Source organism: Streptomyces novaecaesareae (genome assembly GCF_000716875.1).
Taxonomy (GTDB): domain Bacteria; phylum Actinomycetota; class Actinomycetes; order Streptomycetales; family Streptomycetaceae; genus Kitasatospora; species Kitasatospora novaecaesareae.
The window spans coordinates 1-57,493 of record NZ_JNWQ01000044.1 but is presented as its reverse complement, the minus strand read 5'-3'; the positions used below and the strand labels follow the sequence as shown (position 1 = coordinate 57,493).

Here is a 57,493-nt window from a genome sequence, read left to right as displayed (position 1 = left end):
CGGTTCCTGGAGGAGATCCCGGAGGCGCTGGTGGAGTGGAAGCGTACGGGGGCGGCGCAGGCGCCCGTCCAGCGCGGCTTCTCCTCGGGCTCCTCGTGGGGCAAGTCCTCGTCCGGGGGCGGCAGTTCGCGGTCTTCCTCGTCCGCCGGGGCCTCCCCGAAGGCGGGCTGGGGGCAGTCCGCGCGGCGCGGCGGCAGGGTCGTGGAGCGCGAGGCCGTCTCGCTCGCGGTCGGCGACCGCGTCACCCACGACAGCTTCGGGCTGGGCACGGTGGTGGCCGTGACGGGCGTGGGCGACCGGGCGCAGGCCACCGTCGACTTCGGCGCGGACGGGCGCAAGCAGCTGCTGCTGCGCTACGCGCCCGTCGAGAAGCTGTAGCTCTGCGGAGCTGCGGCTCTAGCGGGGGTCCAGGCCGTTGGCCAGGAACCACGGCAGCGGGTCGACCGGCCCGCTGCCGTTGGCGGGCCGGATCTCGAAGTGCAGGTGCGGCCCGGTGCTGTTGCCGCTGCTGCCGACGAAGGCGATCACGTCGCCCTGCTTCACCGGCCCCTTGCGGACCTTGTACGCCCGCAGGTGGCAGTACCAGGCCTCGGTGCCGTCGGGCATCTTGAGTATCGACATGTAGCCGTAGAACGGGTTCCACTGGGTGCGGATCGTGCCGTCGGTGACGGCCATGACCTGGGTGCCGCCGTCCACCGGGAAGTCGATGCCGGTGTGGCGGTTGGCCCAGTGGGTGCCGGCCTCGCCGAACAGCTCGCCGAGGCCGTGCTGCGCGACCGGCATGACCACCTTGGGCTTCACCGGTTCGGGTGTCGGCTCGGCGGTGGGCTGCGCGGTCGGGGCGTCGGTGGGCTGGGCGCCGGCCAGCGGCTGGCGGGCGTCCCCGCGCGAGGCCTGGGCCTGGCCGCCGGCCGCGGCCACCTGCTGGGCCGCCGTCCTGGCGGTCGTGCCGTCCGGGGCGCCGGCGGACTGCGGCGGCACCCGTCCGGCGGCCTCGGCCCGCTGCTGGTCGGCCTCCCCCTGCACCGTGATCGCCGCCGCCGCGGCGACCCCGAGCGCGGCCACCGACGGCAGTGCGATCCGCAGCAGCGCCGTCCGGGTGGCCGCCTTGGCGGCGCCGCGGCGCTGGGCGCGGGACTGCTCACGGGCGGCGAGGCGCAGCTCCGCACGGGTCGGGCGGGCGGCTGCTTCGGGAGCCATCGGGGGCTGCCTCCTCGGTGGGCCTCGGGCGCGTCGTCGGGCGAGGGGAAAGGCGAGGGGAGAACAGCCGTGACTGTAGCCGCACGGCCGACGCCCCGGAAAAACCGCCGGTTGTCAAGGGGTCGGCCGGGCGGTCTGTGCGGAGGTCGCGGAACGGACGGGTGTACCCGCTGGTAGCAAGGCCTGGAGCTGTGACTTTGCCCTCCTCTTGGGAGGCGGAACGGTCAAGCGGGCCGGGTGGCGCTAACCTCCCCTCAGGTTGGTTATTGACCGTTAACCGCGCCCGTGGCCCACAAGGCCTGGCCGGGTGGTGGACGACGACGTCCAGGAGGCAGTGATGAGTGTGTCGGGGCCGATCCGTGTGGTGGTCGCCAAGCCGGGGCTCGACGGTCACGACCGTGGCGCCAAGGTCATTGCGCGTGCCCTGCGCGACGCCGGTATGGAGGTCATCTACACCGGCCTGCACCAGACGCCCGAGCAGGTCGTCGACACCGCGATCCAGGAGGACGCGGACGGCATCGGGCTGTCGATCCTCTCCGGCGCCCACATGACGCTCTGCGCGCGGGTGCTGGAGCTGCTGAAGGAGCGTGACGCGGAGGACATCAAGGTCTTCTGCGGGGGGATCATCCCGGACGAGGACATCGCCGAGCTGAAGGCGATGGGCGTCGCGGACATCTTCACCCCGGGCACGCCGACCCGGGACGTGGTCGCCTGGGTCGAGGCCAACCTTCGGGCGAGCTGACTTCCGGTACGGCGGAGCGGGCCGGTCCCCCGGGGGCCGGCCCGCTCCGCCGTATCCGGTTCCGATCCTTTGACGCCGGCCCGGCCGCCCGGTCCCAGCCCGGTTCCAGCCCTGCGTCAGCCCGCCAGCTCCGCGAGCATCGCGGCCCGGAAGCGCAGGGTGCCGGCCAGCCGGCCGAAGGTCTCCGCCCAGGCGGAGTCCGGGGCGGCCCCGGCGGCCAGCTCCTCCACCGCGGCGGCCGCCTCCGGGGCGAGCGCGCGTTCCGTCATCCCGAGCACCCCGCTGTGGCTCCACGGGTACGCGCCGGAGGCGGCGGCCCGGGCCAGCGCCGTCACCACGGCGGTGGACAGCGGCGGAGTCCACGGGGTGGCGCAGGCGCCGAGCAGCTGGAACGCCTCGCCCAGCCCGTGCACCTCGATGAAGGCGGCCGTCCAGGCGGCCCGCTCCCCGGGCGGGAGGACGGCCAGCAGCTTGGCCGGGGCGCCGGTGGCGCGCGGGGCGCGGGCCCGGCCGGCGCCGCGGGTGGGCGGCACGGGGGCGGGGCCGAGCAGCGCCCGGGCCCAGTCGGCGTCGTGTTGGCGGACGGCGGCGCGCGCCCAGGCCTCCCGTAGGTCGTCGGCCCAGCTGCTGCTGGTCTCGTCGAGGCTGTCGCCGACCCGCAGGGCGAGCAGCTCCTCCGGCGGCAGGCCGGTGCTCTCCGGCCAGAGCGAGAGCGGTGCCGCGGCCACCACCTCGCCGAACCACCAGGCCCGTTCGCCGCGCCCGGTGGGCGACTTGGGGGCGATGCCGTCGCGCTGCATGGCGGCGTCGCACTCGGCGGGCGGGGTGACCAGCAGATGCGTGCCCGCCTCGGCGAGGCGGACGGCGGCCCGGGCCCGCTCGGCCATCCGGCGGGCCAGCGCGGAGCCGGGCAGGGTGGAGAGCAGTTCGGCGGCGGTGGCGCGGACGTTCTTGCTGCGGTCGCCGAGGGCGGCCTCCAGGAACGGCTCGTCGGCGGGGGAGAGGCCGTCCTGCAGGGCGTCCAGGAAGAGCAGGCGGTCCTCGGCGCGCTCGGTGGGCCAGGTGCTGCGCAGCAGCTCCAGGCCGGCGGCCGGGTCGCTGCGGCGCAGCAGCGTGAGGTGGGTGACGCGCTCGGCGAACAGGCCCTCGTGCCACAGGTGGTGGTCGACGGGGGCGTCCGGCCGCTGCGCCGCCTCCTGGGTGGTGGTGCGCAGCACGAACCGCCAGTCCGGGTTCTGCTCGGCCAGCCAGCGGCCCAGCGGACCGGCCAACGCGACGGCGTCGGTGCGTAGTTCGCTGCGTGCGCGGGCCGCGTCGAGCAGGCCGGGTATCAGCGCGGCGGGCGGCCGCAGGCCCCGCGCGCGGGCGGTGGCGAGCCACTGCGGCAGCAGCTCGGCCAGGTTGGCCAGGGTGCCGCCGCTGCCGCCGGCCCGGCCGGCCAGCAGGACGGCCAGTCGGCGGGCGGCCGGCTCGGGCAGCTCCGGGCGGGCGTCCTCGGGCGCGGCCGGGCCGGGCGGTCCGGCCGCCGGTACGGGCAGCGCGCCGGCCCGGCGGCGGACGGTGGCGAGGGCGGCCAGCTCCAGCAGGGCGGTGGCCGGGTCGGCCTGGTCCACGGCCTCGGCGAACGGTAGGGCGGCGGCCCGCAGCGGGCGGCGGTCGGTGCCGAGCAGGGCGCTGGTGTGCAGGCTCTCCCATGGGTCCTGGGTGATCGTCATTCTCGGTGCTCCTAGGAATTGGTGAGGCCTACCGGCCGGTGGCCCTCGGGCCAGGCGGTGACCGGGGCGAAGCCCTGGTGGCCGTACTCGCCGAAGACCGTCAGCGGGCGGCCGGTGGAGACCGCGGCCAGACGCCAGAGCGCCGCTTCCGGGACGGCCGAGGCGCGGACCGGCACGGTGTGGTGGCCGTCCGTCAGGTGCCAGCCGTCCGGGGTGCGGACCGGGACGACGCCGGTGAGGACGGTGGGCCAGCTCTCCAGCCACGGGTCGTCGGCGACGGCGGTGCCGTAGCCGGCCACCGCCTCGGCGACGGTGAGCCCGGCGGGCGGGGCGGCCGGCCCGGCCTCGGGGGCGCCGTAGCGGTCGCCGAGCGTGGCGCGCAGCGGGCGGGCGCCGGGGTGGTAGGCGAGTTCGGCCTCCAGCAGGTGGCCGGTGGGCAGGGCGAGGTCGGGGGCCTGGCCGGGGCGGCCGAAGGCGAGCAGCAGCGCCGGGCGGCCGGTCTTGGCGCCGCGCAGCCAGACCCGGCGGGTGGTGAGTCGTTCGTCCGAGCCCCCTTCCATCGGCACTGTGCGGCTGCCGAGCACCAGCCAGCGGTCGCGGACGGTCGGGCCGGCCAGCACCTCGTTGGAGTCCCGGGTGTAGCCGACCCGGGCGCGGACGGTCGCGGCCAGCTCGGGCGGCAGCTCGTCGACCCGGGTGGCGGCGGTGGCGAGCAGGTGGAGCATCGCGTACTCCTCCAGCAGCCGCTCCTGCGGGGTGGTGTCCAACTCCCGTACGCGGGTGGCCAGTCCGGGGGCCTGTGCGTCGACCATCCGGGCGGCGACCTCCTCCCAGGGGCCGGCGGTGGACTGGTCGGCCAGGCCGTGCCGGATCCGGTCGGCGAGGCGCAGCCGCAGCTCGGCCGCGCCGGCCGCGACCCGGGCGCCGCGTGCCTCGGCCCGGCGGCGGGCGGCCTCCGGGTCGGCCGGGGGCGCCGTGCGCTTCTCGGCGCGCTCCTGGCGGCCCTTGAGCCAGTCGGCCGCCCAGTCGGCGGGTTCGGCGGCCGGGACGGCTGCCGGGGTGCCGCTCCACAGCAGGAGGAGCCCGAGCGCGTGCTTGCACGGGAACTTCCGGCTGGGGCAGCTGCACTGGTAGGCGGGCGTGGCGAGTTCGACCACGGTGCGGTACGGCGTACGGCCGCTGCCCTTGCACTCGCCCCACACCGCGGTGCCGTCGGTGCCGGTGCCGGACCACGGCGCGGGCGCGGAGAGCTTGCCCGCGGCCTTCTGCGACGCGGCGTCAGGTGCCAGGGACAGGACGTGTTCGGTGCTCCAGCGTTCCTCCATGCGACCGACCGTAGGCGGCGGCACTGACAGTCGCTGACTGCCCGTCCGGGACGGCCGTACGTGCGTTCGCCGAACTGTCAGTGGCTCGGTGCAGGGTGGTTCCCACAGGCCGGGACGCCGACCTGGCTCCCCCCGATCATCCTGCCGCCCGGGCACCCGTGTACCCGGCGGCCGACCCGAAGGAGCCCCCATGACCGACGTTCTGCGGCAGCACGCCGAGGACGCCTTCGCCGGTGAACTGGCCGCGCTGGCCGCGCAGGACGACCGTCCGCGCCCCGAGCGCTGGAAGCTCTCGCCGTGGGCCGTGGCGACGTACCTGCTCGGCGGCGAACTGGCCGACGGCACCCGGATCACCCCCAAGTACATCGGCCCCCGCCGGGTGGTCGAGGTCGCCGTGACGACCCTGGCGACGGACCGCGCGCTGCTGCTGCTCGGCGTGCCCGGCACCGCGAAGACCTGGGTGTCCGAGCACCTGGCCGCCGCGATCAGCGGCGACTCGACGATGCTGGTGCAGGGCACCGCCGGCACCCCCGAGGAGGCCGTCCGGTACGGCTGGAACTACGCCCGGCTGCTCACCGACGGGCCGAGCCGGGACGCGCTGGTGCCCTCCCCGCTGATGCGGGCGATGGCCGAGGGCAAGATCGCCCGGGTCGAGGAGCTGACCCGCATCCCGGCCGACGTACAGGACAGTCTGATCACCATCCTGTCCGAGAAGACGCTCCCGGTACCGGAGTTGGGCTCCGAGACGCAGGCCGTGCGCGGCTTCAACGTGATCGCCACCGCCAACGACCGCGACCGCGGCGTCAACGAGCTGTCCAGCGCGCTGCGCCGCCGCTTCAACACCGTGGTGCTGCCGCTGCCGGGCTCGCTGGAGGAGGAGGTCGACATCGTCACCCGCCGGGTCGGCCAGCTCGGCCGCTCCCTGGAACTGCCCGAACTGCCCGGCGGCGCCGAGGAGATCAGGCGGGTGGTGACGGTCTTCCGCGAGCTGCGGGCCGGGATCACCACGGACGGCCGGACGAAGGTCAAGACCCCGAGCGGCACCCTCTCCACCGCGGAGGCGATCTCGGTGGTGACCAACGGCATGGCCCTGGCCACCCACTTCGGCGACGGCGTGCTGCGCGCCGGGGACGTCACGGCCGGCATCCTCGGCGCGGTCGTCCGCGACCCGGTGGCGGACCAGGCGGTCTGGCGCGAGTACCTCGAAGGGGTGGTGCGCGAGCGCGACGGCTGGAAGGACTTCTACCGGGCCGCCCGCGAGGTGACGGCATGACCGAGGCTGAGGTCGCCCTCCTCGGCATCCGCCACCACGGCCCCGGCTCGGCCCGGGCGGTGGCCGCCGCCCTGGCGCAGTGGCAGCCGGACGCGGTGCTGGTCGAGGGCCCGCCGGAGGCCGACGGCATCGTCCACCTGGCCGCCGAGAAGGCCCTGGTGCCGCCGGTCGCGCTGCTCGCCCACGCGGTGGACGATCCGGCGAAGGCCGGCTTCTGGCCGTACGCCGAGTTCTCCCCGGAGTGGGTGGCGATCCGGCACGCCGTGGAGCACGACCTGCCGGTCCGCTTCATCGACCTGCCCGCCGGGTACGGCTTCGCGCCCGCTCCGGAGAACGCCACCGGCTCCGAGGACGGCACTGGCTCCGACGCCGCCGACGGCACCGGCTCCGACGCCGCCGACGGCCCCGAATCGCCCGCCGACCCGCTGGCGCTGCTCGCCGAGGCGGCCGGGCACGACGACCCGGAACGCTGGTGGGAGGACGTGGTCGAGCACCGCGCGCCCGGCACCGACGCGCTGGCGCCGTTCGCCGCCGTCGCCGAGGCGATGGGCGCCCTGCGCGCCGAGGGCCTCGCCGAGTCCCGCCGGGACCGCCTGCGCGAAGCGCACATGCGCCAGCAGATCCGCGCCGCCCGCCGCGCCGGGCACCGCCGGATCGCCGTGGTCTGCGGCGCCTTCCACGTCCCCGCGCTGGAGCGGATGCCCACCGTCGCGCACGACCGGGCGCTGCTCGCCGGGCTGCCGAAGAAGGTGCGCACGGACATCACCTGGGTGCCGTGGACGCACCGCCGGCTCGCCCAGTCCACCGGTTACGGCGCGGGCGTGCAGTCGCCCGGCTGGTACCACCACCTCTTCACCACCGACGGCGATCCGGTGCCGCGCTGGCTCACCCGGGCCGCCGAGCTCCTGCGGGCCGAGGACCACCCGGTCTCCTCCGCGCACGTCATCGAGGCGGTCCGGCTCGCCGAGACCCTGGCCGTCCTGCGCGGCCGCCCGCTCGCCGGGCTGACCGAGACCCTGGACGCCGTCCGCGCGGTCCTCTGCGAGGGGTCCGACGTCGCCCTGGAGCTCGTCCGGGACCGCCTGGTCGTCGGCGACGAACTGGGCGAGGTCCCGGACTCCGCGCCGGCCGTGCCGCTGCAGCGCGACCTCGCCCGGCTGCAGCGCTCGCTGCGGCTCAAGCCCGACGCCGCACCGAAGGACGTCGACCTCGACCTGCGCAAGGAGACCGACGCGGCCCGCTCCCGGCTGCTGCACCGGCTGCGGCTGCTGGGCGTGGACTGGGGCGTGCCCGCCCGTTCCTCGGTCAACTCGACCGGGACCTTCCGGGAGAGCTGGCGGCTGTGCTGGCAGCCGGAGTTCGCGGTCCGGATCGCCGAGGCCGCCCGGTGGGGCACCACGGTGGAGGAGGCGGCCGTTGGCAAGGCGGTCGGTGCCGCCCGCGCCGCCGTCGAACTCGCCGAGCTGACCGGCCTGGTGGAGACCTGCCTGCTGGCCGGGCTGTCCGGCGCGCTGCCCGCCGTGATGCGGGTGCTCGCCGACTGCGCGGCCCTGGACACCGACGTCGCGCACCTGGCCGGCGCGCTGCCCGCGCTGGTCCGCGCGCTGCGCTACGGCGACGTGCGCGGCACCGACCACGGCGCGCTCGCCGAGGCGGCGACGGGCCTGGCCGAGCGGATCTGCGTCGGACTGCCGCCCGCCTGCGTCGGGCTGGACGCCGAGAGCGCGGCGACGATGCGCGGCCGCCTGGACGAGGTGCACGGCGCGATCGGCCTGCTGGCCTCCGCCGGAGCACCGCAACCCGATGCCCCCGACGCCCCCGGCGGCCTGGACGCCCTCGGCGCCCCCGGCGGCCCGGACGCCCTCGACGCCCCCGGCGGCCCGCCCGGCCTGGCCGACCGCTGGGCCGCCGCGCTGCGCTCGCTCGCCCGCCGCGAGCCCTCCGGCGGGCCGGCCACCGGCGCCCCCGGCCTGCTCCGCGGCCGGGCCGTCCGACTGCTGCTGGACGACGGCCGGCTCGACACCGAGGAGGCCGGCCGCCGACTGCGACTGGTCCTGTCCACCGCCGGCGCCCCGGCGGACGCGGCCGGCTGGGTCGAGGGCTTCCTCACCGGCGGCGGCGCCCTGCTGCTGCACGACCCCCGGCTGCTGGCCCTGCTGGACGAGTGGCTGACGGCGGTGAGCGGCGAGGTCTTCACCGACGTCCTGCCCCTGCTGCGCCGCACCTTCGCCGGGTTGGAGGCGGGCGTGCGCACTGGCATCGGCGGCCGGGTCGCGGCCGGCCCGCTCGGCGAGCCCCCGGCGGACCGCGCCCCGGCGCGCGAGCTGGACCGGGCCCGGGCCGACGCCGCCGTCCCCGTGGTGGCTCTGCTGCTCGGCGCCCGACCGACGATCCCCCGACAGGCCACCGGCCGCAACACCTGACACCCCAGGCTGACCCCCCCCGAAGGAGGACGAGATGGCAGCGCCCACGACCGACGAGCGGCTCCGCCGCTGGCGGCTGGTGCTCGGCGGCGAGGCCGACGGCACCGGCTGCACCCTGCGCGGGCGGGACGCCGCGATGGACGGCGCCCTCGCCGCGCTCTACCGGGGCGCGCCCGAGGAGGGCGCCCGGGCGGCCCGCGGCGGCCGCCGCAGCGCCGGGCTGGGCGGCTCGGCCCCGCAGGTGGCCCGCTGGCTGGGCGACATCCGCGAGTACTTCCCGTCCACCGTCGTCCAGCTGATGCAGCAGGACGCGATCACCCGGCTCGGCCTGGACCGGCTGCTCCTGGAGCCGGAGATGCTGGAGGCCGTCGAACCGGACGTCCACCTGGTCGGCACCCTGCTCTCGCTCAAGCACGCGCTTCCCGAGACGACCCGGGAGACCGCCCGGGCCGTGGTCGGCAAGGTCGTCGCCGACCTGGAGCGCCGGCTCGCCGACCGCACCCGGGCCACCCTCGGCGGCGCCCTCGACCGCAGCGCCAAGGTCAACCGGCCCCGGCACCGCGACATCGACTGGGACCGGACGATCCGGGCGAACCTGCGGAACTACCTGCCCGAGCACGGCACGGTCGTCCCCGAGCGGCTGGTCGGCTACGCCCGCGCCCAACGGGCCGTGAAGAAGGACGTCATCCTCTGCATCGACCAGTCCGGTTCGATGGCGCCCTCGGTCGTGCACTCGGCGGTCTTCGGCGCGGTGCTCGCCTCGATGCGCACCCTGGACACCAGGCTGGTCGTCTTCGACACCTCGGTGGTCGACCTCACCGAGCAGCTCACCGACCCGGTGGACGTCCTGTTCGCCACCCAGCTCGGCGGCGGCACCGACATCAACCGCGCGCTCGCCTACTGCCAGTCGAAGATCACCCGCCCGTCCGAGACCGTCGTGGTGCTGATCAGCGACCTGTACGAGGGCGGGATCCGGGACGGCATGCTCAAGCGGGTCGCCGCGATGAAGGCGGCGGGCGTCCAGTTCATCGCCCTGCTCGCGCTCTCCGACGAAGGTGCGCCCGCCTACGACCACGCGCACGCCGCCGCCCTGGCCGCCCTCGGCGCGCCGGCCTTCGCCTGCACCCCGGACGCCTTCCCCGGGATCATGGCGGCGGCCATCGAGAAGCGCCCGATCCCGCAGCACCTGGTCAAGGGGGTGGACCAGGGCGTGTGACGGTCTCACCCGGAAGGGTCAATTCACCCGATCGGTGGATCGGACGTTCGCCCGGAGGCCAGGGGCATTCTGTGACGGTTCTCACCCAAGACGGGCAGGCCCCGGGCGGAACACGCCCGTCCCACGGGGATAACCTGCCAGACGGACGTGACGCGCGTGTTGATTGACGTGTGCGCCCGTGGCTGTGTGGGCCGCAAGGCCGTATCTCTGCGTACCCGCACCGCCCCGACGACCCGCAGCGAAGATCCTGCCGTGGCACGCTCGTAGAGACACAATCCGCGACCACGAACAAGGACAAACACGTGGACCTGTTCGAGTACCAGGCGAGGGACCTCTTCGCCAAGCACGGCGTGCCCGTGCTTGACGGCGATGTCATCGAGACCGCCGCAGACGCTGCCGCCATCGCGGAGCGCTTCGGCGGCCGCGCCGTCGTCAAGGCTCAGGTGAAGGTGGGTGGCCGTGGCAAGGCCGGTGGCGTGAAGCTCGCCGCCGACCCGGCCGACGCCGTCGTCAAGGCCGAGCAGATCCTCGGCATGGACATCAAGGGCCACACCGTTCACAAGGTGATGCTCGCCCAGACCGCCGACATCAAGGACGAGTACTACGTCTCGTTCCTGCTGGACCGCACCAACCGCACCTTCCTGGCCATGGCCAGCGTCGAGGGCGGCGTGGAGATCGAGGTCGTCGCCGAGGAGAACCCCGACGCGCTCGCCAAGATCCCGGTCGACGCCAACGAGGGCTGCACCCCGGAGAAGGCCGCCGAGATCGTCGCCGCGGCGAAGTTCCCGGCCGAGGTCGCCGACCAGGTCGCCGAGGTCCTGCAGAAGCTGTGGACCGTCTTCATCAAGGAGGACGCCCTCCTCGTCGAGGTCAACCCGCTGATCAAGTCCGGTGACGGCAAGATCATCGCGCTCGACGGCAAGGTCTCCCTGGACGAGAACGCCGAGTTCCGCCAGGCCGAGCACGAGGCCCTGGAGGACAAGGCCGCGGCCAACCCGCTGGAGGCCGCCGCCAAGGCCAAGGGCCTGAACTACGTCAAGCTCGACGGCCAGGTCGGCATCATCGGCAACGGCGCGGGTCTCGTCATGAGCACCCTCGACGTGGTCGCCTACGCGGGCGAGAGCCACGGCGGCGTCAAGCCCGCCAACTTCCTCGACATCGGTGGCGGCGCCTCCGCCGAGGTCATGGCGAACGGCCTGGAGATCATCCTGGGCGACCCCGACGTCAAGTCGGTCTTCGTCAACGTCTTCGGCGGCATCACCGCGTGCGACGCGGTCGCCAACGGCATCGTGCAGGCCCTGGAGCTCCTCGCGAGCAAGGGCGAGAACGTCACCAAGCCGCTCGTCGTCCGCCTGGACGGCAACAACGCGGAGCTGGGTCGCAAGATCCTCGACGACGCCAACCACCCGCTGGTCCAGCGCGTGGACACCATGGACGGCGCCGCTGACCGCGCCGCCGAGCTGGCCAACAAGTAAGGAAGGGGACTTAACACCATGGCTATCTTCCTTACCAAGGACAGCAAGGTCATCGTCCAGGGCATGACCGGCGCCGAGGGCATGAAGCACACCCGCCGCATGCTCGCCTCCGGCACCCAGATCGTCGGCGGTGTCAACCCGCGCAAGGCCGGCACCACGGTCGACGTCGACGGCACCGAGATCCCGGTCTTCGGCTCCGTCGCCGAGGCGATGGAGAAGACCGGGGCCGACGTCTCCGTCCTCTTCGTGCCGCCGGCGTTCACCAAGGCCGCCGTCATCGAGGCCATCGACGCCGAGATCGGCCTGGCCGTCGTCATCACCGAGGGCGTCCCGGTGCACGACACCGCCGCCTTCTGGGCCTACGCCGGTTCGAAGGGCAACAAGACCCGGATCATCGGCCCGAACTGCCCCGGCCTGATCAGCCCCGGACAGTCGAACGCCGGCATCATCCCGGCCGACATCACCGCCGCCGGCAAGATCGGTCTGGTCTCGAAGTCGGGCACCCTGACCTACCAGCTCATGTACGAGCTGCGCGACATCGGCTTCTCCTCGGCCGTGGGCATCGGCGGTGACCCGGTCATCGGGACCACCCACATCGACGCCCTCAAGGCCTTCCAGGAGGACCCGGAGACCGAGATCATCGTCATGATCGGTGAGATCGGTGGCGACGCCGAGGAGCGTGCCGCGGCCTACATCGCCGAGCACGTCACCAAGCCGGTCGTCGGCTACGTCGCGGGCTTCACCGCCCCCGAGGGCAAGACCATGGGCCACGCCGGCGCCATCGTCTCCGGCTCCTCGGGCACCGCCCAGGCGAAGAAGGAGGCCCTTGAGGCCGCCGGTGTCAAGGTCGGCAAGACGCCGTCCGAGACCGCCCGCCTGGCCCGCGAGATCATCGCCGCCAAGGCCTGATCCCCGCCCCGCGCATGACGAGCGCCCCCGCCCCTCCGGGCGGGGGCGCTCTCGCTCTTTCAGTGTCCCTTGGGCCCCGTCGTGCAGGGCAGCGGCGACCACATCCGGCAGACCGTCGGCCCCTGCGGCGGCGGGGCGCCCGCGCCCCGCGCCGCCGGCGGCAGCTCCCACCGGGCGACCGCCTGCGCGTGCGGCTCCACCAGCACCGCCTCCAGCCCCGGTGCCGGGCTGCACCACAGGCTGGTGATGCCGCTCGGCGCGCCGCCCGGCGCCAGCGGTACGGCCGGCTCCTCCGTCTCGGCCGCGGGCAGGCACAGCGAGGGCGGCGGCGGGGCCGGCGGCCCGAACACCACCGCCGGCCGCACCCCCGCCAGCGTCGCCAGCGTCGCCCCGCCCACCGCCGCCGTCAGCAGTGCCGCCGCGCCCGTCCGGCTCGCCGTCCACAACCGGTGCCGGGCCCGCAGCACCGGCACCGGCGCCCGGTGCGGCTCCGGGCAGCCGCGCACCGCCGCCCGGTGCAGCAGCCGGCTCAGCCCGTCCGCGAACCCCGGCGCCGCCGGATCGGGCCCCACCAGCTCCGGCACCGACCGCGCCAGCGCGGCCCGGGCCGTCCACACCCGGCCCTCGGCCGCCGCCCGCGTCGACTCCACCTCCACCGCGATCGCGGCCGCCGGCAGGCCAAGACCGTCGTGCAGCACCAGGGCCCGCCGCTGCGGCCGGGACAACCGCCGCAGGGCCTTCAGCAGTGCCCGGTCCCGGTCGGTCAGCCGGTCGTGGTCCGGCAGCACCGCCTGCGCCTCGTCCGCCGGCCGCACCTTGATCCGCCGGTGCGGAAGACCCCACGCGTGCGCCCGCCGTGGCCCGGCCCGGTGCCACGGCGACAGCGCCAACTCGCACGCCCGCACCCGCACCCACCCCTCCGGATCCCCCGACCCGGCCACCGCCCGCCAGCCCCGCCGGGCCTCCCCGAACGCCAGCCGCACGCAGTGCACCGCCCGGTGCCGGCAGGCGGTCAGCAGGAACACCTGCTGCACCAGACGGGTGTGCGCCGACTCGTACAGCTCCTCGAAACTTCCCGCCGGGCGGCCGGCCGGGGCCGGGGGCGCCGACTCGTGACGCTCGCCTGCGGCTCGTGCGGCCGGAGCCAGCTGCGCCATGGTGCCGTACCCTTCCGTGCCCGCGGGCTGCCGACTCCCGCTCTCCGTCGTGGAATCCGGGGCCGCAGGCGCCGTGTCGCCACGCGCCTCCGTGCCCGCGGGCGTCACCTGCGCCCGCCCACCGCCGGAGGAGTGCTGCGACCCCTCCGCCATGGTGGCGGCCCGTTCCTCCGCAGCCACGTCGCCACGCTCCACCCCGCCCGCATGGCCCGCCTGCGGGCGTCCTCCGTCGGGGGGAAGCGCGCGCCCGGGGCCGGGGGAGCGCCGTTTCCCGTTCGTGGCGGGGGAGGCCTGAGCCCCGCCCGCCGTGTCGTCGTCCGCCGCCCGGGCCGGTGCGTCGTCCCTGGCAGCAGCCGAGCGGCGCCGCCTCCTGCGCGCGGTCGGGGCGGCCTGCGGCCCGCCGTCGTGCTCGGCCGAGTCCGCAGGGCTGGGCGCCGCCTGCCCGCGCCCGCTGTCGGCCTGCGCCCCGTCCGCTCGTACGGACCCGCTGTCGGGGGCGGTCGCCCGTCGGCCGTCGGCTGCGGCGGGTCCGAGGGAGGCCGGGGTGAGGCCGACGAAGTTCACCACCGTGGCGGCCGGCGGGTGCGGCAGGGTGCCCGCGGCGAGGGTGACGGCGTCGGCCTCGGTGGGTGTGCCGAGCTTGCGCATGGCGCGGCTGAGGTAGCTGCGGGCGGTGGCGGGGGTGATGCCGAGGGCGGCGGCGGTGTGCGGGAGGTCGTGCCCGGCGGCGAGGTGGGCGAGAGCCTGGGCCTCACGGGGGGTCAGTTTCCGCAGCAGGTGGGCCGCGTCGCGGTCGGCGCGGTCGGCGCGGTCGGCGTGGTCGGCGTGGGCGGGGGTGCGGTGGCACTTGGGGGTGGGGGAGCCGGCCGTGGGGGAGTCGGCGGTGGGCGGCGTGGCCATCAGACGCTCCGGGCCGGGGCGCCGGCGGCTTGGGGGCAGGGTCTGAAAATGCGCATAAGCCAATAATCTGGGACACGGCGGCGGTTTGCCGCTTCACGGAGCATGGCGAGTCGCCTTGGCACCATGAGGCGCATGACGCAGCTGATGGGCCGTCCGATCCTGGAGGCGCCGGGCGAATTGGGCGGACGCCCCGCGCTGGCCGACCTGTTGGCGGGTGTACGGGCGGCGCTGGTCGGGCTTGCGGTGGTCGGGGTGCCAGTGCTCGGGCTCTGGGTGGTGACGCCGTACGCGGACGACGGTGCGGCCGCCGCCACCCGGTTGGCGGGGGTGCTCTGGCTGCTCGGGCACGGCGCGCCGGTGCTGCGCGGGGACGCGGACGCCCCGCTGACCGTCACTCCGCTGCTGTTCGGTGCCCTGGCCGTGGTCCGGCTCCACCGGGCGGGCGCCGGGGTGGCGGCACGGCGCGGGCTGCGTTCGCGCTGGGGCGGCCCGGTGGCGCTGTGGGCGGGCTACTGCGCGGTGGCCGTCGTGGTGGCGCTGCACTGTGCGGGTGGGCTGTTCCGCAGCAGGGTGCTGCTGGATGTGCTGGTGGTGGCGCTGGTGGCGGCCCTGGCGACGGCCGCCGGGGTCCGCTCGGCGGAGTCCCCGGGGGTCGACGAGCCGGCCGCCTCCCCGCTGGACCGCCTCCCGCCGCCGTACCGGCCGGCCGGCGGTGCGCCGGTGGTGCGGGCCGCGGCGCTGGCGGCCGGGGCCGGGCTGGTCGCGGCGGGCGGGCTGCTGGTGGTGGTGTCGGCGCTGTCGGACGCGGTGACCGGCGGCGGGCGCGGGATGGCACTGCTCGGGCGCGGGCCGGCCGCGCTGCTGGGGCTGCTGCTGCTCGCGCTGGTGCTGCTGCCGAACGCGGTGCTGTGGGGCGCGGCGTACGCCCTGGGCCCCGGGTTCGTGGTGGGGACCGGGACGGTGGTGTCGCCGGGCGGTGCCGTGCTGGGCCCGGTGCCGGAGTTCCCGCTGTTCGCCCTGCTGCCGGCCGACGGCCCGGGCGGGTGGCGGCTGGCGGCGCTGGCGCTGCCGCTGCTGGCGGGCGTGGTGCCGGCGGCGCTGCTGGGCCGCGCGGCGGCGGGTCTGCGGAGCCCGGCCGTCGGGGGCGGGGACGGGCTCGGGCCCGAGCCCTGGTCGCCCGCCGCGACGGCGACGGCCGCCCTGGCGGCGGCGCTGTCGCTCGGGGCGGGGGCGGTCCTGCTGGGCTGGTTGTCGGGTGGGGCGCTGGCGGGCGGGCGGATGGCCTGGCTGGGGCCGGTGCCGTGGTGGACGGGCCTGGCGGCGGCGGGCTGGCTCGCGCTGGTGGCGGTGCCGGGCGCCCTGCTGGTACGGCACCGCGGGCTCGCCCCGGCCGGGCAGCCGACGCTCGGACCAGCGGACGGCCGGGGCGCGTACGCCCGGCTCGGGTGGCAGGCGCGCCGGAGCGCACTGGCGCTGCGCGCCGGTACGTACACCCTCGTGTTGCGGCTGTCCGGGCCGTTCCGCGCGGGCCGGGGCCCGGACGCCGGGGATCCGAGCGACTGACGGAGGGCGGGCGGAGGGCCGCCGGGGGAGCGTGCGGCGGCTACTCGGTGTTCCCGGTGAAGTCCACGTACCACTGCGGTGCGTACCGGTCGCAGTTCTCGGCGCCGACGGCGGTCAGCGAGTCCTGCACGCAGGTGACGTAGTCGCGGTAGTGGTACCCGAGGCCGATCACCGAGGTGGCGACCACGACGGTCATCGCGCCGGTCAGGATCCCGGCGAGCGCGGCCGGGGTGAGCGGGTTCGGCGCCGCGGCCCCGGGAGCCGGCCGGGCCGGGCCGACCGGGCCGGCCGAACCGATGGTCACGGCGGGGGCGGAGGTGGGCCGGGGGCTGCGCAGGGCGCCGATGCCCCAGACGATGCCGAGCGCCCCGACGAGCAGGGCGATCCAGTGGAAGCCCGCGAACAGGCAGACCAGCGCGAACGGCCCGGCCAGCGCGGCGTTGCGGGCGCGGCGGTGGGCCGGGTTCGCGGGGTCGAGCCGGGGCGGCTGCGGGGCCGGCGGCCGCTGGCCGGGACGGCCGTCCCCCTGGCCGGAGCCCCACGGCGGCGGGAGCTGCGGGCGCTCGCCCCCCTGGCCGCCGGTGCCGTCCTGGCCCTCGCCGGTCCAGGGGCTGCGCGGCTGCCACGGCTGGTCCGGGGCATCCGCCGGCGGCGGCGCGAAGGGGTTGCGCTCGCCGGTGTCGTCGCCGCTGCTCATGGGTTCAGCCAATCCTTGTCGGTCGGGACTCGGTCGTCGCGGTCTCCCGCGCTCCCCAATGATCCCGCAGTCGTTCCTCGGCCCATCGGCGGCCCGCGCCCAGAGCCCGGTGGGGCCCGTGGGCCGCGGGTGCAACTGCGGTGCGGCGGGCCCGAAGAGATCCCCGTCTCAACTACGCGCGTAGCGCCACCGGGAGGGTTCGGAGGCCGTCCGACCAGCCGTTATCGTGGTGACGGTCAGCAGCTCACATCGGTTCCCGGGGCCCGCGTCGCGGCGGGTTCTCCTGGTGTTCCCCCTCGCTCGACCTGCCGTTCGTAGTGGCCCCACCGCCGGTGGACGTACCAGCGGACGGCGCCCGACCTACGGAGACTCGCGCAGTGGCCGCCGCCCCCGCCCAGCACTTCCCGCCCCGTACGCCCGGACCGGCCCGCCTGGTGGTGCTGGTCTCCGGCTCCGGCACCAACCTGCAGGCGCTGATCGAGGCCGTCGCGGACCCGGCGTACGGCGCCGAGATCCTCGCCGTGGGCGCCGACCGGGACGGGATCGCCGGCCTGGAGCGCGCCGTGACGGCGGGCCTGCCGACCTTCGTGCACCGGGTGAAGGACCACCGGGACCGCGCCGCCTGGGACCGCGCGCTGACCGCCTCGGTCGCCGAGTACGAGCCGGACCTGGTGGTCACGGCCGGTTTCATGAAGATCCTCGGCCCCGAGTTCATCGCCGCCTTCGCCGGGCGGATCGTCAACACCCACCCCGCACTGCTGCCGTCCTTCCCCGGTGCCCACGGCGTCACCGACGCGCTCGCGTACGGCGTGAAGGTCACCGGCTGCACCGTCCACCTGGTCGACGCCGGCGTGGACACCGGGCCGATCATCGCGCAGGGCGTCGTCGAGGTCGTCGACGCCGACCACGCCGATGGCGGCGAAGCGCTGCACGAGCGCATCAAGACTGTCGAGCGCAAGCTGCTCGTCGACGTCGTGGGCCGACTGGCCCGCGAAGGTCACCGCATCGAGGACCGAAAGGTATGGATCCCGGCATGAGTGCCAGCTCCACCACGCCCCCCGTTTCGGAGAACATCCGTCCGATCCGTCGTGCGCTGATCAGCGTGTACGACAAGACCGGTCTGGAGGAGCTGGCCCAGGGCCTGCACGCCGCCGGTGTCGCCATCGTCTCCACCGGCTCCACCGCCGGCCGGATCGCCGCCGCCGGCGTCCCGGTCACCGAGGTCTCCGAGCTGACCGGCTTCCCGGAGTGCCTGGACGGGCGGGTGAAGACCCTGCACCCCCGCGTGCACGCCGGCGTGCTGGCCGACCTGCGCCTGGAGTCGCACCGCGCGCAGCTGGCCGAGCTGGGCGTCGAGCCCTTCGACCTGGTCGTGGTGAACCTCTACCCGTTCAAGGCCACCGTCGCCTCCGGCGCCACCCCGGACGAGTGCGTCGAGCAGATCGACATCGGCGGCCCGAGCATGGTCCGCGCCGCCGCCAAGAACCACCCCTCGGTGGCCGTCGTGGTCGACCCGGCCCGCTACGGCGACGTGCTGACGGCCGTCCGTGAGGGCGGCTTCGACCTGGCCACCCGCAAGCGCCTGGCCGGTGCCGCGTTCGCCCACACCGCCGCCTACGACGTGGCCGTGGCCTCCTGGTTCGAGGCCGGCTACGCGCCGAGCGACGCGAGCTTCCCCGAGTTCCTGGGCGCAACCTGGGAGCGGCAGAACGTGCTGCGCTACGGCGAGAACCCGCACCAGGGCGCCGCGCTGTACAGCGACGGCACCGGCGGCCTGGCCGGCGCGCAGCAGCTGCACGGCAAGGAGATGTCGTACAACAACTACGTCGACACCGACGCCGCCCGCCGCGCCGCGTACGACCACGCCGAGCCGGCCGTCGCGATCATCAAGCACGCCAACCCGTGCGGCATCGCGACCGGCGCCGACGTCGCCGAGGCGCACCGCAAGGCGCACGAGTGCGACCCGGTCTCCGCGTACGGCGGCGTGATCGCCGTCAACCGCCCGGTCACCGTCGCGCTGGCCGAGCAGATCGCCCCGATCTTCACCGAGGTCGTCGTGGCCCCCGGCTACGAGGAGGGCGCCCTGGAGGTGCTGACCCGCAAGAAGAACCTGCGGGTGCTGCTCGCCCCCGAGGCCCCGGCCAACCGCCAGGAGGTGCGCCCGATCTCCGGCGGCGTGCTGCTGCAGGACGCGGACCGGGTGCACGCCGAGGGCGACGACCCGGCGAACTGGACGCTCGCCACCGGTGAGGCGCTCTCCGAGGCCGATCTGGCCGAGCTGGCCTTCGCCTGGCGGGCCTGCCGGGCCGTCAAGTCCAACGCGATCCTGCTGGCCAAGGACGGCGCCTCGGTCGGCGTCGGCATGGGCCAGGTCAACCGGGTCGACTCCTGCAAGCTCGCGGTCGAGCGGGCCGGGGAGCGGGCCAAGGGCGCGTACGCGGCCTCGGACGCGTTCTTCCCGTTCGCGGACGGCCCGGCGATCCTGATCGCGGCCGGGGTCCGGGCCATCGTCCAGCCCGGCGGTTCGATCCGCGACGAGGAGGTCGTCGCGGCGGCCGCCGAGGCGGGCGTGACCATGTACTTCACCGGCGCGCGGCACTTCTTCCACTGACACTGAGCCCGCCGACTGCATGACGACATGACAGAGCGGCCCGGTCCCCTCCGAGGAGGGAGCCGGGCCGCTCCGTCGTACCGTGCGGACCTGCCGGTGCGGACCGGTCAGTAGCGCGGCCGGTTGAACCAGGCCACGCCGTCCCGGGTGCTCATGGCGACGATCCAGATGATGCAGATCGCGATCCACAGCACGCCGACGATCACACCGAACCCGGCGCCGTTGGCCTGGGCGCTCCCGGTGACCGCGCCGGCCAGCACGAGCAGGCCGAGCAGCAGGGCGATCGAGGCGTACACGATGGTGGTGATCCGGGTCGCCGGGCCGCCCTTGCCGAACTTCGCGCCGAGCGTGATGGAGAGCACCGCGGCGAGCAGGTACACGACCCCGAGGACCAGCAGCACGCCGGCCGCGGCGTTGCCGAAGATCGCGGTGTCGCTGCCCGTGCTGTGCTCGTTGGCGACCTTCTTGGCACCCGCGGCGACGATGATCAGGAAGCCCGCGAGCAGGACCTGCACACCGCCCACGACGAACAGCAGCACCCGGGTGGTCATCACCAGGCCCGGCATGGACGGCGGCTGGGCCACCGGCGGGTAGCCGTAGCCCGGGGCCTGCTGCGGGTAGCCGTAGGCGACCGGCGGGGCCTGCTGCGGGTAGCCGTAGCCGGGGGCGGCCGGCGGCTGGCCGTACGGGTTGTTCGGGTCGGGCGGGTAACTCATGGATGCCTCCGGGCAGTTACGGGGACGCGGGGACGGGACGGCGGAGGCCCCGGTTGCGGTCGCGAGTCGGGTCGGCGACGGAACGGGACGGTATCCGGGCACAGTGACAGCCCGGCGGCGGTGACGGGCGGTGCGGCCGGTTCAGCAGCGCGGTGGACAGGCGAGCCCGGGCCGGGACGGACGCGGCGCGGTGAAGGCACCGCGACGGCGCGCGGGCTGCTCGGTCTGCTGTGGTCGGATCACTGGCTCTTTCCCCCGGGTACGTCCCGCCGCGGGATCCGTCGGCCCGTCACCGGGCCGGATCGCGGCGGGAATGCCCGCTTATCGTGATCCGGACGGCGGCGCCCTGTCCAGCCGGTTCCCGCGCCGGGTCGAGACTGTGGCGCAACCGCAACGTCGCCCCGACCTTCCGTACCCGTCCGGTCTCCGCGCCGACCGTGGTACGGCGACCGGCCGCGATCCGGGAGAATGGGGTCATGACTGCCCAGATTCTCGATGGCAAGGCCACCGCCGCCGCGATCAAGTCCGAACTCGCCGCCCGCGTGGCGGTCCTCAAGGCGAAGGGCGTCACGCCCGGCCTCGGCACCGTCCTGGTCGGCGACGACCCGGGCAGCCGCTGGTACGTGAACGGGAAGCACAAGGACTGCGCCGAGGTCGGCATCGCCTCGATCCAGCGCGAGCTGCCCGCCACCGCCACCCAGGAGGACGTCGAGAACGTCGTCCGCGAGCTCAACGCCGACCCGGCCTGCACCGGCTACATCGTCCAGCTGCCGCTGCCCAAGGGCCTGGACCAGAACCCGGTCCTGGAGCTGATGGACCCGGACAAGGACGCGGACGGCCTGCACCCGACCTCCCTGGGCCGGCTCGCCCTGGGCATCGACGGCCCGCTGCCCTGCACCCCGCTGGGCATCGTCGAGCTGCTGCGCCGCCACGACGTCGAGATCAACGGCGCCGAGGTGGTCGTGGTCGGCCGCGGCATCACCGTCGGCCGCTCGATCGGCCTGCTGCTGACCCGCCGCAGCGAGAACGCCACGGTGACCCTGTGCCACACCGGCACCCGGGACCTCAGCGCCCACCTGCGCAAGGCCGACATCATCGTGGCCGCCGCCGGCGTGCCGCACCTGGTCAAGCCGGAGGACGTCAAGCCGGGCGCGGCGGTGCTGGACGTGGGCGTCAGCCGCAGCGAGGGCAAGATCGTCGGCGACGTCCACCCGGGCGTGGCCGAGGTGGCCGGCTGGATCTCCCCCAACCCCGGCGGCGTGGGCCCGATGACCCGCGCGATGCTGCTCAACAACATCGTCGAGGCGGCCGAGCGCCGCGCCGGCATCTGACACCCCAGGGACGGCGAGCATGACTGAACCGCGACCGGCGCGGTCCCGGCGCAGGCCGGTCAAGACCACCGGCACCCTGCCGCCCGAGGGTTCGGCCTCGGCCCTCGGACGCGACCACGCCCTGCCGGTGCGGCAGTGGCCGATAACGCTGGTCCTGCTGGTGGTCGGCGCCGGCCTCGCGGTCACCTGGCTCGCCGACTTCAAGGACGGCTTCAAGTACGGGCTGCTGATCCTCGGCGGCGGCGTGCTGCTGGGCGCGGTGCTGCGCCTGGTGATTCCCGAGGTCGGGATGCTGGCGGTGCGCAGCCGCTTCACCGACGTGATCGTGCTGACCTTCCTGGGCGCGTCGATCGTGCTGCTGACCCTGGTCGCGCAGCCGAACCCGTGGCTGCAGATCCCGCTGCTCGACAACATCGGCCAGCTGATGGGCCGGTCCAGGCACTGACCGGACCGGCCTCCCGCGGCCCCCGCCCGAACCCGGGCGGGGGCCGCGGTGCGTCTGTGACGCATCAGCCAGACCGGAACCCGCGGCGTACGCTTCCCTTTGCGATAACCTGACGCCGGTCTCTCGACGTCGAGAGACCATCCTCGGCTCCAGTGCGCCGGTGTGCCTGGGGCACCTGGCGATTTGCTGGAGAAGGTAGAAATGACCCGCACCCCCGTCAACGTCACCATCACCGGAGCGGCCGGCCAGATCGGCTACGCGCTGCTCTTCCGCATCGCCTCGGGCCACCTGCTCGGTGCCGACGTGCCGGTGAACCTGCGCCTCCTGGAGATCCCGCAGGGCCTCAAGGCCGCCGAGGGCACCGCGATGGAGCTCGTCGACTGCGCGTTCCCGCTGCTGCGTGACATCACCATCACCGACAAGCCGGCCGAGGCCTTCGACGGCGCCAACGTCGCGCTGCTGGTCGGCGCCCGTCCGCGCACCGCCGGCATGGAGCGCGGCGACCTGCTGCAGGCCAACGGCGGCATCTTCGGCCCGCAGGGCAAGGCCATCAACGACCACGCCGCGGACGACATCAAGGTCCTGGTCGTCGGCAACCCGGCCAACACCAACGCCCTGATCGCCCAGCGCAACGCCCCGGACGTCCCGGCCGAGCGCTTCACCGCGATGACCCGCCTGGACCACAACCGCGCCGTCGGCCAGCTGTCCGCCAAGACCGGCGCCCTGGTCTCCGACATCAAGCGCGTCACCATCTGGGGCAACCACTCCGCGACCCAGTACCCGGACATCTTCCAGGCCGAGGTCGCCGGCAAGCCGGCCTTCGAGGCCGTCGGCAGCGACCTGGCCTGGCTGGAGTCGGACTTCATCCCGACCGTCGCCAAGCGCGGCGCCGCCATCATCGAGGCCCGCGGCGCCTCCTCGGCCGCCTCGGCCGCCAACGCCGCCATCGACCACGTGTACACCTGGGTCAACGGCACCGCCGAGGGCGACTGGACCTCCATGGGTGTCGTCTCCGACGGCTCCTACGGCGTCCCGGCCGGCCTGATCTCTTCCTTCCCGGTCACCACCAAGGACGGCAAGTTCGAGATCGTCCAGGGCCTGGAGATCTCCGACTTCTCGCGCGCCCGCATCGACGCCTCGGTCAAGGAGCTGACCGAGGAGCGCGACGCGGTCCAGGAGCTGGGCCTCATCTGAGCCCACCCCGCACCGGCTCTTCCGACGGCCCGCCGCCCCTCCCCAGGGGCGGCGGGCCGTCGCAATTCGCCCGCTCGCCTCCGGGGCGCTCAGACCCGGCGCCGACGGTCGGCGCTCCCTCGCTCCTGCGTCGCTCCCTCGCGCTCTCCCTTTCGGCACCGGCGCGCCCCTTCGGCTCGGGGCGGGGATTCGCCCGCTCGCCTCCGGGGCGCTCTGGGCCCGGTGCCGACGGTCGGCGCTCCGACGCGGCGCCTCGGGGCGGGGGCCCGCCTGCGCGCACCGGCCGCCCTACACTGACCCGCTGTGAACGAAACCCTCGGGGACGCCGCGCTCGTCCTCGTCTTCATCCTGCTGGGCGGGCTGTTCAACGTCGCCGAGATCTCGCTGATCTCGCTGCGCGAGGGCCAGATCCGGACGTTGGAGGCGCGCGGCACCCGGCGCTCGGCCCGGGCCGCGCACCTGGCCGCCGACCCGAACCGCTTCCTGGCCGCCGTGCAGGTCGGGGTGACCTGCATGGGCTTCCTGTCCGCCGCCTTCGGTGCGGACACCCTGGCCGGCAAGGTCGCCCCGCTGTTCGTCCGGGCGGGGCTGACCGAGGGCGTGGCCGACGCGCTCGCGCTGGTCGGCCTCACCCTGGTGATCAGCTACGTCTCGCTGGTGCTCGGCGAGCTGACGCCCAAGCGGATCGGCCTGCAGCGCGCCGAGTCCATCGCCGTCATCGCCGCCCCCGTCGTGGACGTGATGTCGGTCGTGCTGCGCCCGGTGATCTGGCTGCTCGGCCACTCCACCAATCTGATGGTCCGCATGCTCGGCGGGGATCCGGCGGCCGGCCGCGGCTCGATGAGCTCCGAGGAACTGCGCGGCCTGGTCGCCACCAACACCGAACTGGGCAGCGACGAACGGGCGTTGATCGCCGATGTGTTCGCCGCCGGGGAGCGCCAGCTGCGCGAGGTGATGGTCCCGCGCACCGAGGTGACCTTCCTGGACGCCGAGCGCCCGCTGGCCGCCGTACGGCACCAGGCCGACACCTCCCCGCACTCGCGCTACCCGGTGGTCGAGGGCAGCGCCGACGCGGTGGTCGGCTTCGTCCACGTCCGCGACCTGTACGGCGCGCGTGGCGAGCAGGCCGCCAAGGTCCGTGACCTGGCCCGCCCGGTGAAGCTGCTGCCCGGCACCAAGCGGGTGCTGGAGGCGATGGGGGAGATGCGCCGCGAGGGCCACCACCTGGCCATCGTGGTGGACGAGTACGGCGGCACCGCCGGGATCGTCACCCTGGAGGACCTGGTCGAGGAGGTGATCGGCGAGATCCGGGACGAGTACGACCGGCCGGAGTCCGCCCCCACCCGCCGACTGGCCGGCGGCGGCATGGAGCTGGACGGCCTGCTCAACCTCGGCGACTTCGCCGAGGAGACCGGCGTCACCCTGCCCGAGGGCCCGTACGAGACGGTGGCCGGCTGCCTGGTGGCCTCGCTCGGCAGGCTGCCCCGGGACGGCGACCAGGTCCGCGTCCCGCTGGAGGGCGGCGGCGGGGTGCTGCTGACGGTGGCCAAGGTCGAGGGCCGGCGGATCGCCCGGGTGAGGGTGAGTGCGGTCACACTGACCGAACCTCCGGGGGCAGACGTTTCCTGAGCGACCGGTGGAACTGGAACAATGGCCCGTATGGTCAACGCAGCGGTCACTGGTCCGGTCAAGGACCGTCCCCGGGTGCTCTCCGGCATCCAGCCCACCTCCGGCTCGTTCCACCTCGGCAACTACCTGGGCGCGGTGCGCCAGTGGGTCGACCTGCAGAACGACAACGACGCCTTCTACATGGTCGTCGACCTGCACGCGATCACGGTGCCGCAGGACCCGGCGACGCTGCGCGAGAACACCCGGATCTCGGCCGCGCAGCTGCTCGGCGCCGGTCTGGACCCTGACCGCTGCACGCTCTTCATCCAGTCGCACGTGCCCGAGCACGCGCAGCTCGGCTGGGTGATGAACTGCCTCACCGGCTTCGGCGAGGCCTCCCGGATGACCCAGTTCAAGGACAAGTCCTCCCGGTACGGCGCCGACAGCACCACGGTCGGCCTGTTCACCTACCCGATCCTCCAGATCGCGGACATCCTGCTCTACCAGGCGGACGCCGTCCCGGTCGGCGAGGACCAGCGCCAGCACGTGGAGATCACCCGCGACATCGCCGAGCGCTTCAACTCCCGCTACAGCCCCACCTTCACGGTGCCGAAGCCGTACATCCTCAAGGAGACGGCGAAGATCCAGGACCTGCAGGACCCGGGCGCCAAGATGAGCAAGTCGGCCTCCTCGCCCAAGGGCCTGGTGAGCCTGCTGGACGACCCGAAGGTCAGCGCCAAGAAGTTCAAGAGCGCCGTCACCGACACCGGCACCGTCGTCTCCTACGACGAGGAGGGGAAGCCGGGCGTCTCCAACCTGCTGCGCATCCACTCCGCGCTCAGCGGCCGGTCGGTCGACCAGCTGGTCGAGCACTTCGAGGGCAAGATGTACGGCGCCCTGAAGACCGAGCTGGCCGAGCTGTTCACCGAGTGGGTCACCCCCTTCCAGGAGCGCACCCGCGCCTTCCTGGACGACCCGGCCGAGCTGGACCGGGTGCTGGCGCTCGGCGCCGACAAGGCCCGCGAGGTGGCGTCGGCGACGCTGGAGACGGTGTACGACCGGATCGGCTTCCTCCCGGCCGCCAAGCGGTGACGCCCCTCACACGCCTGCCCGATGGTGAGCAGCTCCCCGAACTGCTCACCATCGGCGTGTCCGTGAGCGTTCCGGACCCGTACGGCGCGGCGATCCAGGACGCCCGCGCCGGGCACGGCGATCCGCTGGCCCGGTCGATACCGACGCACGTCACCCTGCTGCCGCCGACCGAGGTGCCGGCCGAGGAGCTGCCTAAGATCGAGGAGCACCTGGCGGCGGTGGCGGCCGCGCACCGGCCGTTCCGGATGCTGCTGCGCGGCAGCGGGACCTTCCGCCCGGTCTCCCCGGTGGTGTTCGTCCGGGTCGAGGAGGGCGCCCAGGAGTGCCGGCTGCTGGAGGCGGACATCCGCTCCGGCCCGCTGGCCCGCGAGCTGGCCTTCCCGTACCACCCGCACGTGACGGTCGCCCACGGGCTGCCGGACGACGTGCTGGACCAGGCGTACGAGCAGGCCCGCGGCTTCCGGGCGTCCTTCCCGGTGCCCGGCTTCGGCCTCTCCCGCTTCGACGCGGACGAGGTCTGGCGGCCCTGGCGGGGCTACTCGTTCGCCTGAGCCACCCGAGCCACCTGAGCCGCCCGAACGGCGTGAGCCGCCTGGACGACCCGACCCGTCCGAACCGCCGCCCGCGCCAGGCCCCGCGCCCGGGATCGAACTAGCCTGCGGCCCGCCCGAGTTCGAGCATCCGGTCGACCACCCGTCGCGCCGCGCCGCCGTCGTCCAGGGCGCAGTGCTCGGCCCGGAAGCGCCGGTAGCGCTCGGTGTATCCGGGCGGCAGGGCGGCCCCGCCGTCGGCGAGCCCGCGCAGCGCGCCGAGCAGTCCGGCCGAGGTCGGCACCAGCGGGCCGGGGGCGTCCGACTCGAAGTCGAAGTAGAAGCCGCGCAGGGTGTCGCGGTAGTGCTCCAGGTCGTAGGTGAAGAAGTACATCGGGCGGCCGGTGATCGCGAAGTCGAACATGATCGACGAGTAGTCGGTCACCAGTACGTCCGCGACCAGCAGCAGCTCCTGCGGGTCGGGGTAGTCCCCGCAGTCGTACAGGAAGCCGTCGCCGGCGCCGGGCAGCGGCTCGCGCACGTGGGCGTGCGGGCGGACGAGCAGCACGTGGTCCCCGCCGAGCAGGCGCCGGGCGTGGTCGAGGTCCAGCCGCAGGTCGAGCCGGAAGCCGTGGCCGTCGCGGCGCTGCTGGTCCTCGCGCCAGGTCGGCGCGTACAGCACGATCCGCCTGCCGTCGGGGATGCCGAGCCGGTGGCGGACGGCCGCGGCGGCCTGCCCGTCCGGGCGGGCGAGCACGTCGCCCCGCGGGTAGCCGGACTCCAGCACCTCTCCTCCGTAGTGGAAGGCGCGCCGCAGGATCGGGGTGGCGAACGGGCTGGGGGAGAGCAGCAGGCTCCACTGCGGGGTCTCCCGGTCGAGCGCCTCCAGGTAGCCGTGGTCGGCCAGCCAGGGGTTCTCGACGTCGTGGGCGATCCGTTTCAGCGGCGCGCCGTGCCAGGTCTGCACGATGACCTGGCCGGGGCGGCGCTCCAGGAAGTCGGGGAAGTGCGTGTTGCCGACCAGGTAGCGGCAGGTGGCCAGGGCCCGGTACCACTCCGGGCTCCAGATCCGTAACGGCGTGACTCCGGCCGGCACTGCGGCCTGGGCGTCGTCGACCACCCACAGGTGCTCCAGGGGTGCGCCGCGGCGCGCGAGTTCGGCGTGCACCGCGCGCGGGGAGTCGGCGTAGCCGCGGCCGCCGAACACGTCGTACAGCACCGCCTCGCGCAGCGGCTCGCGGCGGGCGGCCGGGTACCGCCCGGTGCGCTGGCGGTGCTGTGTCCAGGCGCTGCGCTCGGTGGCGGTGAGCACCGGGGTGGAGTCCACCAGCAGGGTGTCGTTCCAGCGGCGCTGCAGCAGGACCTGCTTGCCGCCGACCGTCGTGCTGGCGGGGACTTCGGGCAGCGCGGCGGGGGCGGCGAGCAGCGGGCGGCCCGGGCCGGTGCGGTCGGCCGGCTCCAGTGCGGCCTCCCAGATGCCCTTGCGCAGCGGTAGTGCGGCGCCGTCCGAGCCGGTGCGGGTGGCGGGCACCCGGGCCCGGAACCGGCCGTCCGGGGCGGTCTCGACCGGGGCGCGGACCACGCTCGCGGTGCCGGAGTGCCGCAGCACCAGCTGCAGCCGGTCCGGGGCCCGGGCCGGGCAGTGGCCGGACAGCTCGAAGCCGTCGGGCCGTACGGCGATCCGGTCGACCAGGCCGGCCGCGGGCTGGACGCAGACCTGGAGCCGGCCGTCGGCGAGGTGCTTGAGGTAGAGCACCCGGTCCGGGGCGTCGGGCAGCGGGTGCTGGCCGGCCACCGGGCCGCCGCGCTCGTCCAGGCAGAGCTGTTCGCTGCCGCCGTCGGGGCGCAGCAACTCGGCGTCCCAGTGCTCCAGTTCGCCGGTGCCGCGCCCTTCGGCGGCGAACGGCCGGTACGGCAGGTGGGCGGTGAAGGTGTTGCCGGCGCGGGCGAGCGGCTGCTCGATCACCGCGTCGCTCTCCCGGTGGCGCAGCCGCAGCACGGTGGCGGCGGGGCAGGAGTCGGCGACGCCGGTCAGGTCGAGTCCGACGGCGGTGCGGGCGGCCCGGGTGATCCGTACGGCGGGGCGTTCCAGCCGCAGCCGCAGCCGGCCGTCCTCGAAGCCCGGCTGGAGCCGGACGTCGCGGTCCACCCAGCCGGCCGGCGGGTACTCGCCGGAGCCGCACCAGTGCGGGGCGAGGGCGCCGTACTGGCGGCGCACCCGGGTGGCGCGGGCGCGGGTGAAGAGGGTGGTCTCGATCTGCCAGTCGCCGAGCAGCCAGCGGCCGTCGCGGCGCAGCCGGCCGGGCTGCACCAGGGCGGTGAAGCCGGACCAGTCGTGGTTGTACTCGGGCTGGGCGCTGTCGTCGGTGATCTCGGGCATCCTGCGCGGCCTGGAGCGCAGGTGCACCGGTGGCTCGCCGTCGCCGTGGCGCAGGGTGAGCCAGGTCCAGGCGGAGCCGGGGCGGCCGGTGTCCAGGTCGTTCGGGCGGGCGAAGCCGGTGAGCTCCAGGCCCCGGCCGTGCCAGTGCGCGCGCAGCAGCCCGAACACCACGTCCTCGTCGCCGGCCCGGCGCCCGGTGGTGACCCGGGGAGCGGCGTGCGGCAGGACGAACCGGGTGAGCACAGGCATGGCGAACGGAGCCCTTCGGAATGGAAATTCACATCCCATCCAGAAATGGCACCCGGGTCAAACTGCCCGCTTTTTCGGGTTCCCTCCGGAATTCTTCCCCGAAACGTTTGTTCGTGAATTGCCCCGGCATTCGGGCCATTTCGATTCCGGGTGGCTCCGGACCTGCGAAGGCGCCCGACACCGGTGGTGTCGGGCGCCTCTCGGGTCACTCGCGGGGGCTACTCCTTGCGGAGCATCGCGTCGACCACCCGGGCGGCGGCCTTGCCGTCGTCCAGGTCGCAGTACGCCTCGCGGAACGCGGCGGCCTTGTCCGCGTACTCGGTCGCGAGCTCGTCCACGCGGCCGAGCGCGGCGACCAGCTCCTCGGAGGTGGGGAGCAGCGGGCCGGGCGCCTCCGCCTCGAAGTTCAGGCTGAAACCGCGCAGGTTGTCCCGGTAGTGCTCCAGGTCGTGGGTGAAGAAGAGCATCGGCTTGCCGGTCGACGCGAAGTCGAACACGCTCGCCGAGTAGTCGGTCACCAGCACGTCGGCGATCAGCAGCAGCTCCGCCATGTCGGGGTAGCTGCCGACGTCCCAGATGTAGCCGTTGCCGGCGCCCGGGATCTGGCCGCACATCAGGTCGTGCCGGCGCACCAGCAGCACCTGGTCGTCGCCGAGCGCGGCCTGGGCCGCCGCCAGGTCGATCCGCAGGTCGATCTGGTAGCCGCCCTGCGGCCGGCGCCGGTCCTCGCGCCAGGTCGGTGCGTAGAGCACCACCTTCTTGCCCTCGGGCAGGCCGAGCCGCTCCCGGACCTGCTCGGCGGTCTTCTCCCGGTCGGACGCGAACAGCAGGTCGTTCCGGGGCGAACCGCTCTCCAGGATCTCGCCCTTGAAGTCGAAGGCGCGCCGCAGCACCGGGGCCGACCAGCTGTTGCCGGCCACCAGCAGGCTCCAGTTCGGGACTTCCCGGGCCAGGCTCTTGAGGTAGTTGGAGTCGGTGAACCAGACCTTCTCGAAGTCGAAGCCGACCTGCTTCAGCGGCGTGCCGTGCCAGGTCTGCAGGACCACCTGGTCGGGGCGGCGGACGAAGAAGTCGGGCAGGTGGGTGCTGGTGACGACGTACTTGGCGGTGGCCAGCGCCTCGAACCACTCCGGGCTCCAGAGCCGGATCGCCGTCGCGCTCTTCGGCAGCTCGGCCTGCATGTCGTCGCTGCTCCACAGGTGCTCCAGCGCCAGGCCGCGCCGGACCAGCTCCTCGTGGACCGCCCGCGGCGAGTCGGCGTACACGCCGTCGCCGCCGACGTTGTACAGCACCGTGTCGCGCACCGGCAGCCGGCGGGCGGCCGGGTAGTCGACGGTGCGCAGCCGGCGCTGGCGGAAGCCGGCCCGCTCCTCGGGCAGCAGCGCCGCGTGCGCCTCCAGCGACAGGCCGTCGTGGTTGCGGCGCTCCAGCACGATCCGCTTGCCGCGGGACTCGACCTCCAGCGGCAGCGTGTCGAAGCACTCCGGGGTGACCATCACCGCGGCGCCGGGCAGCACGTCGGCCGCCCCGCCGACCGGACGGAAGAAGACGTTCCAGGTGCCCTTGGCGAGCGGCACCCGGCCGGCGAAGGAGGCGGTGGGAACGGCGGGCAGCGCGGTGCGGAACCGGCCGTCCGAGATCTCCACCGGGTAGACGTGCTCCTCCTCGCGCCAGTGGTGGCGGACCACCAGCTCCCAGCGGTGCGCGCCGGGCAGCGGGAACGAGCCGCTGAGCAGGAAGCCGTCGGCGCCGCGCGAGGACACCTCGTCCACCAGCGGCTGCAGCACCTGGTCGGCGAACTGGAGGTAGCCGCCGGGGGAGGGCTTGGCGTAGAGCGCCCGGTGCTCGGCCGCCGGGGCCTGCGGGTTCAACGGCAGGTGCAGCCGCTCGGGCGCGTTGCGCTCGTCCCAGGCCAGCGGGATGCTGCTGCCGTCGCCCAGCAGCAGCTCGGTGTCCCAGTGGTCGCGGACGCGCTCGGCCGCCACCGGGTCCAGCTCGGCCCAGGCCTCGCGGACGGCGGTCAGCTCGGAGGTCGCGAAGGAGGCGGTGAAGGGCTGCAGCGAGCCGACCGGCGCGCCCAGCTCCAGCGGGACGGTCACCTCCCGGTCCGACTCCAGGTGGGTGAGCCGCAGCCGGGCACCGGCGAAGCTGGGGCCGGAGCGGGCCGCGCCCGAGACCTCCACCCGGCCGGCGTGCGCGGCCAGGCCGGTCGCCCGGGCCTTGACCGTCTCCACCCGCAGGTAGACGAAGTTGTCCCGGACCCACGGCACGATCCGCACGTCCGGCTCGACCCAGTGCGGCGGGATGGCCTGCGCGGTGTCGCTCCAGCCGGCCGAGATCCGGCCCTTGTACACCCCGCCCTTGCCCGCGCCGGCCACCAGGACGCGCCAGTGCCCGTCCTTCCACTCGCCGCGGTGCTTGAGCTTCTTCGGGTCGACGGAGACGGTGAAGCCCGACCAGTCGCAGGTGTACAGGTCGTGGTTGCAGCTCGCGGTGGCCTCGGGGCTGTACGTGGTCTTCATCGGCACCGCGATCACCCGGCGGCCCTTGGTCTCGCGCAGCACCAGGGTGCGGACCATGTCGTGCTTGCCGGACGCGCCCAGCTGCTCCGGGTACGCGTGCCCGGCCAGCTGCAGCTTCCCGCCGACCCAGCCGCTCTCGTACAGCCGGCTGCGCATGACCAGCGAGTTGTCCAGCTTGAGCACCCCGGCCGGCACGCTCCGGCGCCCGCCGCGCAGGAACGGGTAGTCGGCGTACGGGCGCAGCAGACCGCGGGCCTGGACGCCGCCGCCGCTCTCGCCCTCGTACTTGATCTGCTCGATCAGCTCGTCCATCCGGCCCGCCAGGGTCAGGTGGTACTTGAGCCGCAGCGGCGCGCGCAGCTTGCGGACCTGCTCGGGGCCGATCGCCCGGAGCAGCCGGCTGACGTGCTGGAGGTAGGCGTCCCGGTACTCCTTGTCGCCGTCGACGACGGACCAGAAGAACATCGGGATCTCCTCGACGAGGGTGTTCTCGTCGTAGGAGCGCAGGTACTGGGCGAAGCGCGGCTCGGTCTGCTTCGTCAGCCAGCCGCGGACCAGCTCCACCGAGGCGACCCGGTCGATCAGGCCCTTGGGGTTGGTGCGCATCTGCGTGATCGACATCTCGCCGACCTCGCGCTCGCGCCAGTGGTAGATCGGCTCGGAGAGCACGTCCACGCTCTTGGCCAGGTAGTGGTGCGGCACGCTGACCGGGGCGTCCTCGTACAGGATGCCCTCGGGGTAGAGGATGTCCGCGGCGTCGAAGAAGGAGCGCCGGTACACCTTGTTCCACGCGGTGCGGTCGGTGACCAGCGCCGGGACCTCGGTGATGTGGGTCTTGAGCCGGGTCTCCTTGAACGGCTTCAGGTGGCCGCCGGACTGGTAGTAGCCGACGGCGCGGAAGCGCAGCACGTTGCCGGTGCAGAAGTCCGAGCCGGTCTCCTCCAGCGTGTTGATCATCAGCTCGTACGCGCTCGGCGGCATCGAGTCGTCGCTGTCCACGAAGCACAGGAACTCGGAGTCCGGGTCGATGTGCCGGATGCCGGTGTTGCGGGCCGCGCCGAGGCCCTTGTTCACCTGGCGCACCAGCCGGAAGCGGGAGTCCTTGGCCGCGTACGCCTCGGCGAGCGCCGCGCTGCCGTCCTTCGACCCGTCGTCGACCATGACGCACTCGAAGTCCGTGAAGGTCTGGGCGGCGATCGAGTCGAGGCACTCGACGAGATAACGCTCGACGTTGTAGATCGGAACGACGATGGAGAGGCGGGGAGCCATCGGCTACGCAGGCCTTTCTCGGGAAGGAGCGTGGCAGCCCGGTGGGGCCTGACCGCACTTGATCGGTGCGTACGTGCCTCCCGATCCTACCTCCGGGGCAGGGCCCTCCCCGGGGACCACTACGCTGGGCCCGTGCCCCGCTTCAGCGTCATCGTCCCCGTGTACAAGGTCCAGGACTACCTCGCCGAGTGCCTCGAATCGGTGCTCGGACAGGACGGTCCGGACCTCGAACTGATCGCGGTGGACGACCGCTCCCCGGACGGCTGCGGCGCGATGCTGGACGCGGCCGCCGCCGCCGACCCGAGGGTCAGGGTGCTGCACCTGCCGGAGAACGTCGGCCTCGGCCGGGCCCGCAACGCCGGCCTTGAGGTCGCCACCGGCGACTACGTGGTCTTCCTCGACAGCGACGACACCCTCACCCCCGGCCTGCTCAAGAGCATCGACGAGCGGCTCACCGCCGGCGGCGACCCGGACGTCCTGGTCTACGACTACGCCCGCACCTACGCCGACGGCCGGATCACCCGCGCCGCCTCCGCGCACGTCTTCGGCGCCGCCTCCCCGGACGTCTTCGACCTCGCCGCCCGCCCCGACCTGCTCGACCTGCTCCAGGTCGTCTGGAACAAGGCCTACCGCCGCGGCTTCGTCACCGAGCAGCAGCTGGTCTTCCCGGCCGGCTACTACGAGGACACCCCCTGGACGTACCCGGCGCTGCTCGCCGCCGCCCGGATCACCCTGCTCGACCAGGTCGGCGTGCACTACCGCCAGCGCCAGGAGGGCGGCAACATCCTGGCCACCGCCAGCCGCAAGCACTTCGACGTCTTCGCCCAGTACGACCTGGTCTTCGCCTTCCTCGACCGCCGCCCCGACCTCGACCACTGGCGCCCGGTCGTCTACGGGCGGATGCTGCACCACCTCAACACGGTCGTCTCCAAGCCCGGCCGGGTCCCGCCCGGCGACCGCCGCGAGTACTTCCGCCGCGCCGCCGAGCACTGCGCCCGGCTGCGGCCGGCCGGCTACCGCCCGCCGGCCGGCGTGGACGGCGTGCGCACCGAACTGCTCAGCCACGGCCGCTACGGCGCCTACCAGGCCGTGCGCGCCCTCGCGAAGGCCCGCCGACTCGTCCGGCGGTGAGGCCCGCGCCTGACGGCCATTCGGGGGACGGCCCGGTATAACCGGTCGGGTGGACTTCCTGACCCGCCTCCCGGTCGTCGGCCCGCTCGTGGCCCGGGTGCTGCGCAGCCGCCCCTACCGGGTGTACGAGTACTTCTCGGCCGCCCGCGGCAACCGGCTGGCCGGCGCCGTCACGTTCTTCGGGTTCCTCGCGCTCTTCCCCCTGTTGACGGTGGGCCTGGCGATCGCCGTCTCCACGCTCGACGACACCCAGGTGGCGAAGGTGCAGAAGCACATCTCCGACCAGCTGCCGGGCCTCTCGGACGCGCTCAACCTGCCGTCCCTGATCGCGAACGCCGGCACCGTCGGGCTGGTCGGCGGGGCGCTGCTGCTGATCTCCGGCCTGGGCTGGGTGGGCACCATGCGCACCTCGATCCGGGACGTCTGGCAGCTGCCCGACGAGGACGGCAACCCGGTGCTGCGCAAGGCCTGGGACGTGGTGGTGCTGGGCGGCCTCGGCCTGGTGTCGCTGTTCTCCCTGGGCGCCTCCGCCGCCGGGACGAGCCTGGCCGGGCGGATCGCCGACGCGATCGGCCTCGGCAGCGGCTACCTGCTGACCGGTGTCGGCGTGCTGATCGCCATAGGGAGCGACACGCTGCTCTTCGCCTACCTACTGGCACCGTTCCCCGGGATCACCGGCCAGCGCCGCCGGGACCTCCTGCAGGGCGCGCTGATCGGCGCGGTCGGCTTCGAACTGCTGAAGGTCCTGCTCGCCTCCTACCTCGGCTCGGTCGCCGTGCGGAGCCTGTACGGGGCCTTCGCCACGCCGGTCGCCCTGCTGCTGTGGATCAACTTCGTCTGCCGACTGCTGATGTACTGCGTGGCCTGGACGGCGACGGCCGACCCGGCGGCCGCCCGGGAGCGGACCAGGGCGCACGGGCGGGCCCTGCTGGAGGCCGCGGACCAGGCGGAGGCGCAGGCCGCAGCGGCGGCGAAGCAGTCCTCCGGGAAGGCCTCCGGGAAGGCCGCCGGGCAGCAGAAGGCCCGGCCCCAGGACTGAGACCGGGCCTGCCCGTCGGGGCCGGGGATCAGCCGGCGGAGCGGCGCCGCCGCAGGACCAGCGCGCCGTACCCGAGGGCGGCCCCGGCCGCCACGACCGCCGCCCAGCCGGCGAGGCCGAGCCCGTCGTCCCCGGCGGGGGCGGGCGCCGCGGCGGCCCGGCCCGGGGTCGCGGAGGGCTGCGGCGGCGGAGCGGGCACGCCGTCGGTGCCACCGGCCTGGCCGGCCTGACCGGTCGGCCGGGCGTCGCCCGGCGGCGCCTCGTCGACCAGCTTGCCGACCGGCTGCACCTTGCCGGCCGCGGCGAAGCCCCAGTCCAGCAGGGCGGCCGTCTCGTCGTACACCTTCTGGTAGCTGGCCGGGTGCATCACCGTCACCAGCAGGGTGCGGCCGTCGCGTTCGGCGGCGCCGACGAAGGTCGAGCCGGCGTTGGTGGTGGTGCCGTTCTTCACCCCGATCAGGCCGGGGTACTTGCCCAGCAGCCGGTCGGTGTTGGCGATCCCGAAGGCGCCGCGCTGGCCGGTGTTCTTGTCCACGGCGCCGGGGAACATCGCGTCCCGGGTGGCGCAGTACGCCCGGAAGTCCGCGTTGCGCAGGCCGGCCCGGGCGAACAGCGACAGGTCGTAGGCCGAGGAGACCTGGCCGTCCATGTCGTAGCCGTCCGGGGAGATCACCCGGGTGTCCTTCGCCTGCAGCGCCTCGGCGCGCGCCTGCATCTCGGCGACGGTCTGCGCGATGCCGCCGTTCATGTGCGACAGGACGTGCACGGCGTCGTTGCCCGAGCTCAGGAACACCCCGCGCCACAGGTCCTCGACCCGGTAGTCCAGGTTCTCCTTGATCCCGACCAGGCTGCTGCCGGGGCCGATCCCCGTGATCTCCTCGTCGGCGACCCTGTGCACCGCGTTGCGGTCGAACTTGGGCAGCACGGTGTCCGCGAAGAGGATCTTCAGGGTGCTGGCCGGCGGCAGCCTGAGGTGCGGGTTGTAGGCCGCCAGCACCTCTCCTGACATGGCGTCGGAGACTATCCAGGACTGGCCGGTGAGGTCGGTCGGCAGCGGCGGGGTGCCCGCCAGCGGGGAGACCTGGACCCCGGGGAGCCCGAGCCGCTCGCCGCCGACCGCGACCGACGGCGGCGGCTGCTGCGGGGCCGCGACCGCGGCCGGGGCGGCGAGCAGGACCAGGAGGGCCGCGGTGACCGCGGCGCACAGGCGGGCGAACGTGTGACGGGGTGTGGGCACCAGCAGACCGTACCCATTCACGGCCTCCGGCGTCCGCCACTCCGGGCCCGTCCTCCGCAGGAGGGGCCCGCCATACGCCGATCGGCGGCCCGCGCATACTGGGGGACGCACACCGTCTTCACACCCCCGCCGAGGACCACCCATGAAGCTCAGCCGCCGCACCTCCTGGTTCCTGACCGCCTTCGGAGTCTGGTCGATCATCATCTGGACGACCTTCGTCAAGAACCTCTGGAAGGACTCCGGCGGCCAGGCCTTCACCAACGGCGACCACTCCCAGCCCACCGCCTTCTTCTGGGTCCACCTCCTCCTCGCCGTCACCTCCTTCGCCCTCGGCATCGCCGTCGGCACCATCGGTCTGCGGGGCCTGCGCGCCACCCGCCGCACCCCGGCCACCGACTGACCGGCCCGGAACGTGCGAAGGCCCCCGCCCGATCCGGAGATCGGGCGGGGGCCTTCGGGCTGTCAGGCGGGGATCAGAAGCGGCGGGTGACCAGCGCCCGCTTCACTTCCTGGATCGCCTTGGTGACCTCGATGCCACGCGGGCAGGCCTCGGAGCAGTTGAAGGTGGTGCGGCAGCGCCACACGCCCTCGCGGTCGTTGAGGATCTCCAGGCGCTGTTCGGCACCCTCGTCGCGCGAGTCGAAGATGAAGCGGTGCGCGTTGACGATCGCGGCCGGGCCGAAGTACTGGCCGTCGTTCCAGAACACCGGGCAGGACGACGTGCACGCGGCGCACAGGATGCACTTGGTGGTGTCGTCGAAGCGCTCGCGGTCCTCGGCGGACTGCAGGCGCTCGCGGGTCGGCTCGTTCCCCTTGGTGATGAGGAACGGCATGACGTCCTTGTACGCCTGGAAGAACGGGTCCATGTCCACGATCAGGTCCTTGAGGACCGTCAGGCCCTTGATGGCCTCGATCGTGATCGGCTTCTCCGGGTTGACGTCCTTGATCAGGGTCTTGCACGCCAGCCGGTTGCGGCCGTTGATCCGCATGGCGTCGGAGCCGCAGATGCCGTGCGCGCAGGAACGGCGGTAGGTGAGGGTGCCGTCCTGCTCCCACTTGATCTTGTTGAGCGCGTCCAGGACGCGCTCCTTCGGGTCCATCGTCAGCTGGTAGTCGACCCACACCGGGTCCGGGTGCTCCTCCGGGTTGAACCGGCGGATCCGGAAGGTGACGGTGATCAGCTGGGTCTCGTCGCTCTCGGCCGCGTCCAGAGCGGCCGAGTGCTTCTCCATGGTCGGAGTGCTCATCAGTACTTACGCTCCATCGGCTGGTAGCGGGTCGTGACGACCGGCTTGTAGTCGAGGCGGATGGAGGTGGTGCCGTCGGCGGCAACCTCCTGGTACGCCATGGTGTGCTGCATGAACTTCACGTCGTCACGGGTCGGGAAGTCCTCGCGGTAGTGGCCGCCGCGGGACTCCTCGCGGGCCAGCGCGGAGACGGCCAGCACCTCGGCCAGGTCGAGCAGGTTGCCCAGCTCGACGGCCTCCAGGAGGTCCGTGTTGTAGCGGAAGCCCTTGTCCTGGATGGAGACGTTCTTGTAGCGCGCACGCAGCGCGGCGATGTCCTCGACCGCCTGCTTCAGGGTGGCGCCGGTGCGGTACACCATCGCGTTCGCGTCCATGGTCTCCTGCAGCTCCTTGCGGATCTGCGCCACGGACTCGGTGCCGGTGGACTCGCGCAGGCCGTCGACCAGCGCCTGCACCTTCTCGGCCGGGTTCTCGGGCAGCTCGGTGAAGTCCACCGTCTGCGCGTAGTCGGCGGCGGCGATACCGGCCCGCTTGCCGAACACGTTGATGTCCAGCAGCGAGTTGGTGCCCAGGCGGTTGGCGCCGTGCACGGACACGCACGCGACCTCGCCGGCCGCGTACAGGCCCGGGACGATGTCGGTGTTGTTGCGCAGGACCTCACCCTCGACGTTGGTCGGGATGCCGCCCATGGCGTAGTGCGCGGTGGGCTGGATCGGGATCGGGTCCGTGTAGGGCTCGATGCCGAGGTAGGTGCGCGCGAACTCGGTGATGTCCGGGAGCTTGGCGTCCAGCTGCTCCGGCGGCAGGTGGGTCAGGTCCAGGTAGACGTGGTCGCCGTCCGGACCGCAGCCGCGGCCTTCGCGGATCTCGGTGTAGATCGCGCGGGAGCAGACGTCACGGGACGCGAGGTCCTTCATGACGGGGGCGTAGCGCTCCATGAAGCGCTCGCCGTCCTTGTTGCGCAGGATGCCGCCCTCGCCGCGGGCGCCCTCGGTGAGCAGGATGCCCATGCGCCAGATGCCCGTCGGGTGGAACTGGAAGAACTCCATGTCCTCCAGCGGCAGGCCGCGGCGGTACACCAGGGCCTGGCCGTCACCGGTGAGGGTGTGGGCGTTGGAGGAGACCTTGAAGAACTTGCCGGTGCCGCCGGAGGCGAACACGACCGACTTGGCCTGGAAGACGTGGATCTCGCCGGTGGCCAGCTCGTAGGCGACGACGCCGGCCGTCTTGCCCTCGTTGATCAGCAGGTCGAGGACGTAGAACTCGTTGAAGAACTCGACGCCGTGCTTGACGCAGTTCTGGAACAGCGTCTGGAGGATCATGTGGCCGGTGCGGTCGGCCGCGTAGCAGGAGCGGCGGACCGGGGCCTCGCCGTGGTTGCGGGAGTGACCGCCGAAACGGCGCTGGTCGATCCGGCCCTGCTCGGTGCGGGAGAAGGGCAGACCCATCTTCTCCAGGTCGAGGACCGCGTCGATGGCCTCCTTGCACATGATCTCGGCGGCGTCCTGGTCGACCAGGTAGTCACCACCCTTGACCGTGTCGAAGGTGTGCCACTCCCAGTTGTCCTCCTCGACGTTGGCGAGGGCGGCGCACATGCCGCCCTGCGCCGCGCCGGTGTGGGACCGGGTCGGGTAGAGCTTGGTCAGGACGGCGGTGCGGCTGCGCTGCGTGGACTCGATGGCCGCGCGCATGCCGGCGCCGCCGGCGCCGACGATGACGGTGTCGTACTGGTGAATCTGCATGGGGGGTTAACTCGCCTCTGGCCTCTGCCGATGGTCGATGGTGCTCGCGGCTCAGATGTTGGGGTCGAAGGTGAAGATCACCAGGGTGCCCAGCAGCACGGTGAAGACCGTGGCGGTGCCCATGAGCCCCTTGAGCCAGAGCCGGGTCGAGTCCTTCTCGGCGTAGTCGTTGATGACCTGACGCATGCCGTTGGCGCCGTGCAGCATGGCGAGCCAGAGCATCAGGAGGTCCCAGCCCTGCCAGAACGGCGAGGCCCAGCGGCCGGCCACGAAGGCGAAGCCGATCTTGGAGACACCACCGTCGAGGATCAGCATGATGATCAGGTGGCCGAGGATCAGGGCGACCAGGACGACACCGGACAGGCGCATGAAGAGCCAGGCCAGCATCTCGAAGTTGGTGCGGGTGCGACGCGGGGTCTTGGCCGTCCGCTGGCGCGGCGGCTCGATGACGAACGCGTCGGCCGGGTTGCCGGTGCCGAGGCCCTTGCCGGTGTGCGCCTGCTTCGACGGCACGACGATGGCGTCGGAGTATTCCGTGGTCATGTCTCGACTCACTTCCCGAACCAGGAGATCAGCGTGTGCTGCAGGATCCCGTAGAAGGAGCCGGCCATGAGGACGACCCAGACGCCGACCACGGTCCAGAGCATCTGCTTCTGGTACTTCGGGCCCTTGGACCAGAAGTCGACCGCGACGACGCGCAGGCCGTTCAGGGCGTGGAACAGGATGGCGGCCACCAGGCCGTACTCCATCAGGTTCACGAGCGGAGTCTTGTACGTCTGGATGACGGTGTCGTAGGACTCCGGGGACACTCGCACGAGGGCGGTGTCCAGGACGTGGGCGAACAGGAAGAAGAAGATGAGGACGCCGGTGACTCGATGAGCCACCCAGCTCCACATGCCTTCCCGGCCGCGGTACAGCGTTCCAGCCGGCACGGAAAAACCCTCCGGAAGCGATTGGGGGCTCGGCCGGCTTCGGTGTCGGTCAGCCCGGCCGGGTCGGTCCACCGGCCGCGAGCATCCTATCGACGCCTTCTCGCGCGCCGCCTCCGGGGGCCCCAGGTGTGATCAAACAGGCACTTCTGGCCTAGTCGGACGGGAACCGGGGCCGCATTCACCACTCTGGGTGACCAAATGGATGCGCTACGGTGGCCGCCCCCCGACCGCCGACACCCTGCCGAGGCGTCCGTGCCGCTCCGTCCCGCCCGTCCGTCCGCCGCCGCCCTGGCCGGTCTGCTGCTCGCGACCGGGTGTACCACGGTCGGCGGCCCCTCCGGGGAGGTGGTGGGGCCCGGCCGGGAGCTGACCGCGGCGCAGCTGCGGGCGGCCGCGCTGGCCGACGCCGACCTGGGCCCGGGGTACACGGTGACGGTGGTGACACCCGGTCACGGCGACACCGGGGCGGGCTCCGGGCGGGAGACGGCGGACACCCCGGCCTGCCAGCCGCTGCTGGACGTGGTGGCCCCGGTCGCCCCGCCGGGCCCGGCCGCCGCCTCGGCCTCCCCGGCCTCGGGCCGCCCGTACGCGGAGACCGATCTGAGCGTGGCCCGGGCCGCCGACCCGGCGGGCGGCGTGTACGGCGGGCTGCTCGGCTACCGGGCCGGCCGGGCGGCCGCGGTGCGGGTGGAGCTGGAGGGGCTGTTCGGCCCGTGCGCCTCGTTCACCTCGACGGCCCCGCCGCCGCCGGCCGAGAAGCCGGGGAAGCGGGTGCCGATCCGGACCAGGCACCGGCTGAACCGGGTGGACACGCCCACGCCCGGGGGAGCGGACGAGGCGATCGGGTTCACCCTCACGAATGAATCGGGTACCGCCGTGCTCGCCCAGCGCGCGGTGCTGGCCCGGGTCGGCCCGGCGCTCGCGGTGTTCACCACCTTCGGGGTCGCGGCCGCGCCGGCCGCCGCGCCGGACGAGCGGATCGTCCGGCAGCAGGTGGCCAAGCTGCGGGCCGCAGAGGCGGGGGCGTAGGGATAGGGAGGGGCGGGAGGAGGGGGTGGCCGGCGCGGGCGGTGGTCAGTGCGCTCCGGCCTCCGAGTGGGTGGCGACCAGGTGCTCCAGGCGGGTGAGGGCGATCCGGCGGAGCTCGTCCGCCGCGATCAGCCGCTCCTCGTCCGGGTCGTTGGCGAGCCGGGTGCGGATGGAGGAGAGCACGGTGTCGAGCATCTCCTCCGGGGCGACGCCCTCCAGGCAGACCACGAAGACGTGGCCGAACCGGGCCTCGTACGCGGCGTGCGCCGCCCGCAGCGCGGTGTGCGCGGCCTGGCTTCCGGGGGCCCGCATGCCGAGCAGCGGCTGCGGCATCCAGCTCTCGTCCGCCAGCGCCTCGGCGAGGTCGGCCGGGCGCAGGTCGTAGGAGGCCTCACTGGCGGCGGCCAGCAGGGACTCTATGTCGGGGTACGGCCGGTGCGCGGTGAGCCGCAGGGCCCAGCGGTGGCTGCCGCAGCAGGCCAGCAGGGCCTCCTCGGCGGCGCCGGCGTCGGCTTCGTTGAAGCGGTGCAACCCGAGGAGGGTCGGCTCTGTTCTGACGTCGAGCCGCTGTGACGGGATGTCGCTGGCCAGCGGGTCCTCCTCGTGAGGGGCGGGAAGGTGCCGGTGAAGTGGGTGGTGGAGCAGCTGAAGTATGGGGCTGCGGAGGGGCACCCGGCGCCGGTCCGACAGCGCCTCAAAGGTAGTTGAGCCGTCATCAGTTGGGGAGGGCGCGCGCCGAATTCATCCGGACGAGCTATCAAGTTGTGACGTTGACACCTTCGCGTCAGCGCCCTCCCCGCGTTTTTCTACTGACCCGGTTTTCGGATCAGGTGCAGCGGGTGCCCGGGGCCGGCATCGTGCCGTCGGTCAGGTAGGCCTCCATGGCCCGGTCGATGCAGGCGTTGCCCTTGCCGAACGCGCCGTGGCCCTCGCCGACCCGGGTCAGCAGGGTGGCGTCGGCGAAGCCCTTGGCCAGCGACTCGGCCGAGGCGTACGGGGTGGCCGGGTCGCCGGTGGAGCCGACCACCAGGATCGGCGCGCTGCCCTCGGCCCGGATGGTGTGCGGCTTCTCCTGGGTCTTGAACGGCCAGTAGGCGCAGCCCGGCTCGCTGTAGTCGTCCACCGTGACGCCCTTGGACAGCAGCGGGGCCTCGGCGAGCAGCCGGTCCACCGCCGCCTTGGCGTGTTCCGGGGTCGGCGCCGGGCGGGCGGCGTCGGCGCAGCTGATCGCGCCGTTGGCCTCGTCCATCGGGCTGTAGTGGCCGTTCTCGTCGCGGCCGTTGTACTCGTCGGCGAAGGCCAGCAGGTAGTCGCCCTTGCCGCGCATCATCGCCCAGCCGAGGCCGGCCCGCAGGTACTTCCAGGAGGTCTTCTCGTCGCCGTAGAGCATCGAGATGACGCCGGTCCAGGCCTGGTCGCGGGTGAGCTTGCGGCCGTCCTTGGTGGTCAGCGGCTTGTCGTGGAGGCCGTCCAGGAAGTCGGCGGCCTTCTTGGCGGCCTTGTCCTTGTCGGGGCCGAGCGGGCACTCGTCGGCGTGGTTCTCCACGCAGTCCGCGGCGAAGCGCTCGAAGGACTTCTCGAACCCGACCAGCTGGTCGACACCGTGGTCCAGGGTGTCCTGGGCGGGGTCGACGGCGCCGTCCAGGATCAGCCGGCCGGTGTTCTTCGGGAACTCCTCGGCGTACAGCGCGCCGAGGTAGGTGCCGTAGGAGATGCCCAGGTAGTTGAGCTTCTTGTCGCCGGCGACGGCGCGCAGCACGTCCAGGTCGCGGGCGGTGTTGCGGGTGCCGACGAAGGGCAGCAGCTTGCCGGACTTGGCCTGGCAGGCGGCGGCGTGGTCGGTGGACTGCTTGACGTGCGCGGCCTTGCGCTCGGCCGGGTCGAGCGGCTCGTCCGTCTGGTTGGCGGTGTCGTGCTGCTTGTCGTCGTAACAGACGACCGGGGAGCTGTCGCCGGTGCCGCGCGGGTCGAAGCCGATCACGTCGAAGCGGTCGTGCAGGGCGCCGGCGAAGTCCTTGGTGCCGTACTTGACCATCTCGACGCCGGAGCCGCCGGGGCCGCCCGGGTTGACCATCAGCGAGCCGACCCGCTGGTCCGGCTTGGCAGCCGGGTACCTGATCAGCGCGAGGTCGATCGCGTCGGTGGCGGGGTTGGTGTAGTCGAGCGGGACGTGCAGCCGGCCGCACTGCAGTCCGGATATGTCGATCTTGGCCTCGGCGGCCTTGGGGTCGGCCGGGCAGGCCGCCCAGGTGATCTGCTGGCCGTAGAAGGGCTTGAGCGCCGGGTCGGCCTCGCCGGTGGGCCTGGGGGTGGGCGTCGGGGTGGTGCTGGGGCTCGCGGCGGTGGACGCCGGGGTGCCGGCGGCGCGGTTCTGGGCGGGCGTGGCGGTGTCGTTGCACGCGGTGGCGAGGAGGAGGGTGCCTGCCGCCACGGCGGTCAGCAGGACATGTGGGCGGGCGGCCCGGAAGCTGTTCATCGCACGTGTGTACCACTGGGCTGTGACGTGCTCGATCTTGGGCCCCCGGGTCGCCCGCCGGGCCGGGGTCAGCCGCGGTGGACCTTGTGGTTGGCCGCCTGCGCCCGGGGCCGGACCACCAGCAGGTCGATGTTCACGTGCGAGGGGCGGGTGACCGCCCAGGCCACGGTGTCCGCGACGTCCTCCGAGGTCAGCGGCTCGGCCACGCCCGCGTACACGGCGGCGGCCTTCTCCTCGTCACCGCGGAAGCGGGTGATCGCGAAGCCCTCGGACTTCACCATGCCGGGCGCGATCTCGATCACCCGGATCGGCTCCCCGCACAGCTCCAGCCGCAGCGTGGCCGCGATGGTGTGCGCGGCGTGCTTGGCGGCCACGTACCCGCCGCCGCCCTCGTACGCGGCCAGCGCGGCGGTCGAGGAGAGCACCAGCACCGTGCCGTCCCCGGTGGCCCGCAGGGCCGGCAGCAGCGCCTGCGTCACGTGCAGCACGCCGAGCACGTTCACCTCGTACATCGCGCGCCAGTCGGCCGGGTCGCCGTGCTCGACCGTCTCGGCGCCGACCGCGCCGCCCGCGTTGTTCACCAGGACGTCCACCCGGCCGACCCCGGCCGCGAAGGCGTCCACGGCGGCCCGGTCGGTGACGTCCAGGGTGACCGCCCGCGCCGTACCGCCCCGGCCCTCGATCTCCTTGGCCAGCGCCTCGATCCGCTCGGTGCGGCGGGCGGTCAGCACCACCTCGAAGCCCTCGTCGGCCAGCCGGCGGGCGGTCGCCGCGCCGATTCCGCTGCTGGCACCGGTGACCACGGCCACCTTCTGCTCGGTCATTGCCGGGGCACGCACCTCGCCGCGTTGTCGTCGGTCGCCGATGCTCCGCATGGACTCCCTCCTCCGCCTTGCGATGCACGCACCCCAACGCCGCACGCTGGTCCAACGCGAATTGTCAGACACGCCCTACATTGCGAGGCATCGCGAGAACCGACCAGCGCCCCCGCCGATCCCCTGGAGGGACCCATGGCAGCCGAGCCGCGTCCGGCCGAGTCAGCCCGGCTTTCCGAATCAGGCCTTCCGATCGAGCCGCTGTACGGCCCCGAGGCGCTGGCCGGCTGGGATCCGGACGCCCGGCTGGGCCGGCCGGGGGAGTACCCCTACACCCGGGGCGTCTACCCGACGATGTACACCGGACGGCCCTGGACGATGCGCCAGTACGCGGGCTTCGGCACCGCCGCCGAGTCCAACGCCCGCTACCGGCAGCTGATCGCCGGCGGCGGCACCGGCCTGTCCGTCGCCTTCGACCTGCCCACCCAGATGGGCTACGACTCGGACGCCCCGCTCGCGGCCGGGGAGGTCGGCAAGGTCGGCGTGGCCGTGGACAGCGTCGAGGACATGGCGGTGCTCCTCGACGGCATCCCGCTCGGCGAGGTGTCCACCTCGATGACCATCAACGCGCCCGCCGCCCTGCTCCTGCTGCTCTACCAACTGGTCGGCGAGGCCCAGGGGGTGGCGTCGGCCGCGCTCACCGGCACGGTCCAGAACGACGTGCTGAAGGAGTACATCGCCCGCGGCACGTACATCTTCCCGCCGCAGCCCTCGCTGCGGCTGGCCGCCGACGTGTTCCGCTACTGCCGGGCCGAGATCCCGCGCTGGAACACCATCTCCATCTCCGGCTACCACATGGCCGAGGCCGGGGCCGACCCGGCGCAGGAGATCGCCTTCACCCTGGCCAACGGCATCGCCTACGTCCGGACCGCGATCGCCGCCGGGATGGCCGTGGACGACTTCGCGCCGCGCCTCTCGTTCTTCTTCGTGGCCCGGACGACCCTCCTGGAGGAAGTAGCCAAGTTCCGTGCCGCGCGCCGGATTTGGGCCGGAATCATGCGCGACGGGTTCGGGGCGCGGGATCCGCGCTCGCAGATGCTGCGCTTCCACACCCAGACCGCCGGAGTGCAGCTCACGGCCCAGCAGCCCGAGGTGAACCTGGCAAGGGTCACCGTGCAGGCGCTCGCCGCGGTGTTCGGCGGCACCCAGTCGCTGCACACGAACAGCTACGACGAGGCGATCGCGCTGCCCACCGAGAAGGCCGCCCGGCTCGCCCTGCGCACCCAGCAGGTGCTCGCCCACGAGACCGACGTCACCGCCACCGTCGACCCGTTCGCCGGTTCCTACGCGATCGAGTCGCTCACCGACGAGGTGGAGGCCGCTGCGCTGGCCCTGATGGACCGGATCGAGGAGCGGGGCGGCGCGGTGGCCGCGATCGAGGAGGGCTTCCAGAAGGCCGAGATCGAGCGCACCGCCTACCGGCTCCAGCAGGAGACCGACTCGGGCGAGCGGACGGTGGTCGGCGTCAACCGCTTCCGGTTGGACACGGAGGAGCCGTACCAGCCGCTGCGGGTCGACCCGGCGATCGAGCGGCAGCAGGGCGAACGGCTGGCCCGGCTGCGCGCCGGGCGCTCGGCCGGCGCCGTCACCCGGGCGCTGGACGCGCTGCGCCGCACCGCCGAGGGGCCGGAGAACGTGCTGTACCCGATGAAGGAGGCGCTGGCCGCCAGGGCGACCGTCGGCGAGGTGTGCGACGCGCTGCGCGGGGTGTGGGGCACGTACGCTCCGGTGGAGCGCTTCTGAGCACCGCCTGAACGGCCGTCAACGTCAGTTCTTCGTCAAGGAGATGGCGGCCGTGACCACCGGCCAGGGTGATCGTTGCACAGGGCAAGCAACTCGGGGAAGGCGGCCTAAACGAGATGTCATACCCACCTGTCCGGCCGGTATGCGCCCATCCGGAGACTAGTTTTCCGGAAGTCGGGCCAAATCCCCCCAACAGGCCTACTCTTGGGGAGATGAACCGTCCTGAGCCCGCTCAGCCGGGCGCCACTCTTGCCGCCGCCCGCCCCGCCGTCGAACTGCGCGACCGGGTGAGGGCGCTGGAGCCCGAGCTGATCGCCTTCCGCCGTGATCTGCACCGGCACCCGGAGCTGGGCCGCCAGGAGTTCCGCACCACCGGGCTGCTGCGCGACCGGCTGGTGGCGGCGGGCCTCGAACCCCGGGTGCTGCCCGGCGGCACCGGCCTGCTCGTCGACATCGTCCCGCCCGGCACCGCCCCCGGCGAGGAGTTCCTGGCCTTCCGCGCCGACATCGACGCGCTGCCGATCGACGACGCCAAGACCGACGTGCCCTACCGCTCGACCGTCCCCGGCCGGGCCCACGCCTGCGGCCACGACGTGCACACCGCGGTGGTGCTCGGCGCCGGTCTGGTGCTGGCCGAGGCCGCCCGCACCGGCGAACTGCGCCGCCCGGTCCGGCTGGTCTTCCAGCCGGCCGAGGAGGTCATGCCGGGCGGGGCGCTGGACGTGATCAAGGCCGGCGGCATGGACGGCGTCGGCCGGATCTTCGCGGTGCACTGCGACCCGAAGGTGGAGGTCGGCCGGATCGCCCTGCGCACCGGCGCGATCACCTCGGCCTGCGACCGCCTGGTGCTGCACCTGGACGGCCCCGGCGGGCACACCGCCCGCCCGCACCTGACCACCGACCTGGTGACCGCGGTGGCCAGGATGGCCGCCGACCTCCCCGGCGCGCTGGCCCGCCGGATGGACCCGCGCTGGGGCGTCAGCCTGGTCTGGGGCCGGATCGCCTCCGGCTCCGCGGCCAACGTCATCCCCCAACACGCCGAGCTGGAGGGCACCGTCCGCTGCCTGGAGCTGGACGGCTGGCGCGAGGCGCCGGACCTGCTGCACGAGCTGATCGCCAAGCTCGCCGAGACCTACCGGGCCAAGTGGACGCTGGACTACCACCGCGGGGTGCCGCCGGTGGTCAACGAGGCGGTCTCGGTCGCGCGGCTGGACGAGGTGATGACGGCGCGCTTCCTGCGCGACGGCCTCCAGGTGGTGGAGGGCACCGAACAGAGCCTCGGTGGCGAGGACTTCTCCTGGTACCTGGAGCACGCCCCGGGCGCGCTGGCCCGGCTCGGCGTCCGCACCCCCGGTGACACCACCGTCCGCGACCTGCACCAGGGCCGGTTCGACGTCGACGAGCGGGCGATCGGCATCGGCGCCGAACTCTTCGCGGCCCTGGCCCTGGAGGCCGACGGGAGCTGAGGCCGCGTCGCGGGTCGAATGGCCGACACGTGGGCGGATCGTCGGGATCCGGGGTTTCGGTGCGGTTCCGTAAACTGGGCCGAACCAACCCCGGACCACCGTCCGTGTAGGGGTAGAGGGCCTCGGGAGGGCCGTCAGACCACGGTTTGATAACAACCCGAATGCTCCGGCACCCCGTAACACAACCGTGTTCTACGCGCGTTACGGTGGCGTCCGACCACGCCAAACGGTTGCGTGTCAGAAGGAGAAACTCCCTTGCGCCGTTCAATGAAGCTCGCCGCGGTTGTGCTCTCGGGTTCCCTGGGCATGGCCTCGCTCGCCGCTTGCGGCGCAAAGAGCACCGACAACACCTCCTCCTCCGCCTCGGGCGACGGCTCGCTGAAGGTCGGTATGGCCTACGACATCGGCGGCCGTGGCGACCAGTCGTTCAACGACTCCGCCGCCCGTGGTCTCGACAAGGCCAAGGCCGACCTGGGCGCCTCCGTCACCGAGGCCGAGGCCAAGACCGGTGAGGCCGAGGCCGACAAGGAGACCCGCCTCAAGAACCTGGTCGACGCCGGCTACAAGACCGTCATCGCGGTCGGCTTCGTCTACCAGCCGGCGGTCAACAAGGTCGCCAAGGACAACCCGAACGTCAAGTTCGCGATCATCGACTCGAACGACAAGGACCAGCCGTCCAACGTCACCTCGCTGCTCTTCGCCGAGCAGGAGGGTTCGTACCTGGCCGGTGTCGCCGCCGCGAACAAGAGCAAGGCCAAGCACGTCGGCTTCATCGGCGGTGTGCAGTCCGAGCTGATCAAGAAGTTCGAGGCCGGTTACAAGGCGGGTGTGAAGTCCGTCGACCCGAACATCGTCGTCGAGACCACCTACCTGACCACCCCGCCGGACTTCTCCGGCTTCAACTCGCCCGACAAGGGCAAGGAAGCCGCCCAGGGTCAGCTCGACAAGGGCGCGGACATCATCTACTCCGCCGCCGGCTCCTCCGGCAACGGCGCCATCGAGGCCGTCGCCAACAAGCAGGGCGCCCTGGCCATCGGTGTCGACTCCGACCAGGCCAGCCAGCCGGCCCTGGCGAAGTACAAGAACAGCATCCTGACCTCGATGGTCAAGAACGTCGACAACGCGGTCTACGCGTACATCGACTCGGTCAAGAAGGGCAACGCCTTCACCGGCATCAAGCTCTTCGACCTGAAGGCCGACGGTGTCTCGCTCGCCACCACCGGCGGCAAGATCGACGACATCCAGGACAAGCTGAAGGCCGCCGGCGACGCCATCAAGAGCGGCGCCACCACCATCCCGACCGCGCCGGTCCAGTAAGGACCGCGCGTCTCGGACGCGACAGCGCCTGCCGCCTGCCCGGCAGCGCGATGATCGACACAGTTCACGGGAGGGGCCCGGCAGGGTGCGCTCAACGCGTACCCCCGGGCCCCGTTCCGTCCCCCCGTATCCGCCCTTGGCCCTCCGAGCGCAACGACGCGCCTCCAGACCACCAGGAGATCGCCATCACCGCATCCGACCCCGTCCCCCTGCGCAAGGACGGAACCCCCAGCGCGGGGACGGCGACATCGGCCGTCGAACTGCGCGGCATCACCAAGCGCTTCCCCGGTGTCGTGGCCAACCACGACATCAACCTCACCGTCCGCACCGGCACCGTGCACGCCCTGATGGGCGAGAACGGCGCCGGCAAGTCGACGCTGATGAAGATCCTCTACGGCATGCAGAAGCCGGACGAGGGCACCATCGCGATCAACGGCGAGCCGTGCGAGTTCAACACCCCCGGCGACGCCATCTCCCGCGGCATCGGCATGGTGCACCAGCACTTCATGCTCGCCGACAACCTCACGGTGTGGGAGAACGTCGTCCTCGGCGGCGAGAACCTCCACGGCATCGGCGCCAAGGCGAAGGCGAAGATCAAGGAGATCTCCGACCAGTACGGCCTGGGCGTGCGCCCGGACGCCCTGGTCGAGGACCTCGGCGTCGCCGACCGCCAGCGCGTCGAGATCCTCAAGGTGCTGTACCGCGGCGCCAAGATCCTGATCCTCGACGAGCCCACGGCCGTGCTGGTCCCGCAGGAGGTCGACGCGCTGTTCGACAACCTGCGCGAGCTCAAGTCCGAGGGCGTCACCGTCATCTTCATCTCGCACAAGCTGCACGAGGTGCTGGCCGTCGCCGACGCGATCAGCGTCATCCGGCGCGGCACCACGGTCGGCGACGCCGATCCGAAGGTCGTCACCGCCCGCCAGCTCGCCGAGATGATGGTCGGCGCCGAGCTGCCCTCCCCGGAGAGCCGCGAGTCGACCGTCACCACGACCGAGATGCTCGACGTCAAGGACCTGCGGATCGCCAAGACCGACGCCGAGGGCATCGAGCGCGTCGTCCTGGACGACATCTCGCTGCGCATCCACAAGGGCGAGATCCTCGGCATCGCGGGTGTCGAGGGCAACGGCCAGGCCGAACTGGTCGAGGCCATCATGGGCATGCTGCCGCTGGACGGCGGCACCGTCACCCTGGACGGCAAGGACCTCTCCGGCACCCTGACCCGGGCCCGCCGCGAGGCCGGTATCGGCTACATCCCCGAGGACCGCCACAAGCACGGCCTGCTGCTGGAGGCCCCGCTCTGGGAGAACCGGATCCTCGGCCACGTCACCGAGCGGCCCAACTCCAAGGGCCCGTTCCTCGACTCGGCCGCCGCCCGGACGGACACCCAGCGGATCGTCGAGGAGTACGACGTCCGTACTCCCGGCATCGAGGTCACCGCGGCCTCGCTCTCCGGCGGCAACCAGCAGAAGCTGATCATCGGCCGCGAGATGAGCCACGAGCCCAAGCTGCTGATCGCCGCGCACCCCACCCGCGGTGTGGACGTCGGCGCGCAGGCGCAGATCTGGGAGCACATCCGGGTGGCCCAGCGGGCCGGCCTGGCCGTCCTGCTGATCTCCGCCGACCTGGACGAGCTGATCGGCCTCTCCGACACCATCCGGGTCATCTACCGCGGCCGCCTGGTCGCCGACGCCGACCCGGCCACCGTGACCGCCGAGGACCTGGGCACCGCGATGACCGGTGCCGCCAGCGGCCACATCGAGTCCGAGCCGGAGGCCGTGGAGCAGTTCCACGAGACCCTCGCCGAGGGCACCGAGGCCGCGGGCACCGACCCGTCCGACACCGCCGACGACCCGCAGGCGGGGGAGTAACCACATGACCAGTCCCAACCCCGCAGCCAAGGCCGCCAAGCCCGGCCTGGCACAGCGGATCAGCGGTGAGCGGATCGTGCTCGCACTGGCGGCGCCGGTGCTCGCGGTCGTGCTCTCCGTCGCGATCTGCTCCGTCCTGCTGGCGACCTCGGGCAAGAACCCGTTCGACGCGTGGAACGTGATGATCACGTACGCCACCAAGTCGGACGGCCAGGTGGCGATCCTCAACCGGTCCACCACCTACTACCTGGCCGCCGCGGCCGCCGCCTTCGGGTTCCGGATGAACCTGTTCAACATCGGCGTCGAGGGCCAGTACAAGGTCGCGGCGCTGTTCGCGGCCTACATCGGCGCCCAGGTCGACCTGCCGGCGTTCATCCAGATCCCGCTGCTGCTGGTCACCGCCATGCTGGTCGGCGGCCTGTACGCGAGCATCGCCGGTCTGCTGAAGGTCTACCGCGGCGTCAGCGAGGTCATCGCGACCATCATGCTGAACGCCATCGCGGTCGCGATCGTCGGTCTGCTGCTCGTCCCCGGCATCTTCGCGCCGAAGGTCAGCGGCACCAGCAACTCGATCCAGACCGAGCCGATCTCGCAGTCGAGCCACTTCTTCGGCATCGAGACGGCCGGCGGCACCCTCTGGGGCTTCATCTTCATCGCGGCCCTGGTCGGTGTGCTCTTCCAGTTCACCCTGACCCGCACCCGCTTCGGCTTCGACCTGCGCGCCACCGGCCGCTCGGAGTCCGCCGCGACCGCCTCGGGCGTGAACGTCAAGAAGATGGTGGTCATCTCGATGGCCGTCTCCGGTGCGATCGCCGGTCTGATCGGCATGCCCGAGCTGCTGCAGAACTCCTTCTACTACGGCCAGAGCTTCCAGCCCGGCCTGGGCTTCCTGGGCATCTCGATCGCCCTGCTCGGCCGGAACAGCCCGATCGGCATGGCGTTCGCGGCCGTGCTGTTCGCCTTCCTGGACGCCACCGGCGCGCAGCTGCCCCTGCAGGGCGGCTTCCCGTCCGAGATCGTCTCGGTCATGCAGGGCACCATCGTCATCTGCGTCGTCGTCGCGTACGAGCTGGTGCGCCGCTACGGCCTGAAGCGCCAGCAGCAGAAGGTCGGCGAGCAGCTCGCCGCCCAGGCCGCCGCAGCTAGCAACAAGGAGGTTGCGGCATGAGCCAGAACTTCACGGCCGACTACTGGAAGAGGATCGTCTTCCCGGTCGGAGAGCCATCGGGCGCACCCGCGAAGAAGCGCAAGCTGTCCTGGCCGGTGGTCCTGCTCCTGATCGCGGGCGCCCTGGTCCTGTTCTCCGCCGTGGGCATGGCCACCGGCAACCACTCGCTGACCTCCTCCGGTCAGATCACCGCCGCGCTCAGCGCCGCCGTGCCGATCGGCATGGCCGGTCTGGGCGGTCTCTGGTCCGAGCGGGCCGGTGTGGTCAACATCGGCCTCGAAGGCATGATGGTCGCCGGCACCTTCTGCGGTGCCTGGGCCGGCTACCTGGTCAACCCGTGGGTCGGTCTGCTGGCCGGCATGCTCGGCGGCGCGCTCGGCGGTCTGCTGCACGCGATCATCACCGTGACCTTCGGCGTCGACCACATCGTCTCCGGCGTCGGCATCAACCTGCTGATCCCCGGCATCTGCGCGTACGTCAACCGGATCTACTACAAGGACTACATCTCGGCCGGTGCCGGGGCGAACCAGTCCCCGCCGGCGGATCCGCTGCCGTACATGACGATCCCGGGGCTGTCCTCCTGGCTGAAGGACATCGAGACCCACCACTGGTTCTTCGTCTCGGACGTCGCCGGCGTGCTCGGCGGCCTGGTCACCAACATCTCGGTGGTCGTGCTGCTGGCGGCCGCGCTGATCGTGGTCAGCTACTTCGCGCTCTGGCGCACGGTGTTCGGCCTGCGGCTGCGCTCCTGCGGTGAGAACCCGACCGCGGCCGAGTCGCTGGGCGTCAACGTCTACAAGTACAAGTACCTGGCGGTCATCGCCTCCGGCGCCTTCGCGGGCCTCGGCGGTGCGTACCTCTCGCTGGTCGCCGCGCACTTCTACAAGGACGGCCAGACCCTGGGCCGCGGCTTCATCGGCCTCGCCGCGATGATCTTCGGCAACTGGATGCCCGGCGGTCTCGCCATGGGCGCCGGCCTGTTCGGCTTCACCGACAGCCTCCAGCTGCGCGACCCGGAGTCGGTGCACGTGCTGATCCTGATCGTCGGCATCGCGATGATCCTGCTTGCCCTGTGGCAGCTGTACCGGCGCAAGTTCACCGCGACGGTGATCTCCTTCGTGGTCGCCGGCGGCCTGATCGCCTGGTACTCGCTGACCGACGAGGTGCAGCGCCCGCTGATCGTCGCCACGCCGTACGTGATCACCCTGGTGGTGCTCTCGCTGGCCTCGCAGCGCCTGCGGATGCCCAAGGCCGACGGCCAGATCTACCGCAAGGGCCAGGGCAAGTGACCGCCCCCGCACCTTCCGCGGTCGACTGGGAGCGGCTGCGCGAGGCGGCGCGCGAGGCGATGGGCCACGCGTACGCCCCGTACAGCAGGTTCCCGGTCGGTGCGGCCGCGCTGGTGGACGACGGGCGGGTGGTCACCGGCTGCAACGTCGAGAACGCCTCGTACGGGCTCGGGCTCTGCGCCGAGTGCGGGCTGGTGTCCACGCTGCACGCCACCGGCGGCGGGCGGCTGACCGCCTTCACCTGCGTGGACGGCGCCGGCGCGCTGCTGATGCCGTGCGGGCGCTGCCGCCAGCTGCTGTACGAGCACGGCGGGCCGGAGCTGCTGGTCGACCTCGCCTCGGGTGTGAAGCCGATGAGCGAGGTCCTACCCGACGCGTTCGGTCCGGAGCGGCTCTAGCCTCTCTGTTTGTTACGCGCGTAGAGTGTCGCGAGTGGGCCGGAACCCGGTCATCTCGCGACACTCTTCGCTTTTCATGCCTTTGAACCCCCTCTTGGAGCACGCATGGACGCCATCTCCGTCATCAGGACCAAGCGCGATCGCGGAGAGCTGAGCGACGCTCAGATCGACTGGGTCATCGACGCCTACACCCGCGGCGAGGTCGCCGACGAGCAGATGTCCGCGCTGGCCATGGCGATCCTGCTGAACGGCATGAAGCCGCACGAGATCAGCCGCTGGACCGACGCCATGATCCGCTCCGGCGTCCGGATGGACTTCTCCTCGCTGCCGCTGCCCACCAGCGACAAGCACTCCACCGGTGGCGTCGGCGACAAGATCACCCTCCCGCTCGCCCCGCTGGTCGCCGCCTGCGGCGCCGCCGTCCCGCAGCTCTCCGGCCGCGGCCTCGGCCACACCGGCGGCACCCTGGACAAGCTGGAGTCCATCCCCGGCTGGCGCGCCCTGCTCTCCAACGACGAGATGATGGACGTGCTGCGCGACGCCGGCGCGGTCATCTGCGCGGCCGGCGACGGCCTCGCCCCCGCCGACAAGAAGCTGTACGCGCTGCGCGACGTCACCGGCACCGTCGAGGCGATCCCGCTGATCGCCTCCTCGATCATGTCCAAGAAGATCGCCGAGGGCACCGGCGCGCTGGTCCTGGACGTCAAGGTCGGCTCCGGCGCGTTCATGAAGAACCTGGACGACGCCCGCGAACTCGCCCGCACCATGGTCGGCCTGGGCACCACCGCGGGTGTCAACACCGTCGCGCTGCTCACCGACATGTCCACCCCGCTCGGCCTCACCGCGGGCAACGCGCTGGAGGTCCGCGAGTCCGTCGAGGTCCTGGCCGGCGGCGGCCCGGCCGACGTCGTGGAGCTGACCCTCGCGCTCGCCCGCGAGATGCTCGCCGCGGCCGGCGTGCACGGCAAGGACCCGGCGGACGCGCTGCGCGACGGCTCCGCGATGGACCACTGGCGCCGCATGATCGCCGCCCAGGGCGGCGACGTGGACGCCCCGCTCCCGGTCGCCCGCGAGCAGCACGTCATCCCCGCGCCCGCCTCCGGCGTGCTCACCGGGCTCGACGCCTACGCCGTCGGCGTCTGCGCCTGGCGCCTGGGCGCCGGCCGCGCCCGCAAGGAGGACCCGGTCCAGGCCGGCGCCGGCGTCGAGATGCACGCCAAGCCCGGCGACACCGTCGTGGCCGGCCAGCCCCTGCTGACCCTCCACACCGACACCCCCGAGCGCTACGACTACGCGATCGAGGCCCTGGCCGGCGGCATCACCGTCGCCCCCGAGGGCACGGCGTTCACCCCGAACCCGATCGTCCTCGACCGCATCGCCTGAGGCGCCTGAGGTCTGCTCACGTACGCCGGATCAGGCGTACGTGAGCAGACCGCTGGTGTCGAGCGTCCAGGGGCCGACGGCGATCTCGTCGCCGAAGACGAACTTCTTGCGGGACGCGTAACCGGGCTCGTCGTGGATGATGCCGGTGCCGTTGCGGGGATCGACGAGCAGGTAGAGCGGAATGCCCATCGCGGCGTAGTCGTGGACTTTGTCGCGGTAGTCGCTCTCAGGGTCGGGCTCGGAGACGACCTCGACCACCAGCAGGACCTCGTGGGGGAGGAGTGCCGGCTCCTCGCCCTCAAGGGCCGTTTCGGCGAACACCATCAGATCCGGATTCCGCAATCTGCCGAGGCCGATGTCCTCCAGGTCCGCGCCGCCGTGCGCGATGTGGCCGGGATGGGTCTTCGGGAGCTGGGCGTTGAGCTGCCGAGCGATCCGCAGCACCGCGAGCTCGTGCCGGTTGGGCGGTGACAGCGTCAGGACGACCTTGCCCTCGGCGATTTCGGCCTTCCCCAGTCCCGGCGGCCGGGGAAGCCGATCGATGGTCTCCCGCAAGCGGGCGTACGACGCCGCGTCAAGGCTCACGGCCGGAGTGTATCGAGGATCGTCAGTCGGCCATCGCGGCGGTGATCTTGAGGAAGTCCGCCAGGGCCTCGTGGATGAGGTCGTGGCCGACGGGGAGGGCGTGGACCGTCCAGGTGGGGTCGTCCAGGAGACGCTCGTAGGTGGGGAGGAACGGGGTGCCCTCGAACTGCTCGGCGTGGATGTAGGTGCGCCGGGTGATGGTGTCCGCCGCGCCGGTGAGGTGGACCGGCTGCAGCAGGGTGGCCAGGGGGTGGACGGTGGCGCGCGGGTCGAGGGCGGGGTGGCGGCCGACCATGGTGTGCCCGTTGCCGGCGGCGGCGCCGGCCAGGTAGCGCTGCTTCCAGACGTCGTCGACGATGTCGTACACCGACTCGCCGTCACGCGGCACGAAGGCGTCCGCGTACACCAGGCCGGTGATCCGCTCCGGTGCGCGGTCGGCCACCGCGGAGACGACCATGCCGCCGTAGCTGTGTCCGACCAGCACCGCGTCGGTGATCTGCTCGGCCTCCAGGAGCCCGAGCACGTCCCGGGTGTGGGTGTCCAGGTTGATGCCCCCGCCGTTCAGATGACCGCGCTCGCTGACGCCGCTCAGCGTCACCGGGTACACCTCGTACCCCGCCGCGCGCAGCTCCTCGGTGAGCGGCCGGTACCACCAACCGCCGTGCAGGACGCCGGGGATGAGGACGAAGGTCGCCATTGTCGTGTTCCTCTGGTCGTTCGGGCGGTTCGGGAGGAACCTACGGTGAATACCTGACGCCTGCCGTCAGGTATTCACCGCGAATGATCAACGAACGGCCGGCGCCGTCTGCCGGGCGGCCGCATGGGCCCGGCGGGTGGCGTAGAGGGTGACGGCGGCGGCGACGGTCATGGCGGTGAGGCCGACGGTGGCGGCGCCGGGCCAGCCGGTGGCGTGGTAGGCGTCGGCTCCGAGGGTGCCGCCGAGGCTGTTCCCGAGGTAGTAGGCGATCAGGTAGAGGGCGGAGGCCTGGGCGCGGCCCTCGGTGGCGGTGCGGCCGACCGCGGAGGAGGCGGTGGCGTGGCCGGCGAAGAAGCCGGCGGTGATCAGGACCAGGCCGAGCAGGGCGCAGACCAGGGACTCGGCGAGGGAGAGCAGCAGGCCGGCGGTGGTCACGCCGATGGAGACGTAGAGGGCGCCGCGGCGGCCGAGGCGGGCGGAGAGGCGGCCGGCCGCGGCAGAGGTGCCGGTGCCGACCAGGTAGACCACGAAGATCGAGGCGGCGATCGACTCCGGCAGGTGGAACGGCGCGGCGATCAGCCGGTAGCCGACGGTGTTGTAGACCGCGCCGAACACGGCCATGAACAGCATCCCCAGCGCGTACAGCCGCAGCAGCAGGGGGTTGCGCAGGTGCCCGCCGACGGTGCGGGCGAGGGCGCGGGCGTCCACCGGGGCGGGGGTGAAGTGCCGGGCGGCGGGGATCAGCAGCCGGAAGGCGAGCGTGGCGAGCAGGGCGAGGGCGGCGGAGGCGGCGAGGCCCCAGCGCCAGCCGAGGCCGGCGGCGGTCCAGCCGGAGAGCAGTCGGCCGCCCATGCCGCCGATGCTGTTGCCGGCCACGTACAGGCCCATCGCGGAGGCCAGGGCGCTGGGGTGGACCTCTTCGGCGAGGTAGGCCATGGCGGTGGCCGGGAGCCCGGCGAGGGCGGCGCCCTGGAGGACCCGCAGCACGACGAGGGTGGTGAGGTCGGGCGCGAAGGGCAGTGCGAGGGCGAGGACGGAGGCGGCGAGGGTGGAGGCCGTCATCACCGGGGTGCGGCCGTACCGGTCGGAGAGCGCGCTCGCCGGGAGCAGGCCGAGGGCGAGTCCGAGGGTGGCGGCGGAGGCCGTCCAACTGGCCTGGCCGGGGGTGAGGTCGAGGTCGGCCGAGAGGACCGGCAGCAGGCCCTGGGTGGAGTAGAGCAGGACGAAGGTCGCGACCCCGGCGGCGAACAGGGCGAGGTTGGCGCGGCGGAAGGCGCGCTGGCCGGGGCGGTGGCGGTCGTCCGCGGTGGGGCGGGCGGCGGGGGC

Annotated in this window: 47 protein-coding genes (1 of these 47 cut by a window edge); 28 read left to right on the top strand and 19 right to left on the bottom strand. The window is 73.1% G+C overall.

The features are described 5' to 3' along the window. Positions 1-378 carry the end of a DNA helicase PcrA gene (gene pcrA, locus OP86_RS18605; RefSeq protein ID WP_030059189.1) on the top strand. 2,247 nt of this gene lie to the left of the window's left edge, so 378 of the gene's 2,625 nt are visible here — the last part of the coding sequence; its start codon lies beyond the left edge, outside the window; the stop codon is at positions 376-378. A gap of 18 nt (positions 379-396) precedes the next feature. Here the strand turns inward: pcrA and OP86_RS38830 are convergent, their stop codons facing one another. After that, positions 397-1,200: a M23 family metallopeptidase gene (locus tag OP86_RS38830; protein WP_051830244.1), complete on the bottom strand. Its 804-nt coding sequence runs from the start codon at positions 1,198-1,200 to the stop codon at positions 397-399. A gap of 337 nt (positions 1,201-1,537) precedes the next feature. On the opposite strand from OP86_RS38830, the gene icmB reads away from it, so the two are divergent. Beyond that, positions 1,538-1,942, top strand: a complete 405-nt coding sequence (gene icmB, locus OP86_RS18595) for a coenzyme B12-dependent isobutyryl CoA mutase small subunit (protein WP_030059180.1) — start codon at positions 1,538-1,540, stop codon at positions 1,940-1,942. A gap of 116 nt (positions 1,943-2,058) precedes the next feature. Here icmB and OP86_RS18590 read toward each other — a convergent pair whose 3' ends face one another. After that, entirely contained in the window at positions 2,059-3,657 is a 1,599-nt protein-coding gene (locus OP86_RS18590; protein WP_030259479.1) for a DUF5691 domain-containing protein, read from the bottom strand. An 11-nt stretch (positions 3,658-3,668) separates the two neighbouring features. Continuing rightward, positions 3,669-4,982 (bottom strand): SWIM zinc finger family protein, encoded by a 1,314-nt coding sequence (locus OP86_RS18585; protein WP_030259476.1) that lies wholly within the window; start codon positions 4,980-4,982, stop codon positions 3,669-3,671. 190 nt (positions 4,983-5,172) lie between these two features. On the opposite strand from OP86_RS18585, the gene OP86_RS18580 reads away from it, so the two are divergent. From OP86_RS18580 to sucD, 5 genes are all read left to right on the top strand, one after another. Further along, positions 5,173-6,255 carry an ATP-binding protein gene (locus tag OP86_RS18580; protein WP_030259474.1) on the top strand — a complete coding sequence of 361 codons (1,083 nt, stop codon included), beginning with the start codon at positions 5,173-5,175 and terminating at the stop codon, positions 6,253-6,255. Next, positions 6,252-8,678, top strand: a complete 2,427-nt coding sequence (locus OP86_RS18575) for a DUF5682 family protein (protein ID WP_030259472.1) — start codon at positions 6,252-6,254, stop codon at positions 8,676-8,678. The genes OP86_RS18580 and OP86_RS18575 overlap by 4 nt, the downstream gene beginning before the upstream one ends. 34 nt (positions 8,679-8,712) lie before the next feature. After that, positions 8,713-9,894: a VWA domain-containing protein gene (locus OP86_RS18570; protein WP_051830243.1), complete on the top strand. Its 1,182-nt coding sequence runs from the start codon at positions 8,713-8,715 to the stop codon at positions 9,892-9,894. 302 nt (positions 9,895-10,196) lie between these two features. Continuing rightward, on the top strand, positions 10,197-11,369 hold the full coding sequence (sucC, locus tag OP86_RS18565) for an ADP-forming succinate--CoA ligase subunit beta (RefSeq protein WP_030059165.1): 1,173 nt from the start codon (positions 10,197-10,199) through the stop codon (positions 11,367-11,369). Between the two features lie 18 nt (positions 11,370-11,387). Then, positions 11,388-12,278: a succinate--CoA ligase subunit alpha gene (gene sucD, locus OP86_RS18560; protein ID WP_030059163.1), complete on the top strand. Its 891-nt coding sequence runs from the start codon at positions 11,388-11,390 to the stop codon at positions 12,276-12,278. 59 nt (positions 12,279-12,337) lie between these two features. Here the strand turns inward: sucD and OP86_RS33645 are convergent, their stop codons facing one another. Then, positions 12,338-14,335, bottom strand: a complete 1,998-nt coding sequence (locus tag OP86_RS33645; protein WP_051830242.1) for a sigma factor-like helix-turn-helix DNA-binding protein — start codon at positions 14,333-14,335, stop codon at positions 12,338-12,340. 132 nt (positions 14,336-14,467) lie between these two features. Here OP86_RS33645 and OP86_RS18550 point away from each other — a divergent pair, with 132 nt between their 5' ends. Then, complete coding sequence (locus tag OP86_RS18550; RefSeq protein WP_051830241.1) at positions 14,468-15,898, top strand: cell division protein PerM; 1,431 nt, start codon at positions 14,468-14,470, stop codon at positions 15,896-15,898. Between the two features lie 40 nt (positions 15,899-15,938). Here the strand turns inward: OP86_RS18550 and OP86_RS18545 are convergent, their stop codons facing one another. Further along, the gene (locus OP86_RS18545; RefSeq protein ID WP_051830240.1) at positions 15,939-16,595 is read right to left on the bottom strand and encodes a hypothetical protein; all 657 of its coding nucleotides are present in this window, start codon (positions 16,593-16,595) and stop codon (positions 15,939-15,941) included. Between the two features lie 377 nt (positions 16,596-16,972). Here OP86_RS18545 and purN point away from each other — a divergent pair, with 377 nt between their 5' ends. Together purN and purH are read left to right on the top strand one after the other, a co-directional pair. Next, positions 16,973-17,632, top strand: a complete 660-nt coding sequence (gene purN, locus OP86_RS18540; RefSeq protein WP_030059155.1) for a phosphoribosylglycinamide formyltransferase — start codon at positions 16,973-16,975, stop codon at positions 17,630-17,632. Further along, positions 17,629-19,206, top strand: coding sequence for a bifunctional phosphoribosylaminoimidazolecarboxamide formyltransferase/IMP cyclohydrolase (purH, locus tag OP86_RS18535; RefSeq protein ID WP_030059154.1), 1,578 nt, complete (start codon positions 17,629-17,631; stop codon positions 19,204-19,206). The genes purN and purH overlap by 4 nt, the downstream gene beginning before the upstream one ends. Before the next feature lie 107 nt (positions 19,207-19,313). On the opposite strand, the gene OP86_RS18530 is transcribed toward purH, so the two are convergent. Next, positions 19,314-19,922: a hypothetical protein gene (locus OP86_RS18530; RefSeq protein WP_030259459.1), complete on the bottom strand. Its 609-nt coding sequence runs from the start codon at positions 19,920-19,922 to the stop codon at positions 19,314-19,316. A gap of 476 nt (positions 19,923-20,398) precedes the next feature. Here OP86_RS18530 and OP86_RS18525 point away from each other — a divergent pair, with 476 nt between their 5' ends. The 6 genes from OP86_RS18525 to OP86_RS18500 all read left to right on the top strand — a co-directional run bounded on the left by OP86_RS18525 (position 20,399) and on the right by OP86_RS18500 (position 26,143). After that, positions 20,399-21,253 (top strand): bifunctional methylenetetrahydrofolate dehydrogenase/methenyltetrahydrofolate cyclohydrolase, encoded by an 855-nt coding sequence (locus OP86_RS18525; protein WP_030059152.1) that lies wholly within the window; start codon positions 20,399-20,401, stop codon positions 21,251-21,253. A gap of 19 nt (positions 21,254-21,272) precedes the next feature. Further along, entirely contained in the window at positions 21,273-21,698 is a 426-nt protein-coding gene (locus OP86_RS18520) for a DUF3017 domain-containing protein (protein WP_051830239.1), read from the top strand. Between the two features lie 201 nt (positions 21,699-21,899). Next, complete coding sequence (locus OP86_RS18515; RefSeq protein WP_030059150.1) at positions 21,900-22,892, top strand: malate dehydrogenase; 993 nt, start codon at positions 21,900-21,902, stop codon at positions 22,890-22,892. A 303-nt stretch (positions 22,893-23,195) separates the two neighbouring features. Beyond that, positions 23,196-24,521 carry a hemolysin family protein gene (locus OP86_RS18510; RefSeq protein WP_030059149.1) on the top strand — a complete coding sequence of 442 codons (1,326 nt, stop codon included), beginning with the start codon at positions 23,196-23,198 and terminating at the stop codon, positions 24,519-24,521. A gap of 30 nt (positions 24,522-24,551) precedes the next feature. Next, positions 24,552-25,592 carry a tryptophan--tRNA ligase gene (trpS, locus tag OP86_RS18505; protein WP_030059147.1) on the top strand — a complete coding sequence of 347 codons (1,041 nt, stop codon included), beginning with the start codon at positions 24,552-24,554 and terminating at the stop codon, positions 25,590-25,592. A gap of 62 nt (positions 25,593-25,654) precedes the next feature. Beyond that, positions 25,655-26,143: a 2'-5' RNA ligase family protein gene (locus tag OP86_RS18500; RefSeq protein ID WP_234435038.1), complete on the top strand. Its 489-nt coding sequence runs from the start codon at positions 25,655-25,657 to the stop codon at positions 26,141-26,143. A gap of 100 nt (positions 26,144-26,243) precedes the next feature. Here the strand turns inward: OP86_RS18500 and OP86_RS18495 are convergent, their stop codons facing one another. Further along, entirely contained in the window at positions 26,244-28,751 is a 2,508-nt protein-coding gene (locus OP86_RS18495) for a CDP-glycerol glycerophosphotransferase family protein (RefSeq protein WP_157849779.1), read from the bottom strand. Between the two features lie 218 nt (positions 28,752-28,969). Beyond that, positions 28,970-32,542: a bifunctional glycosyltransferase/CDP-glycerol:glycerophosphate glycerophosphotransferase gene (locus OP86_RS18490; protein WP_030259452.1), complete on the bottom strand. Its 3,573-nt coding sequence runs from the start codon at positions 32,540-32,542 to the stop codon at positions 28,970-28,972. Between the two features lie 132 nt (positions 32,543-32,674). Between OP86_RS18490 and OP86_RS18485 the strand changes: the two genes are divergently transcribed. Both OP86_RS18485 and OP86_RS18480 read left to right on the top strand, forming a co-directional pair. Then, positions 32,675-33,673: a glycosyltransferase family 2 protein gene (locus tag OP86_RS18485; RefSeq protein WP_030259449.1), complete on the top strand. Its 999-nt coding sequence runs from the start codon at positions 32,675-32,677 to the stop codon at positions 33,671-33,673. 49 nt (positions 33,674-33,722) lie between these two features. Continuing rightward, on the top strand, positions 33,723-34,712 hold the full coding sequence (locus OP86_RS18480) for a YihY/virulence factor BrkB family protein (RefSeq protein ID WP_030059131.1): 990 nt from the start codon (positions 33,723-33,725) through the stop codon (positions 34,710-34,712). A gap of 28 nt (positions 34,713-34,740) precedes the next feature. Here the strand turns inward: OP86_RS18480 and OP86_RS18475 are convergent, their stop codons facing one another. After that, entirely contained in the window at positions 34,741-35,949 is a 1,209-nt protein-coding gene (locus tag OP86_RS18475; RefSeq protein WP_033332405.1) for a D-alanyl-D-alanine carboxypeptidase family protein, read from the bottom strand. 142 nt (positions 35,950-36,091) lie between these two features. Between OP86_RS18475 and OP86_RS38180 the strand changes: the two genes are divergently transcribed. Then, positions 36,092-36,349, top strand: a complete 258-nt coding sequence (locus tag OP86_RS38180) for an SCO4848 family membrane protein (RefSeq protein ID WP_030059128.1) — start codon at positions 36,092-36,094, stop codon at positions 36,347-36,349. 73 nt (positions 36,350-36,422) lie between these two features. Here OP86_RS38180 and OP86_RS18465 read toward each other — a convergent pair whose 3' ends face one another. Genes OP86_RS18465 through sdhC form a run of 4 tightly spaced genes read right to left on the bottom strand, consistent with a single transcriptional unit; the run spans position 36,423 to position 39,870 of the window. Next, the gene (locus OP86_RS18465; protein ID WP_030059126.1) at positions 36,423-37,196 is read right to left on the bottom strand and encodes a succinate dehydrogenase iron-sulfur subunit; all 774 of its coding nucleotides are present in this window, start codon (positions 37,194-37,196) and stop codon (positions 36,423-36,425) included. Continuing rightward, positions 37,196-38,938 (bottom strand): succinate dehydrogenase flavoprotein subunit, encoded by a 1,743-nt coding sequence (gene sdhA, locus OP86_RS18460; RefSeq protein ID WP_030059124.1) that lies wholly within the window; start codon positions 38,936-38,938, stop codon positions 37,196-37,198. Before sdhA ends, OP86_RS18465 begins: the two co-directional genes overlap by 1 nt. 51 nt (positions 38,939-38,989) lie before the next feature. Beyond that, positions 38,990-39,481, bottom strand: a complete 492-nt coding sequence (gene sdhD / locus OP86_RS18455; protein ID WP_030059122.1) for a succinate dehydrogenase, hydrophobic membrane anchor protein — start codon at positions 39,479-39,481, stop codon at positions 38,990-38,992. Positions 39,482-39,489: 8 nt separating this feature from the next. Beyond that, the gene (gene sdhC, locus OP86_RS18450) at positions 39,490-39,870 is read right to left on the bottom strand and encodes a succinate dehydrogenase, cytochrome b556 subunit (RefSeq protein ID WP_033332398.1); all 381 of its coding nucleotides are present in this window, start codon (positions 39,868-39,870) and stop codon (positions 39,490-39,492) included. A 252-nt stretch (positions 39,871-40,122) separates the two neighbouring features. Between sdhC and OP86_RS18445 the strand changes: the two genes are divergently transcribed. Then, a complete protein-coding gene (locus OP86_RS18445) occupies positions 40,123-40,899 on the top strand; it encodes a hypothetical protein (protein WP_030059119.1) in 777 nt (258 codons plus the stop codon). A 45-nt stretch (positions 40,900-40,944) separates the two neighbouring features. On the opposite strand, the gene OP86_RS18440 is transcribed toward OP86_RS18445, so the two are convergent. From OP86_RS18440 to OP86_RS18430, 3 genes are all read right to left on the bottom strand, one after another. Continuing rightward, entirely contained in the window at positions 40,945-41,430 is a 486-nt protein-coding gene (locus tag OP86_RS18440) for a 2-oxo-4-hydroxy-4-carboxy-5-ureidoimidazoline decarboxylase (protein ID WP_033332396.1), read from the bottom strand. Positions 41,431-41,725: 295 nt separating this feature from the next. Beyond that, positions 41,726-43,375, bottom strand: a complete 1,650-nt coding sequence (locus OP86_RS18435) for an alpha/beta hydrolase (protein WP_051830237.1) — start codon at positions 43,373-43,375, stop codon at positions 41,726-41,728. Positions 43,376-43,443: 68 nt separating this feature from the next. After that, positions 43,444-44,199, bottom strand: a complete 756-nt coding sequence (locus OP86_RS18430) for an SDR family oxidoreductase (RefSeq protein WP_030059114.1) — start codon at positions 44,197-44,199, stop codon at positions 43,444-43,446. Between the two features lie 186 nt (positions 44,200-44,385). Here OP86_RS18430 and OP86_RS18425 point away from each other — a divergent pair, with 186 nt between their 5' ends. The 8 genes from OP86_RS18425 to OP86_RS18390 all read left to right on the top strand — a co-directional run bounded on the left by OP86_RS18425 (position 44,386) and on the right by OP86_RS18390 (position 54,885). Next, entirely contained in the window at positions 44,386-45,993 is a 1,608-nt protein-coding gene (locus OP86_RS18425; protein WP_030257433.1) for an acyl-CoA mutase large subunit family protein, read from the top strand. Positions 45,994-46,205: 212 nt separating this feature from the next. Further along, the gene (locus OP86_RS18420) at positions 46,206-47,459 is read left to right on the top strand and encodes an amidohydrolase (protein WP_030059104.1); all 1,254 of its coding nucleotides are present in this window, start codon (positions 46,206-46,208) and stop codon (positions 47,457-47,459) included. 255 nt (positions 47,460-47,714) lie between these two features. Next, positions 47,715-48,776: a BMP family lipoprotein gene (locus OP86_RS18415; RefSeq protein ID WP_030257437.1), complete on the top strand. Its 1,062-nt coding sequence runs from the start codon at positions 47,715-47,717 to the stop codon at positions 48,774-48,776. A gap of 293 nt (positions 48,777-49,069) precedes the next feature. Beyond that, a complete protein-coding gene (locus tag OP86_RS18410; RefSeq protein ID WP_051830236.1) occupies positions 49,070-50,647 on the top strand; it encodes an ABC transporter ATP-binding protein in 1,578 nt (525 codons plus the stop codon). 4 nt (positions 50,648-50,651) lie between these two features. Continuing rightward, positions 50,652-51,815 carry an ABC transporter permease gene (locus OP86_RS18405; protein ID WP_051830235.1) on the top strand — a complete coding sequence of 388 codons (1,164 nt, stop codon included), beginning with the start codon at positions 50,652-50,654 and terminating at the stop codon, positions 51,813-51,815. Beyond that, positions 51,812-53,104 (top strand): ABC transporter permease, encoded by a 1,293-nt coding sequence (locus OP86_RS37495; protein ID WP_078588727.1) that lies wholly within the window; start codon positions 51,812-51,814, stop codon positions 53,102-53,104. Before OP86_RS18405 ends, OP86_RS37495 begins: the two co-directional genes overlap by 4 nt. Next, positions 53,101-53,502 carry a cytidine deaminase gene (locus OP86_RS18395; protein WP_030059092.1) on the top strand — a complete coding sequence of 134 codons (402 nt, stop codon included), beginning with the start codon at positions 53,101-53,103 and terminating at the stop codon, positions 53,500-53,502. The genes OP86_RS37495 and OP86_RS18395 overlap by 4 nt, the downstream gene beginning before the upstream one ends. A gap of 105 nt (positions 53,503-53,607) precedes the next feature. Further along, positions 53,608-54,885 carry a thymidine phosphorylase gene (locus OP86_RS18390; RefSeq protein ID WP_030059090.1) on the top strand — a complete coding sequence of 426 codons (1,278 nt, stop codon included), beginning with the start codon at positions 53,608-53,610 and terminating at the stop codon, positions 54,883-54,885. Between the two features lie 30 nt (positions 54,886-54,915). Here OP86_RS18390 and OP86_RS18385 read toward each other — a convergent pair whose 3' ends face one another. The 3 genes from OP86_RS18385 to OP86_RS18375 all read right to left on the bottom strand — a co-directional run. Continuing rightward, positions 54,916-55,470, bottom strand: coding sequence for a Uma2 family endonuclease (locus OP86_RS18385; protein WP_030059088.1), 555 nt, complete (start codon positions 55,468-55,470; stop codon positions 54,916-54,918). Between the two features lie 22 nt (positions 55,471-55,492). Further along, the gene (locus tag OP86_RS18380; protein WP_030059087.1) at positions 55,493-56,167 is read right to left on the bottom strand and encodes an alpha/beta fold hydrolase; all 675 of its coding nucleotides are present in this window, start codon (positions 56,165-56,167) and stop codon (positions 55,493-55,495) included. An 87-nt stretch (positions 56,168-56,254) separates the two neighbouring features. Further along, on the bottom strand, positions 56,255-57,493 hold a 1,239-nt coding region (locus OP86_RS18375), incomplete at its 5' end, for an MFS transporter (protein WP_033332391.1).

Bases quoted from the DNA above. Each gene is read 5' to 3' on its own strand.
- OP86_RS18550 (WP_051830241.1), top strand. From the start codon at position 14,468: ATGACGCAGCTGATGGGCCGTCCGATCCTGGAGGCGCCGGGCGAATTG.
- OP86_RS18515 (WP_030059150.1), top strand. From the start codon at position 21,900: ATGACCCGCACCCCCGTCAACGTCACCATCACCGGAGCGGCCGGCCAG.
- OP86_RS18435 (WP_051830237.1), bottom strand. From the start codon at position 43,375: ATGAACAGCTTCCGGGCCGCCCGCCCACATGTCCTGCTGACCGCCGTG.
- sdhA (WP_030059124.1), bottom strand. From the start codon at position 38,938: ATGCAGATTCACCAGTACGACACCGTCATCGTCGGCGCCGGCGGCGCC.
- OP86_RS18590 (WP_030259479.1), bottom strand. From the start codon at position 3,657: ATGACGATCACCCAGGACCCATGGGAGAGCCTGCACACCAGCGCCCTG.
- OP86_RS18545 (WP_051830240.1), bottom strand. From the start codon at position 16,595: ATGAGCAGCGGCGACGACACCGGCGAGCGCAACCCCTTCGCGCCGCCG.
- sdhD (WP_030059122.1), bottom strand. From the start codon at position 39,481: ATGACCACGGAATACTCCGACGCCATCGTCGTGCCGTCGAAGCAGGCG.
- OP86_RS18390 (WP_030059090.1), top strand. From the start codon at position 53,608: ATGGACGCCATCTCCGTCATCAGGACCAAGCGCGATCGCGGAGAGCTG.
- OP86_RS18520 (WP_051830239.1), top strand. From the start codon at position 21,273: ATGACTGAACCGCGACCGGCGCGGTCCCGGCGCAGGCCGGTCAAGACC.
- OP86_RS18425 (WP_030257433.1), top strand. From the start codon at position 44,386: ATGGCAGCCGAGCCGCGTCCGGCCGAGTCAGCCCGGCTTTCCGAATCA.
- OP86_RS18570 (WP_051830243.1), top strand. From the start codon at position 8,713: ATGGCAGCGCCCACGACCGACGAGCGGCTCCGCCGCTGGCGGCTGGTG.
- OP86_RS33645 (WP_051830242.1), bottom strand. From the start codon at position 14,335: ATGGCCACGCCGCCCACCGCCGACTCCCCCACGGCCGGCTCCCCCACC.
- OP86_RS18525 (WP_030059152.1), top strand. From the start codon at position 20,399: ATGACTGCCCAGATTCTCGATGGCAAGGCCACCGCCGCCGCGATCAAG.
- OP86_RS18530 (WP_030259459.1), bottom strand. From the start codon at position 19,922: ATGAGTTACCCGCCCGACCCGAACAACCCGTACGGCCAGCCGCCGGCC.
- OP86_RS37495 (WP_078588727.1), top strand. From the start codon at position 51,812: ATGAGCCAGAACTTCACGGCCGACTACTGGAAGAGGATCGTCTTCCCG.
- OP86_RS18495 (WP_157849779.1), bottom strand. From the start codon at position 28,751: ATGCCTGTGCTCACCCGGTTCGTCCTGCCGCACGCCGCTCCCCGGGTC.
- OP86_RS18585 (WP_030259476.1), bottom strand. From the start codon at position 4,982: ATGGAGGAACGCTGGAGCACCGAACACGTCCTGTCCCTGGCACCTGAC.
- OP86_RS18420 (WP_030059104.1), top strand. From the start codon at position 46,206: ATGAACCGTCCTGAGCCCGCTCAGCCGGGCGCCACTCTTGCCGCCGCC.
- icmB (WP_030059180.1), top strand. From the start codon at position 1,538: ATGAGTGTGTCGGGGCCGATCCGTGTGGTGGTCGCCAAGCCGGGGCTC.
- OP86_RS18430 (WP_030059114.1), bottom strand. From the start codon at position 44,199: ATGACCGAGCAGAAGGTGGCCGTGGTCACCGGTGCCAGCAGCGGAATC.
- trpS (WP_030059147.1), top strand. From the start codon at position 24,552: ATGGTCAACGCAGCGGTCACTGGTCCGGTCAAGGACCGTCCCCGGGTG.
- purH (WP_030059154.1), top strand. From the start codon at position 17,629: ATGAGTGCCAGCTCCACCACGCCCCCCGTTTCGGAGAACATCCGTCCG.
- OP86_RS18580 (WP_030259474.1), top strand. From the start codon at position 5,173: ATGACCGACGTTCTGCGGCAGCACGCCGAGGACGCCTTCGCCGGTGAA.
- sucD (WP_030059163.1), top strand. From the start codon at position 11,388: ATGGCTATCTTCCTTACCAAGGACAGCAAGGTCATCGTCCAGGGCATG.
- OP86_RS18490 (WP_030259452.1), bottom strand. From the start codon at position 32,542: ATGGCTCCCCGCCTCTCCATCGTCGTTCCGATCTACAACGTCGAGCGT.
- OP86_RS38830 (WP_051830244.1), bottom strand. From the start codon at position 1,200: ATGGCTCCCGAAGCAGCCGCCCGCCCGACCCGTGCGGAGCTGCGCCTC.
- OP86_RS18465 (WP_030059126.1), bottom strand. From the start codon at position 37,196: ATGAGCACTCCGACCATGGAGAAGCACTCGGCCGCTCTGGACGCGGCC.
- OP86_RS18405 (WP_051830235.1), top strand. From the start codon at position 50,652: ATGACCAGTCCCAACCCCGCAGCCAAGGCCGCCAAGCCCGGCCTGGCA.
- OP86_RS18575 (WP_030259472.1), top strand. From the start codon at position 6,252: ATGACCGAGGCTGAGGTCGCCCTCCTCGGCATCCGCCACCACGGCCCC.
- OP86_RS18380 (WP_030059087.1), bottom strand. From the start codon at position 56,167: ATGGCGACCTTCGTCCTCATCCCCGGCGTCCTGCACGGCGGTTGGTGG.
- OP86_RS38180 (WP_030059128.1), top strand. From the start codon at position 36,092: ATGAAGCTCAGCCGCCGCACCTCCTGGTTCCTGACCGCCTTCGGAGTC.